General features: G+C 72.9%; 56 protein-coding genes (1 of these 56 cut by a window edge). 39 read left to right on the top strand and 17 right to left on the bottom strand.

From position 1 onward, the window contains the following. Positions 1–53: 53 nt before the first annotated feature. From OG559_RS10045 to OG559_RS10035, 3 genes are read left to right on the top strand one after another with little or no spacing between them, the layout of a single operon-like run. The gene (locus OG559_RS10045; RefSeq protein ID WP_405114560.1) at positions 54–992 is read left to right on the top strand and encodes an ABC transporter substrate-binding protein; all 939 of its coding nucleotides are present in this window, start codon (positions 54–56) and stop codon (positions 990–992) included. 16 nt (positions 993–1,008) lie between these two features. After that, the gene (locus OG559_RS10040) at positions 1,009–2,103 is read left to right on the top strand and encodes a FecCD family ABC transporter permease (protein WP_405114558.1); all 1,095 of its coding nucleotides are present in this window, start codon (positions 1,009–1,011) and stop codon (positions 2,101–2,103) included. Further along, entirely contained in the window at positions 2,100–2,903 is an 804-nt protein-coding gene (locus OG559_RS10035; protein WP_405114557.1) for an ABC transporter ATP-binding protein, read from the top strand. Before OG559_RS10040 ends, OG559_RS10035 begins: the two co-directional genes overlap by 4 nt. A gap of 53 nt (positions 2,904–2,956) precedes the next feature. Here the strand turns inward: OG559_RS10035 and OG559_RS10030 are convergent, their stop codons facing one another. Both OG559_RS10030 and OG559_RS10025 read right to left on the bottom strand, forming a co-directional pair. After that, complete coding sequence (locus tag OG559_RS10030; RefSeq protein WP_405114555.1) at positions 2,957–3,721, bottom strand: VOC family protein; 765 nt, start codon at positions 3,719–3,721, stop codon at positions 2,957–2,959. Positions 3,722–3,884: 163 nt separating this feature from the next. Then, a complete protein-coding gene (locus OG559_RS10025; protein ID WP_405114553.1) occupies positions 3,885–5,897 on the bottom strand; it encodes a HelD family protein in 2,013 nt (670 codons plus the stop codon). A gap of 205 nt (positions 5,898–6,102) precedes the next feature. Here OG559_RS10025 and OG559_RS10020 point away from each other — a divergent pair, with 205 nt between their 5' ends. The 3 genes from OG559_RS10020 to OG559_RS10010 all read left to right on the top strand — a co-directional run bounded on the left by OG559_RS10020 (position 6,103) and on the right by OG559_RS10010 (position 8,971). Then, positions 6,103–6,684 (top strand): ArsR/SmtB family transcription factor, encoded by a 582-nt coding sequence (locus OG559_RS10020; RefSeq protein WP_405114551.1) that lies wholly within the window; start codon positions 6,103–6,105, stop codon positions 6,682–6,684. A gap of 61 nt (positions 6,685–6,745) precedes the next feature. After that, positions 6,746–8,086 (top strand): MFS transporter, encoded by a 1,341-nt coding sequence (locus tag OG559_RS10015; protein WP_405114549.1) that lies wholly within the window; start codon positions 6,746–6,748, stop codon positions 8,084–8,086. A 33-nt stretch (positions 8,087–8,119) separates the two neighbouring features. After that, a complete protein-coding gene (locus OG559_RS10010) occupies positions 8,120–8,971 on the top strand; it encodes a menaquinone biosynthetic enzyme MqnA/MqnD family protein (RefSeq protein ID WP_405114547.1) in 852 nt (283 codons plus the stop codon). Between the two features lie 375 nt (positions 8,972–9,346). On the opposite strand, the gene OG559_RS10005 is transcribed toward OG559_RS10010, so the two are convergent. Together OG559_RS10005 and OG559_RS10000 are read right to left on the bottom strand one after the other, a co-directional pair. Further along, complete coding sequence (locus OG559_RS10005) at positions 9,347–10,315, bottom strand: hypothetical protein (RefSeq protein WP_405114545.1); 969 nt, start codon at positions 10,313–10,315, stop codon at positions 9,347–9,349. After that, positions 10,315–11,295: a hypothetical protein gene (locus OG559_RS10000; protein WP_405114543.1), complete on the bottom strand. Its 981-nt coding sequence runs from the start codon at positions 11,293–11,295 to the stop codon at positions 10,315–10,317. The genes OG559_RS10005 and OG559_RS10000 overlap by 1 nt, the downstream gene beginning before the upstream one ends. A gap of 372 nt (positions 11,296–11,667) precedes the next feature. Between OG559_RS10000 and paaA the strand changes: the two genes are divergently transcribed. Genes paaA through paaE form a run of 5 tightly spaced genes read left to right on the top strand, consistent with a single transcriptional unit; the run spans position 11,668 to position 15,341 of the window. Further along, a complete protein-coding gene (gene paaA / locus OG559_RS09995) occupies positions 11,668–12,735 on the top strand; it encodes a 1,2-phenylacetyl-CoA epoxidase subunit PaaA (RefSeq protein ID WP_405114540.1) in 1,068 nt (355 codons plus the stop codon). Beyond that, entirely contained in the window at positions 12,732–13,016 is a 285-nt protein-coding gene (gene paaB, locus OG559_RS09990; RefSeq protein WP_350883423.1) for a 1,2-phenylacetyl-CoA epoxidase subunit PaaB, read from the top strand. Before paaA ends, paaB begins: the two co-directional genes overlap by 4 nt. After that, complete coding sequence (gene paaC, locus OG559_RS09985; protein ID WP_405114538.1) at positions 13,013–13,738, top strand: 1,2-phenylacetyl-CoA epoxidase subunit PaaC; 726 nt, start codon at positions 13,013–13,015, stop codon at positions 13,736–13,738. The genes paaB and paaC overlap by 4 nt, the downstream gene beginning before the upstream one ends. Then, positions 13,732–14,208 carry a 1,2-phenylacetyl-CoA epoxidase subunit PaaD gene (gene paaD / locus OG559_RS09980; protein WP_405114535.1) on the top strand — a complete coding sequence of 159 codons (477 nt, stop codon included), beginning with the start codon at positions 13,732–13,734 and terminating at the stop codon, positions 14,206–14,208. Before paaC ends, paaD begins: the two co-directional genes overlap by 7 nt. Further along, on the top strand, positions 14,205–15,341 hold the full coding sequence (gene paaE, locus OG559_RS09975; RefSeq protein WP_405114533.1) for a 1,2-phenylacetyl-CoA epoxidase subunit PaaE: 1,137 nt from the start codon (positions 14,205–14,207) through the stop codon (positions 15,339–15,341). The genes paaD and paaE overlap by 4 nt, the downstream gene beginning before the upstream one ends. Before the next feature lie 69 nt (positions 15,342–15,410). Here paaE and OG559_RS09970 read toward each other — a convergent pair whose 3' ends face one another. The 3 genes from OG559_RS09970 to OG559_RS09960 form a co-directional block, all read right to left on the bottom strand. Beyond that, a complete protein-coding gene (locus OG559_RS09970; protein WP_405114531.1) occupies positions 15,411–15,818 on the bottom strand; it encodes a hypothetical protein in 408 nt (135 codons plus the stop codon). Continuing rightward, positions 15,782–16,396 carry an MFS transporter gene (locus OG559_RS09965; RefSeq protein ID WP_405114528.1) on the bottom strand — a complete coding sequence of 205 codons (615 nt, stop codon included), beginning with the start codon at positions 16,394–16,396 and terminating at the stop codon, positions 15,782–15,784. The genes OG559_RS09970 and OG559_RS09965 overlap by 37 nt, the downstream gene beginning before the upstream one ends. A gap of 382 nt (positions 16,397–16,778) precedes the next feature. After that, positions 16,779–16,991 (bottom strand): hypothetical protein, encoded by a 213-nt coding sequence (locus OG559_RS09960; RefSeq protein WP_405114526.1) that lies wholly within the window; start codon positions 16,989–16,991, stop codon positions 16,779–16,781. A gap of 193 nt (positions 16,992–17,184) precedes the next feature. Here OG559_RS09960 and OG559_RS09955 point away from each other — a divergent pair, with 193 nt between their 5' ends. After that, positions 17,185–17,391, top strand: a complete 207-nt coding sequence (locus OG559_RS09955) for a DUF397 domain-containing protein (protein ID WP_405114523.1) — start codon at positions 17,185–17,187, stop codon at positions 17,389–17,391. 106 nt (positions 17,392–17,497) lie between these two features. Here the strand turns inward: OG559_RS09955 and OG559_RS09950 are convergent, their stop codons facing one another. From OG559_RS09950 to OG559_RS09940, 3 genes are read right to left on the bottom strand one after another with little or no spacing between them, the layout of a single operon-like run. Further along, positions 17,498–18,337: an ATP-grasp domain-containing protein gene (locus tag OG559_RS09950; RefSeq protein WP_405114521.1), complete on the bottom strand. Its 840-nt coding sequence runs from the start codon at positions 18,335–18,337 to the stop codon at positions 17,498–17,500. Positions 18,338–18,375: 38 nt separating this feature from the next. Continuing rightward, the gene (locus OG559_RS09945) at positions 18,376–19,140 is read right to left on the bottom strand and encodes an N-acetylmuramoyl-L-alanine amidase (protein WP_405114519.1); all 765 of its coding nucleotides are present in this window, start codon (positions 19,138–19,140) and stop codon (positions 18,376–18,378) included. Continuing rightward, positions 19,140–19,307, bottom strand: coding sequence for a hypothetical protein (locus OG559_RS09940; protein WP_405114517.1), 168 nt, complete (start codon positions 19,305–19,307; stop codon positions 19,140–19,142). The genes OG559_RS09945 and OG559_RS09940 overlap by 1 nt, the downstream gene beginning before the upstream one ends. Before the next feature lie 130 nt (positions 19,308–19,437). On the opposite strand from OG559_RS09940, the gene mqnC reads away from it, so the two are divergent. The 20 genes from mqnC (at position 19,438) to OG559_RS09840 (ending at position 42,368) form a co-directional block, all read left to right on the top strand. Further along, the gene (gene mqnC, locus OG559_RS09935) at positions 19,438–20,628 is read left to right on the top strand and encodes a cyclic dehypoxanthinyl futalosine synthase (protein WP_350883408.1); all 1,191 of its coding nucleotides are present in this window, start codon (positions 19,438–19,440) and stop codon (positions 20,626–20,628) included. 381 nt (positions 20,629–21,009) lie between these two features. Further along, complete coding sequence (locus OG559_RS09930; RefSeq protein WP_405114515.1) at positions 21,010–22,242, top strand: LPXTG cell wall anchor domain-containing protein; 1,233 nt, start codon at positions 21,010–21,012, stop codon at positions 22,240–22,242. A gap of 130 nt (positions 22,243–22,372) precedes the next feature. Then, complete coding sequence (locus OG559_RS09925) at positions 22,373–23,083, top strand: demethylmenaquinone methyltransferase (RefSeq protein ID WP_405114513.1); 711 nt, start codon at positions 22,373–22,375, stop codon at positions 23,081–23,083. Positions 23,084–23,145: 62 nt separating this feature from the next. Beyond that, complete coding sequence (locus tag OG559_RS09920; protein WP_405114511.1) at positions 23,146–23,370, top strand: hypothetical protein; 225 nt, start codon at positions 23,146–23,148, stop codon at positions 23,368–23,370. Positions 23,371–23,503: 133 nt separating this feature from the next. Next, positions 23,504–24,781, top strand: a complete 1,278-nt coding sequence (locus tag OG559_RS09915) for a geranylgeranyl reductase family protein (RefSeq protein ID WP_396671550.1) — start codon at positions 23,504–23,506, stop codon at positions 24,779–24,781. A gap of 179 nt (positions 24,782–24,960) precedes the next feature. After that, the gene (locus OG559_RS09910; protein ID WP_043961418.1) at positions 24,961–25,326 is read left to right on the top strand and encodes an NADH-quinone oxidoreductase subunit A; all 366 of its coding nucleotides are present in this window, start codon (positions 24,961–24,963) and stop codon (positions 25,324–25,326) included. 13 nt (positions 25,327–25,339) lie between these two features. Then, on the top strand, positions 25,340–26,017 hold the full coding sequence (locus OG559_RS09905; RefSeq protein WP_405114508.1) for a NuoB/complex I 20 kDa subunit family protein: 678 nt from the start codon (positions 25,340–25,342) through the stop codon (positions 26,015–26,017). After that, positions 26,014–26,742, top strand: coding sequence for an NADH-quinone oxidoreductase subunit C (locus OG559_RS09900; RefSeq protein WP_405114506.1), 729 nt, complete (start codon positions 26,014–26,016; stop codon positions 26,740–26,742). The genes OG559_RS09905 and OG559_RS09900 overlap by 4 nt, the downstream gene beginning before the upstream one ends. Beyond that, positions 26,739–28,064 carry an NADH-quinone oxidoreductase subunit D gene (locus OG559_RS09895; RefSeq protein ID WP_405114504.1) on the top strand — a complete coding sequence of 442 codons (1,326 nt, stop codon included), beginning with the start codon at positions 26,739–26,741 and terminating at the stop codon, positions 28,062–28,064. Before OG559_RS09900 ends, OG559_RS09895 begins: the two co-directional genes overlap by 4 nt. Next, on the top strand, positions 28,061–29,197 hold the full coding sequence (gene nuoE, locus OG559_RS09890) for an NADH-quinone oxidoreductase subunit NuoE (RefSeq protein WP_405114502.1): 1,137 nt from the start codon (positions 28,061–28,063) through the stop codon (positions 29,195–29,197). Before OG559_RS09895 ends, nuoE begins: the two co-directional genes overlap by 4 nt. Beyond that, complete coding sequence (gene nuoF, locus OG559_RS09885) at positions 29,194–30,510, top strand: NADH-quinone oxidoreductase subunit NuoF (protein ID WP_405114499.1); 1,317 nt, start codon at positions 29,194–29,196, stop codon at positions 30,508–30,510. Before nuoE ends, nuoF begins: the two co-directional genes overlap by 4 nt. Continuing rightward, positions 30,510–33,020 carry an NADH-quinone oxidoreductase subunit G gene (locus tag OG559_RS09880; protein ID WP_405114497.1) on the top strand — a complete coding sequence of 837 codons (2,511 nt, stop codon included), beginning with the start codon at positions 30,510–30,512 and terminating at the stop codon, positions 33,018–33,020. Before nuoF ends, OG559_RS09880 begins: the two co-directional genes overlap by 1 nt. Beyond that, on the top strand, positions 33,017–34,369 hold the full coding sequence (gene nuoH, locus OG559_RS09875; protein WP_405114495.1) for an NADH-quinone oxidoreductase subunit NuoH: 1,353 nt from the start codon (positions 33,017–33,019) through the stop codon (positions 34,367–34,369). The genes OG559_RS09880 and nuoH overlap by 4 nt, the downstream gene beginning before the upstream one ends. 1 nt (position 34,370) lies before the next feature. Beyond that, complete coding sequence (gene nuoI / locus OG559_RS09870; protein WP_350883384.1) at positions 34,371–35,012, top strand: NADH-quinone oxidoreductase subunit NuoI; 642 nt, start codon at positions 34,371–34,373, stop codon at positions 35,010–35,012. Next, on the top strand, positions 35,009–35,779 hold the full coding sequence (locus tag OG559_RS09865) for an NADH-quinone oxidoreductase subunit J (protein ID WP_405114493.1): 771 nt from the start codon (positions 35,009–35,011) through the stop codon (positions 35,777–35,779). The genes nuoI and OG559_RS09865 overlap by 4 nt, the downstream gene beginning before the upstream one ends. Next, the gene (gene nuoK, locus OG559_RS09860; protein ID WP_350883381.1) at positions 35,776–36,075 is read left to right on the top strand and encodes an NADH-quinone oxidoreductase subunit NuoK; all 300 of its coding nucleotides are present in this window, start codon (positions 35,776–35,778) and stop codon (positions 36,073–36,075) included. The genes OG559_RS09865 and nuoK overlap by 4 nt, the downstream gene beginning before the upstream one ends. A gap of 26 nt (positions 36,076–36,101) precedes the next feature. Beyond that, positions 36,102–38,048 carry an NADH-quinone oxidoreductase subunit L gene (gene nuoL, locus OG559_RS09855; protein WP_405116543.1) on the top strand — a complete coding sequence of 649 codons (1,947 nt, stop codon included), beginning with the start codon at positions 36,102–36,104 and terminating at the stop codon, positions 38,046–38,048. Positions 38,049–38,112: 64 nt separating this feature from the next. Then, the gene (locus OG559_RS09850) at positions 38,113–39,645 is read left to right on the top strand and encodes an NADH-quinone oxidoreductase subunit M (RefSeq protein WP_396671542.1); all 1,533 of its coding nucleotides are present in this window, start codon (positions 38,113–38,115) and stop codon (positions 39,643–39,645) included. Beyond that, positions 39,642–41,195 (top strand): NADH-quinone oxidoreductase subunit NuoN, encoded by a 1,554-nt coding sequence (gene nuoN, locus OG559_RS09845; protein WP_405114490.1) that lies wholly within the window; start codon positions 39,642–39,644, stop codon positions 41,193–41,195. Before OG559_RS09850 ends, nuoN begins: the two co-directional genes overlap by 4 nt. A gap of 90 nt (positions 41,196–41,285) precedes the next feature. Beyond that, positions 41,286–42,368, top strand: a complete 1,083-nt coding sequence (locus tag OG559_RS09840) for a polyprenyl synthetase family protein (protein ID WP_405114488.1) — start codon at positions 41,286–41,288, stop codon at positions 42,366–42,368. 6 nt (positions 42,369–42,374) lie between these two features. Here the strand turns inward: OG559_RS09840 and OG559_RS09835 are convergent, their stop codons facing one another. Beyond that, entirely contained in the window at positions 42,375–43,556 is a 1,182-nt protein-coding gene (locus tag OG559_RS09835) for an MFS transporter (protein WP_405114486.1), read from the bottom strand. Positions 43,557–43,710: 154 nt separating this feature from the next. Between OG559_RS09835 and OG559_RS09830 the strand changes: the two genes are divergently transcribed. The 3 genes from OG559_RS09830 to OG559_RS09820 all read left to right on the top strand — a co-directional run bounded on the left by OG559_RS09830 (position 43,711) and on the right by OG559_RS09820 (position 45,977). Then, positions 43,711–44,493 (top strand): IclR family transcriptional regulator, encoded by a 783-nt coding sequence (locus OG559_RS09830; RefSeq protein ID WP_396671538.1) that lies wholly within the window; start codon positions 43,711–43,713, stop codon positions 44,491–44,493. Positions 44,494–44,787: 294 nt separating this feature from the next. After that, positions 44,788–45,282, top strand: coding sequence for a sigma-70 family RNA polymerase sigma factor (locus tag OG559_RS09825; RefSeq protein WP_396672042.1), 495 nt, complete (start codon positions 44,788–44,790; stop codon positions 45,280–45,282). Further along, on the top strand, positions 45,279–45,977 hold the full coding sequence (locus OG559_RS09820; protein ID WP_405114484.1) for an anti-sigma factor family protein: 699 nt from the start codon (positions 45,279–45,281) through the stop codon (positions 45,975–45,977). Before OG559_RS09825 ends, OG559_RS09820 begins: the two co-directional genes overlap by 4 nt. Positions 45,978–46,033: 56 nt before the next feature. Here OG559_RS09820 and rarD read toward each other — a convergent pair whose 3' ends face one another. The 4 genes from rarD to eccE all read right to left on the bottom strand — a co-directional run bounded on the left by rarD (position 46,034) and on the right by eccE (position 49,861). Next, positions 46,034–46,975, bottom strand: coding sequence for an EamA family transporter RarD (gene rarD / locus OG559_RS09815; protein ID WP_405114482.1), 942 nt, complete (start codon positions 46,973–46,975; stop codon positions 46,034–46,036). Beyond that, entirely contained in the window at positions 46,972–47,460 is a 489-nt protein-coding gene (locus OG559_RS09810; protein ID WP_405114479.1) for a GNAT family N-acetyltransferase, read from the bottom strand. Before OG559_RS09810 ends, rarD begins: the two co-directional genes overlap by 4 nt. Before the next feature lie 71 nt (positions 47,461–47,531). Continuing rightward, a complete protein-coding gene (locus OG559_RS09805) occupies positions 47,532–47,918 on the bottom strand; it encodes a phage holin family protein (RefSeq protein WP_405114477.1) in 387 nt (128 codons plus the stop codon). Positions 47,919–47,992: 74 nt separating this feature from the next. Then, positions 47,993–49,861 (bottom strand): type VII secretion protein EccE, encoded by a 1,869-nt coding sequence (gene eccE, locus OG559_RS09800; RefSeq protein ID WP_405114475.1) that lies wholly within the window; start codon positions 49,859–49,861, stop codon positions 47,993–47,995. A 286-nt stretch (positions 49,862–50,147) separates the two neighbouring features. Between eccE and OG559_RS09795 the strand changes: the two genes are divergently transcribed. Both OG559_RS09795 and OG559_RS09790 read left to right on the top strand, forming a co-directional pair. Then, positions 50,148–50,465, top strand: coding sequence for a WXG100 family type VII secretion target (locus tag OG559_RS09795; RefSeq protein WP_396672041.1), 318 nt, complete (start codon positions 50,148–50,150; stop codon positions 50,463–50,465). A 26-nt stretch (positions 50,466–50,491) separates the two neighbouring features. Continuing rightward, positions 50,492–50,785, top strand: a complete 294-nt coding sequence (locus OG559_RS09790; RefSeq protein ID WP_350883357.1) for a WXG100 family type VII secretion target — start codon at positions 50,492–50,494, stop codon at positions 50,783–50,785. Between the two features lie 92 nt (positions 50,786–50,877). On the opposite strand, the gene mycP is transcribed toward OG559_RS09790, so the two are convergent. Continuing rightward, on the bottom strand, positions 50,878–52,203 hold the full coding sequence (gene mycP / locus OG559_RS09785; protein ID WP_405114472.1) for a type VII secretion-associated serine protease mycosin: 1,326 nt from the start codon (positions 52,201–52,203) through the stop codon (positions 50,878–50,880). A gap of 152 nt (positions 52,204–52,355) precedes the next feature. On the opposite strand from mycP, the gene OG559_RS09780 reads away from it, so the two are divergent. Then, positions 52,356–55,718, top strand: a complete 3,363-nt coding sequence (locus OG559_RS09780; protein WP_405114469.1) for an SseB family protein — start codon at positions 52,356–52,358, stop codon at positions 55,716–55,718. Next, complete coding sequence (locus OG559_RS09775; protein ID WP_387021551.1) at positions 55,715–56,080, top strand: hypothetical protein; 366 nt, start codon at positions 55,715–55,717, stop codon at positions 56,078–56,080. The genes OG559_RS09780 and OG559_RS09775 overlap by 4 nt, the downstream gene beginning before the upstream one ends. 46 nt (positions 56,081–56,126) lie before the next feature. On the opposite strand, the gene OG559_RS09770 is transcribed toward OG559_RS09775, so the two are convergent. Then, positions 56,127–56,794 carry the 3' portion of an alpha/beta fold hydrolase gene (locus OG559_RS09770; RefSeq protein WP_405114466.1) on the bottom strand. It continues 265 nt past the right edge of the window, so the window shows 668 of its 933 coding nt (coding positions 266–933); its start codon lies beyond the right edge, outside the window — the gene reads right to left on this strand; it ends in the stop codon at positions 56,127–56,129.

Below are 56,794 nucleotides of genomic sequence, written 5' to 3'. Positions count from 1 at the left end.
CACCACGGCTCCTGTCGGCGAAGCACCACGCTCCTCGACCGACAGGAGGATCTGTGTTCCGACGTACCCCCCGGCTCTTCGCCGCGACCCTCGCGGTGGCCGCGCTCGCGCTCGGCGCCTGCGCCGAAAAGAGCTCCGACGACACCCCCGCCGCAGGCGGCGGCTCGGCGTCCGCCGCGTTCCCGGCCACCGTCGGCAAGCTGACGTTGGAGAAGCGTCCGGAGAGGATCGTCTCGCTTGCGCCGAGCGCGACGGAGATGCTCTTCGCCATCGGCGCAGGCAAGCAGGTCACGGCCGCCGACGACCAGTCGAACCACCCGCCGGAGGCGCCGAAGAGCGACCTGTCCGGCTTCCAGCCGAACGCCGAGGCGATCGCCGGCAAGAGCCCCGACCTGGTGGTGCTCTCCGGCAATACCAACAAGATCGTCGAGCAGCTCACCACGCTGAAGATCCCGGTGCTGCTCACCCCGGCGGCGGTCACGCTGGAGGACTCCTACCGGCAGCTCACCGACCTCGGCACGCTCACCGGCCACCCCACCGAGGCGGCCGACGTGGTCCGGCGGATGAAGGACGACATCGCCAAACTGACCAAGGACCTGCCGCAGCGGTCGACGAAGCTGACCTACTACCACGAGCTGGGCCCGGAGCTGTACAGCGCGACCAGCAAGACCTTCATCGGCTCGATCTACGCCCTCGCCGGCCTGGAGAACATCGCCGACCCGTCGGACGCCGACGGCCGCAACGGCGGTTACCCGCAGCTCTCCCAGGAGATCATCGTCAAGGCGAACCCCGACTTCGTCTTCCTGGCCGACACCAAGTGCTGCAAGCAGAGCCCCGAGACGGTCAAGGCGCGCAGCGGCTGGGCCGGCGTCACCGCCGTCAAGAACAACCAGGTCGTCGCGCTCGACGACGACGTCGCCTCGCGCTGGGGCCCGCGGGTCGTCGACCTGCTCCGGGCCGTCGTCGACGCCGTGGCCAAGGTGCCGGCGTGACCCTGGGCGGCGGGCGTTGAGCGGGCCCACCGCCGTGCGGAAAGCGCCGACCCCCACCCCCGGGGACCGGCCGGCCGGGCTGCGGCCCGGCTGGCTGGCCGCGGGGGTGGTGGCCGTGCTGGTCGCGCTCGTCGCCGGGGTCTCCCTCGGCCCGGTCAGCCTGCCCCCCGGCAGCGTCGCCGCCGAGCTGCTCAACCTGCTGCCCGGGGTACGCCTGGACAGCGGCCTGACCGAGCGCGAGATCGCCATCGTCACCGAGCTGCGGCTGCCCCGGGTGGTGCTCGGGCTGCTGGTCGGCGGTCTGCTCGCCCTGGCCGGCGGCTGCTACCAGGGTGTCTTCCGCAACCCACTGGCCGACCCGTACCTGCTCGGGGTGGCGGCCGGGGCCGGGCTGGCGGTAACCGCCGTGATCGCCCTCGGCGCCGGGGCGGGCGGCGCGCTGACCGGGCTGCCGGTCACCATCCCGCTGGCCGCGTTCGTCGGCTCGCTCGGCGCGGTCGCCATGACCTACCTGCTCGGGGCGGCCGGCGGGCGGGGACGCTCGACGGCGACGCTGATCCTGGCCGGGGTGGCCGTGTCCGCGTTCCTCTCCGCCGGGCAGACGTACCTGCTCCAGCGCAACTCCGACACCATCCAGCAGGTCTACTCGTGGCTGCTCGGCCGGTTGGCCACCGCCGGCTGGCACGACGTCCGGCTGGTTCTGCCGTACTTCCTGCTCACCACGGTCGTGGTGCTGCTGCACCGCCGCGAGCTGGACGTGCTGTCCGTCGGCGACGACGAGGCCAGGGGCCTCGGCCTGCACCCGCAGCGGTCCCGGTACCTGCTGATCGCCGCCGCCTCGCTCGGCACCGCCGCCGCGGTCTCCGCGTCCGGGCTGATCGGCTTCGTCGGGATCATCGTCCCGCACACCGTGCGGCTGCTCGCCGGGTCCAGCTACCGGGTCGTCCTGCCGCTGTCCCTGCTCTTCGGCGGGGCGTTCCTGGCGCTGACCGACGTGGTCGCCCGGACCGCCGCCGCCCCCGCCGAGATCCCGATCGGCGTGGTCACCGCGCTGCTCGGCGGCCCGTTCTTCGTGCTGGTCCTGCGCACCGCCCGCCGGGTGCTCACGTGAGCACCTCCGCCGGCCCGCCGCCCGGCGCACCCGCCGTCGAGGTGCGGGACCTGCACGTCACCCTGGACGGCGCGCCGGTCCTGCGCGGCGTCGACCTGCGCGTCGAGCCGGGCGGGTGGGTCACCGTCATCGGCCCGAACGGCGCCGGCAAGTCGACCCTGCTGCGCGCCGTCGGCGGCCTGCTGCCCGCGCCGGGGGCCATCTCCCTGTTCGGTACGCCGAGCGAGGCGCTGCGCCGCCGCGACCGGGCCCGGGTGCTGGCCACCGTCGCCCAGTCCCCGGTGGTCCCGGCCGGCATGTCGGTCTTCGACTACGTGCTGCTCGGCCGGACCCCGTACATCCCGTCGCTGGGCCGGGAGTCCGCCGCCGACCTGGCCGCCGTGCGGGACGTGCTGGACCGCCTCGACCTGGACGGCTTCGGCCACCGTGAGCTGGCCACGCTCTCCGGGGGTGAGCGGCAGCGGGTCTTCCTGGCCCGGGCGCTCGCTCAGGGGGCCACCCTGCTGCTGCTCGACGAACCGACCAGCGCCCTGGACATCGGCCACCAGCAGGAGGTGCTGGAGCTGGTCGACCAGCTCCGCCGCGAGCACGGCCTCACCGTCCTCGCCACCATGCACGACCTCTCCCTGGCCGGCGAGTACGCCGACCGGATGGTCCTGCTGGCCGCCGGCCGGGTCGCCGCGGCCGGGCCGCCCCGCGACGTGCTCACCGAACACCTCCTGGCGACCCACTACCGGGCCTCCGTCCGCGTCCTCCCCGGGGAGCACGGCCCCCTGGTGGTCCCCGTCCGCCCCCGCTGACGCGGGGTCCCTGTCGGCCGTCCCCCCGCCGGCCGGGCCCCGGCGTGCCGGGCTCAGTCGGCGAGGGCGATGACGGAGAAGAGGGCACCCTGCGGGTCGCGGAGGGCGGCGAGCCGACCCTGGGGGATGTCGCGGGGCGGGACCAGGATCGTGCCGCCCAGCTCGGCGGCCCGGGCGGCGGTGGCGTCGGCGTCCGCCACGGCGAAGTAGACGGTCCAGTACGCCGGCAGATCGGCCGGAAAGCCGTCGCCCAGCGGCGGGATCATCCCGGCCACGATCCGCCCGCCCAGCCGCCACCCGGTGTACGTGACCGGTTCCGTCGGCTGCTCCTCCGGATGCCAGCCGAAGACCAGCTCGTAGAAGACCTTCGCGCCCTCCGGGTCCGGGGTGACCAGCTCGTTCCAGCTCATCGCCCCGGGGGCGTTGAACAGCTCCGCCCCCGGGTGGGCCATCGGCTGCCAGACGCTGAACACCGCGCCGGCCGGGTCGGCGAAGACCGCCATCCGGCCCTGGTCGAACACGTCGAACGGGGTGACCAGCACCTGCCCCCCGGCCGCCTCTACCCGGGTGGTGACCAGGTCCGCGTCGTCGGTCGCCACGTACGTCGACCAGATCGGCACCTGGCCCGGGGTGGCCGGTGGCCCGGCGCCCGCCACCGACCGGCCGTCGGAGAGGAAGGTGGTGTAGCCGGCGGCCTCCGGCTGCGGGGCGATCCGGCCGGTCCAGCCGAACAGCTCCGGGTAGAAGCGCCGCGCGCCCGCCAGGTCCGGGGTGGCCAGGTCGGCCCAGCACGGCGTGCCCGGCGGGACGGTGCTCACACTGACCCCTCTCGCAGGGGGCGGCCCCGGCGGGACACCCTGCCCGCATCCTGGCATCGCAACCGGGCCGGGCGGGCGAAATTAGGACGAACTGACCCGGGTGGCGTCGACCGCCCGGCCTCCGCCAGCCAGCCCCACGATCCAGACGCCGAGCATGGCCACCTCACCCGAGCGGGGTGGGAAGGGGGGTCGTGTGCAGCACCGTCAGGCGGGAGACCGCCCGGGTGAGCACCACGTACAGCCGGTGCAGGCCGCGCGGCTCGGCGGCCACGATCGCGGCCGGCTCGACGACCACCACGTGGTCGTACTCCAGGCCCTTGACCAGGGTGGCGGGGACGACGGTGACCCGCGCCGCGGTCTCCACGTCGTCGGCGGTCGCGGTGTCGATTCCCGCGTCGGCCAGCGCCGCGCGCAGCCCGGCCACCGCGTCGTCGGCGGCGATCACGCCGACCGAGCCGTCGTGCGTCAGCGCCGCCCGCACCTCGGCGACCGTCGCCGCCGGCAGGTCGTCCACCGTACGCACGTCCAGCGCGCCGTCGCGGCGCAGCGACTCGGCCGGGGGCACGTCCACCTCCAGCGCCGGCAGCAGCCGATTGGCGAACGCCACCACGGCGGCGGGCACCCGGAAGCCGATGCTCAGCGGCACCACCACCGCGTCCGGCTTGCCCAGGTGGGCCAGGGACTCCCGCCAGTCGCGGGCGGCCCACGGGGCGGTGCCCTGGGCCAGGTCGCCGAGCAGGGTGATCGACCCGTGCTCGCTGCGCCGGGCGAGGGCCCGGCACTGCATGGGGGAGAGGTCCTGCGCCTCGTCGACCACCACGTGCCCGAAGCCGGCGGGGCGCTCCAACAGCCCGGCGGCCTCGTCGACGAGCACCGCGTCGGCGGCCGTCCACTTCGTAGCCTTCGGGGTGCGCGCCGGTCTCGCCCAGGTCAGCAGCGCCTGCTCGGCGTCGGTGAGCACCCCGTCGGCGGCCGTCGCGAGCGCCGCCGGGTCGGCGAGCAGGGAGTGCACCAGCCCCTCCGGGGTGAGCGCCGGCCAGGCCGCGTCCAGGAAGTCGGCGACCGGGCGGCACTTCCCCATCCGGCGCAGCCAGGCGTCGCCCGGCGACTCGGCCCGGCGAGCCTCGGACTGGCGTTGCAGCAGGCCGACCACCCGGGCCCGGACCCGCTCCCGCCCGGTGGCGTACGGCAGCCCCTCCCGGCGGGTCTCCTCGACCAGCCGGTGCAGCGGGTCGAGGCCGATCCGCCAGCGGAACGACCCGTCGGAGACCATGATCGGCTCGGTCGGCGCTGCGATCCGCGACTCGACCGCCCGGCTCAGCACCTCGGCCATCCGCGGATCATGCTTGAGGATCGCCACCGCCGGGTCCTCGCCCGCCCGTACCGGCATCCGGGCGATCAGGTCCTCCACGGTCGCCTGCTCGACCTCGACCTCGCCGAGCGCCGGCAGCACCGCCGCGATGTACGACAGGAACGCCCGGTTCGGCCCCACGATCAGCACCCCGGAGCGGCGCAGCCGTTCCCGGTGCAGGTAGAGCAGGTACGCCGCCCGGTGCAGGCCGACCGCAGTCTTCCCGGTGCCCGGCGCTCCCTGCACGCAGATCGAGTCGGCCAGGTCGGCGCGGACCAGTTCGTCCTGCTCCGGCTGGATGGTGGCGACGATGTCCCGCATCGGCCCGACGCGGGGGCGCTCGATCTCGGCGGTGAGGATGCGGCTGGCCGTGCCCAACTCCTCGCCCCGGTCCAGCCGCTCGTCCTCGAAGCTGGTCAGCGCGCCACGGTCGAAGCCGAAGCGGCGGCGCACGGTCACGCCCTGCGGGTCGCGGGCGCTGGCCCGGTAGAACGCCCGGGACACCGGCGCCCGCCAGTCCAGCACCATGGGCTCACCGAGGTCGTCGGTGACGTGGCGGCGGCCGATGTGGTGCTCCTCGTCGCCGAACGTGAGCCGGCCGAAGAACAGCGGGGTGTCGGGCTGGTCGGCCAGTTCGGCGACGCGGCGGGACAGGGTGCGCCCCAGCATCTCGGCCGTGTACGCGTCACCGGCGACGTTTGCGCCGGTGGCGAAGAGGGCCTCGGTCCGTCCGCGCATGCGGGCCAGCGCGGCGCGGGACACGTCCAGGTGGGCCCGTTCGGCGGCCAGTTCGGTGTCGAGTGAAACGGGTGCGTGCAGGGTCATCCGACGTACTCCTCGGCGCGGGGAACAAACGCTGCCGCTCGCGTTTCCGGCACGGGGCCGGCGCGGGGACGTCCGCTGCGGTGTTCGACACCGCGGCCGTCGGCGGGGCGAACAGTCTACGCCCCGTCCGGCTGACCCGGCAGGCGGTTTATCGGGGATGGGCCGTGGGTTGGCCGGGCCGTCCCGACGCCGGGATCATGGGGCCATGACCGAGGCACGGCCCGAACGGCAGCAGGTGACGATCAGCGATCCGCAGGTGATGCGGGCGTTGGCCCACCCGGCTCGGCTCGCGATCATGGAACATCTCGCCTCGCTACCGGCCGGCGCCACCGCCACCGAGTGCGCGGAACTGGTCGGGCTCTCGCCGAGCGCGACCAGCTACCACCTGCGTGCCTTGGCGAAGTTCGGCCTGGTCGAACAGGCGCCGAGCCGGGGGGACGCCCGGGAGCGGGTGTGGCGTTCGTTCAGCCCGTCCTACTACGTGGAGGCGGGCCAGGCGGCCGACTCCGAGGCGCGGGCCGCCGAGCGGGCCCTCGTGGAGGCGCACATCGCGCGGGACGCGCAGCGGACCCGGGACTGGCTCCGCCGGGCGCCCGAGGAGTCTCCGGAGTGGTACGCCGTCGGCTCGTTCAGCGACAGCGTGCTGCTGCTCACCGCCGAGGAGTTGGGCGCACTCAACGAGGCCGTCCAGGGCCTGCTGGCGCCGTACCGCCGCCGGCTGCGGTCGGACCCGCCGGCGGGAGCGCGCACCGTCGCGGTGCAGTGGCGGGCGGCGCCCATCGACTGAGCGGGGTCCGCCGGGCGGTAGGGGATTGCCAGCGGTAAGTATGAAGGATTATTTTCGAAGCATGTCCTTCGCATCTGACCGGTCGCGCTGGTCCGACGTCTGGCTCGCCACCGTCGCCCGGGGCGTCTCCAGCTGCGGGGACTTCCTCGCGGCGAGCGCCCTCACCCTGGCCCTACAGTCCGCGGGGGCAGGCGGGACGGCCGTGTCGGGGCTGCTGATCGCGGCGACCCTGCCGCTGGTCGCGCTCGCCCCGCTGACCGGGCGGCTCGCCGACCGGGTGAACTCCCGCACTCTGCTGGTGGGGGCCGGCCTGGCCCAGGCCGCGATCTGCCTGGCCCTCGCGTACACCCGGCACCCGGCCCTGGTGATCGGCTTGGTGGCGCTGCTCGCGGCCGGCCTCGCGGTCACCCAGCCGGTGCTCTCCGCGCTGGTGCCGGTGATGGTGCGGCCGGCGGACCTGCCCCGGGCCAGCGCCCTCAACCAGACCGCCGGCACCCTCGGCGCGCTCGCCGGCCCCGCGCTGGCCGGTCTGCTGGTCGGCGGGTTCGGCACCCGCCTGCCGCTGCTCGTGGACGCCGCCAGCTACCTCGTCCTGGTCGCCGCCGGCCTGCTGATCCGGACGCGCCGGGGCGGCGCCCGGTCCGCCGCCCGGGTGAAGCCCGAGGCAGGGCCGACGCCCGGGGCGGAGCCGGCGACACACGGGGCCGGGCCGAGCACAGGGACCGGGCCTACCGCAGATGGCTGGCGGCTGCGCCGGGACCGGCTGCTCGTCGCGATGGTGGCCTCGCTCGCCGGGGTGATCGGCGCGGTGGGGGCGATCAACGTGGTCGAGGTGTTCTTCATCCGGGAGACGCTGGGCAGCTCCACCACGGTCTACGGGCTGGTCACCGGGTCCTGGACGCTCGGCATCGTGCTGGGTGCCTGGGCGCTCGCCCCGCTGGTCCGCCGGCTCACCGACGACGGCCGGCTGCTCGGCACGGGCCTGCTCCTGCTCGGCGGCAGCTGTGTCGCGGTGCTGGTCTCCGCCGCGGTGCCGTCGGCGTGGCTGCTGGTGCCGATCTGGCTGCTCGGCGGGGTGGCCAACGGCGGGGACAACGTCCTGAACAACGTGCTGCTGGCGCGTCGGGTGCCGCAGGTCGCGCTGGGCCGGGCGTACGCCGTGTTCGGCGCGGCCACCCAGGGTGCCTCGATGGTCGGGTTCGCGGCGGGCGGCCTGCTGCTGGAGCTGGCCGAGCCCCGACCGCTGGTGGCGGCGTGCGGCCTCGCGGGGACGCTGGCGGTCGGGGCGTTCGCCGTCCCGGTCGCCCGGGCGGCCCGCGCGGAGCGTGTCGCCGCCGCCCGGCGGGGCGGGGCGGTTCCGGGGCCGGATGCGGAATTGGCCACTTCGAGAGCCGCCCACTGAGCCCCGGACGGGCTGCGGGGATACGGTCACAGCATGGCTGACCGCATCGCCCGCCCCCGCGTCGGACACATCCAGTTCCTGAACTGCCTGCCGATCTACTGGGGTCTGATGCGCTCCGGTGCCCTGATCGACGTCGACCTGCACAAGGACTCGCCGGACCGGCTCAGCGCCGCGCTCGTCGCCGGAGACCTGGACATCGGGCCGATCTCGCACGTCGAGTACCTACGCCACGCCGACGAACTGCTGCTGCTGCCCGGCCTCGCGGTGGGCAGCGACGGCCCGGTGCTCTCGGTCAACGTGGTGTCGACCCGGCCGCTGGCCGAGCTGGACGGCGGTCGGGTGGCCCTCGGCTCGACCTCCCGCACGGGCGTGCTGCTGGCCCGGCTGCTGCTCGGCGAGCGGTACGGCGTAAACCCCGAGTACTTCCGCTGCCCGCCCGACCTGACCCAGATGCTGCTGGAGGCGGACGCCGGAGTGCTGATCGGCGACGTGGCGCTGCGGGCGCTCTACGAGGCGCCCCGGCGCGGCCTGGAGGTCACCGACCTCGGCCAGGCCTGGCGGGACTGGACCGGCCTGCCGATGGTCTTCGCCGTCTGGGCGGTACGCCGGGACTTCGCCGCCGCCCACCCCGGCCTGGTGAAGGAGGTGCACGAGGCGTTCCTGCGCTCGCGTGACCTCTGCCTCGCCGAGCTGGACCAGGTCGCCGAGGCCGCCGCCCGCTGGGAGCCGTTCGACGCCGAGACCCTGGCGACGTACTTCCGGGCGCTGGACTTCTCGCTCGGCGAGCGGCAGGTGGCCGGGCTGCGGGAGTTCGCCCGCCGGGCGACCGAGATCGGCGAGGCCCCGGCCCTGCCCGAGGGCGGCCCGGAGTTCTTCGCCGGCTGACGGCGCGGCCTGTACGCGTGCGCGGCCGGCCTGGGCCGCCTCGGGCTCGGGCTGGGCTCGGCTGGGCCGCCTCGGGCTCGGGCTGGGCTCGGCTGGGCCGCCTCGGGCTCGGGCTGGGCTCGGCTGGGCCGCCTCGGGCTCGGGCTGGGCTCGGCTGGGCCGCCTCGGGCTCGGGCTGGGCCGGCTTGTGGCTTGGCTCGGGTTGGTTTGGGACTCGGCTCGGGCCGCCCCGGGCCGGCCAACCCTCCTCCATCGCTGCATATGGAGCTGCCCCATTCGTGCTACCGCCGACCCGGTAGCGCAAACGGGGCAGCTCCATATGCGGTGCCGAGCGCCACCCCGTGGTCCGGCCGCGACGGGGCCGAGGGGCCGCCGTCAGGTGGTCGAGCGCAGTACCGCCTCGGTGATCTTCTGGCAGTTCTTCATGCCGTACTCGTAGCCCATGTTGATCGGGTAGCGGACCATCACGCCCATCGTCCAGTTGTCGCCGATGGCCAGGCAGTTGATGTGCATCTCCTGCTCCTTGGTCCGGTCGATCCAGCCGTTCTTGATGGCGATCTTCTTCCGTTCCGCCTCCGGGAACGCCTTGCGGATGCCGAAGTCACCGGCACCCCGGACGAGCCGCATCTCGTTGATCAGCCACTTCGTCCATTCCGGGCCGGCTGCGCGACCGTCGGAGATGCACGCGCCGAGTCGCGCGGTGTCCCGGGGGGAGAGGGCGGTCCGGCTCCAGCCCCCGTCGGCCGCGACGCTGCTGTCGGTGGTCTTGCAGATGGAGATCAGCCGCTTGATCGACGCGGACCGGCCGACGGAGTTGTAGAACTGCTCGGCCCGGGTGTTGTCGCTGTCCCGGATGATCCGGGTGGCGTCGGCGAGCTTCGCGTCGCTCGGCGTCTGCCCGGCCTTGTCGGCCAGGCGCAGGTAGTCGGCGACGATCCAGGCCTTGATCAGCGACGCGGTGGTGTTGGTCTCGTCCATGTTCTCCGAACCGATGATCTTCCCGGTCCGGGTGTCCAGCACGCTCCAGGCGTACCAGCCCTTGATGTCGAGGTCGATCTGCTTGTCGGCGAACGGCAGCGGCTCCAGCGACGGCGACGGCGACGGCGACGGCGACGGCGACGGGCTGGTGGTGGGGCTGGGGCGCGAGCTGCGGTCCGGCGCCTCGGCGGCCGAGCGGTCGACCGGGGCGGACGGGTCACCCCATTTGGCGGCGGCGGCCGAGGCCAGCGGGGAGCCGGGCATCAGCCGCAGCGACACCAGCACGAGCCCGATCAGGACGACGGCGATCACGATCAGCCGCAGCGGAGAGGCATCCCCGTCGCGGGCCCGGCGGCTGCCCGCCATCAGAGCTTCCCGATCGGCTGCTGTGGCACCTTGAGCGCGGCACCCGGCTGCGGGGTGACCAGCTGGGTCGCCACGCCGGCGCAGACCTTCGCGCCGTAGGACAGACCGCTCTTCTGCGGGTAGCGCAGCATGACGGCAAGGCTCCACTTCTCGGTGACTGTGAGGCAGTTGACGTGCCAGTTCCCGTCGTAGTTCAACGGCGTCCAGCCGTTTTTGATGCTGACCGGGCCCTGCGCCTTGATCTCGGCGGGCAGGCCGTCGACGATTCCCCACTTGCCGCCGCCGGACTTGAGCTGCTGCTCCTTGACGCTGCCGCGGACCTTGCTCATCTCGTCGAGCACCCACTTGGTCCACTTCGGCCCGGCCGCCTTGCCGTTGGCGATGCAGTCGCCGAGCCGGACGGCGTCCCGGGGGGACATCCGGGTGAAGCTCCAGTAGCCCTCGTACCCGGAGACGTTGCCGCGCTTGGTGTCGGTGAGGCCGCAGATGCTGATGGCCCGCTTGATCACCGGGTTCGGCTGGCCGTTCGGATACACCTTGTACGAGCCGCCCGCCGCGCGGTGGACGGCGTTCGCCGCGTCGTCATTGCTGTCCCGGATGGCCAGGCTCGCCTGCTTCTTCAGCGTGGCGGAGGGCTCCTTGTCGCCGAGCTGGCGCAGGTAGTCAGAGACGATCCATGCCTTGATCATCGACTCGGTGGAGCTGGTCGAGGCCAGGTTCTTCGAGCCGGAGATGGTGCCGGTGGCCCGGTCCATCAGGGCCCAGGAGAAGAACTCGCCGGAGAAGTTCATCGAGACCGGGCCGGCGGCCAGGGTCGGCGGCGGCGGGGCGGTCGGCTCGGGTGCTGCCACGCTCTGCGCGCCCCCGCCTGATCCGCCGGTGTCGTCGTCGGAGAACTGGGCGTATGCGGCGGGAACCAGCAGGGCGCTGCCGAGGAGGACCGCCACGACGGCGAGCACCATGGCCACGCGAGGTCGCATGAGTGGATGAGCTCCAGATGTCAGGGCCGGGGGGCCCGGTCGTTTTCCGAAAGGGTCGGCGTGATCGCCGAGGCCGGGGGAAGCGGCCTCCGTCTGGCGCTGGCAATCGTCGGCAGCCGATCGGTGTGACCGGCAAAGTCTACGTCCGGACGGCCCTGACGCCAGGATCCGACGCCTGTCAGGTTGCTATGAAGGCGGGATAATGGCCCGCTTTGCCGTCCTTGGTGGCTTTCACCTTCGTTTAGTGACCCATGTCATAGCACCGATTCGACCTGCCCCGACACCGAAAGTGACAGTCCGTGACGGAAGGTGTCTTCGGAAACCTATGACACCCTCTGGTGTCAGAAGTTGCGAGCTGTAACACTTGCTGTCATGTATGGCAACGACTTCCCCGCCCCGGACGACGCGCCCGGCGGCAGCCTGCTCGGCGAGGTGGAGGCGGCGGAGGCGGCGCTGCGGGAGGCGGCGGCCCGGCGGCGCGGTGGTGCCCCCGGCCCGGACACCGACCTGGAGGCGTACTTCGCCGACGTGATCGACGCCGACCAGAAGATCGAGCCCCGCGACTGGATGCCCGAGGCGTACCGGAAGACGCTGATCCGGCAGATCGCCCAGCACGCGCACTCCGAGATCATCGGGATGCAGCCGGAGGGGAACTGGATCAGCCGGGCGCCCTCGCTCAAGCGCAAGGCGATCCTGCTTGCCAAGGTGCAGGACGAGGCCGGGCACGGCCTCTACCTGTACGCCGCCGCGGAGACCCTCGGCATCAGCCGGGACGAGCTGGTGCGGCTCCTCCTCGACGGGCGGCAGAAGTACAGCTCGATCTTCAACTACCCGACCCTGACCTGGGCGGACGTGGGCGTGGTCGGCTGGCTGGTGGACGGCGCGGCGATCGTCAACCAGGTCCCGCTCTGCCGCTGCTCCTACGGGCCGTACGCCCGCGCGATGATCCGGGTCTGCAAGGAGGAGTCGTTCCACCAGCGGCAGGGCTACGAGATCCTGCACATCCTGGCCCACGGCACCCCCGACCAGAAGGCGATGGCGCAGGACGCGGTCGACCGCTGGTGGTACCCGTCGCTCGCCATGTTCGGCCCGCCGGACGGCGACTCCACCCACTCCGCGCAGTCGATGGCGTGGAAGATCAAGCGGTTCTCCAACGACGAGCTGCGGCAGCGCTTCGTCGACATGTGCGTGCAGCAGGCCGAGATCCTCGGCCTCACCCTGCCCGACGCCGCCCTGCGCTGGAACGACGAGCGCCAGGCGTACGACTACACCCAGCCCGACTACGACGAGCTGATGCGGGTGATCAAGGGCCAGGGGCCGTGCAACCGGCAGCGGATGGAACACCGCCGCCGCGCCCACGCCGACGGCGCCTGGGTGCGCGAGGCTGCCACGGCGTACGCCGCCAAGCAGGCGGAGAAGAAGGAGAAGGTAGCCGCATGACCGAGCAGTCCCCGCTCTGGGAGGTGTTCGTGCGGGCCCGGCGCGGGCTGGCGCACACCCACGTCGGCAGCCTGCACGCCCCCGACGCCGAACTGGCCCTGCACAACGCCCGGGACCTCTACACCCGTCGCCAGGAGGGCGTCTCCATCTGGGTGGTGCCGGCCGGCGCGATCACCGCGTCCAGCCCGGACGAGAAGGACGCCTTCTTCGACCCGGCGGCCGACAAGGTCTACCGCCACCCCACCTTCTACGAGGTCCCGGACGGGGTGGCCCACCTGTGAACGGCCCCTTCGACTTCGCCCTCGCCCTCGGCGACGACGCGCTGGTCGCCGCGCAACGGCTCGGGGAGTGGACCACCCACGCCCCCGAGATGGAGGAGGACATCGCGCTGGCCAACGTCGCCCTCGACCAGCTCGGCGCGGCCCGGCTGCTGCTCACGTACGCGGGCGAGCTGGAGAGCGCCGGCCGGGACGAGGACGCGCTGGCGTACCTGCGCGACGACCGGGAGTTCCGCAACTGCCTGCTGGTGGAGCTGCCCAACGGCGACTTCGCGGTGACCGTGGCGAAGCTGTTCTTCCTGTCGGCGTACCAGCTCCCGCTGTACGCCGCGCTGGCCGGCTGCGCCGACGAGCGGCTCGCCGCGATCGGGGCCAAGACGCGTAAGGAGTCCGCGTACCACCTCGACCACGCGTCGCTCTGGGTGCGGCGGCTCGGCGACGGCACCGCCGAGTCGCACCGCCGGATGCAGGCCGCCGTCGACCAGGTCTGGCCGTACGTCCACGAGCTGTTCGCGCCGTTCCCGGGCGCGCCGGTGGACCCGACCACCCTGCGCGCGGCGTTCGACGCCGCCGTGGACCCGGTGCTCGCCGAGGCCACGCTGTCCCGGCCGGCGGACGGCTGGGCGCCGGCCGGCGGGCGGGACGGCCTGCACACCGAGCACCTGTCGTACCTGCTCACCGAGATGCAGGTGCTGCACCGCGCCCACCCGGGGGCGAAGTGGTAGGCCCGAGGGAGGCCGTGGCGGCGGTGGTGGACCCGGAGATCCGGGTGATCACCATCGACGAGCTCGGCATTCTGCGGGCGGTCGACGAGGACCCGGCCACCGGCCGGGTGGCCGTGACCATCACCCCCACCTACACCGGCTGCCCGGCGATGGACGTGATCCGCGCCGACATCCGCCGGGCGCTCGCCGCCGCCGGCCACCCCGACGCCGAGGTCCGCACGGTCTACAGCCCGGCGTGGAGCACCGACTGGATCTCCGAGACCGGTCGGGCGAAGCTCGCCGACGCCGGCATCGCGCCGCCGGCCCCGGTCCGGTCCGGTCCGGTCGTGCCGCTGACCCTCGCCGTCCGCTGCCCGCGCTGCGGCTCCCCGGAGACCGAGCAGATCAGCCGGTTCGGCTCCACCGCCTGCAAGGCGCTCTGGCGCTGCCGTTCCTGCTCCGAACCCTTCGACCACCTGAAGGCGCTGTGACTGTCACGATCACCCGCCCGGTCCGTCGCCGGCCGGTCTTCCACCCGCTGCCCGTCGCCGCCGTCGACCGGCTCACCGCCGACGCCGTGGCGGTCACCTTCGCCGTGCCCGAGGAGCTTCGGGAGACCTTCGCGTTCCGCGCCGGCCAGCACCTCACCGTGCGGCTTCCCGCCGGAGGCGGGCTCACCGGCTCCGCCGGTGCTGACGGCGAGGACGTGCGGCGGTCGTACTCGATCTGCTCGACGCCCGACGACCTGGCCCGGCACGGCCGGCTGCGGATCGGGGTGCGGGAGATCCCCGGCGGCGCGTTCTCCGCGTACGCCTGCGGCGCCCTGCGGCACGGCGACACCGTCGAGGTGCTGCCCCCGCTCGGGCACTTCACCACGGCGTTCGCGCCGGACCGGGCCCGCCGCTACGGCGCGGTGGTCGCCGGCTCCGGCATCACCCCCGTGCTCGCGCTGGTCGCCACCGCCCTGGCCGTCGAGCCGGCCAGCACCTTCACCCTGGTGTACGGCAACCGCTCGGCGAACTCGGTGATGTTCGCCGAGGAGTTGGCGGACCTGAAGGACCGGTACCCGACCCGGCTGCACCTGGTGCATGTGCTCTCCCGCGAGCGGGGCGAGTCGCCGCTGCTGTCGGGCCGGATCGACGCCGGGCGGCTGGGTTGGCTGCTGGAGACCATCGTGCCGGGCGACGCGATCGAGGAGTGGTTCCTCTGCGGCCCGTACGGGATGGTGGTCGACGCGAAGGCGGTGCTGGCGGAGCGCGGCGTGCCGGAGTCGGCGGTGCACACGGAGTTGTTCCACGTCGCCGAGGCCCCCGCGCCGCCGCGCCGCCCGGCCGACCGGCCCGGTGCCGGGGCGGAGGTGACGATCGTGCTGGACGGCCGGTCGTCGTCTTTCACGATGGGTCGTGAGGAGCGGGTCCTCGACGCGGCGCTGCGGGTGCGCGCCGAGCTGCCGTACGCGTGCAAGGGCGGGGTCTGCTCGACGTGCCGGGCGAAGGTCGTCGACGGCGAGGTGACGATGGCCCGCAACTACGCCCTGGAGCCGGACGAGGTGGCCGCCGGGTACGTGCTGACCTGCCAGTCCAGCCCGGTCACGGACACGATCACGGTCGACTACGACGCCTGACCCGCCCCGCCCGGATATCTAGAGGAAAGCGGCCCGTCGAGGGCCGGTCCGCTTCCAAGCTCGACCCGATCATTTCCTGCTGGCGTTCTCGTCTGGACTCCTGTCTGCAGGTGTCTGTCTGCCTGCCTGCTGGGCGACAGCGCCTGTCAGGTCGTCGTGAGCGCTGTGGCGGCCGACGGTCAACTGCGGGTGCGATGATCGGATCGCCGCGATCGCTGCTGCGGACGCGACGGCGAGGAGTGCGAGTGCCAACCAGGGCAGGGCGGGCACATGCCATCGATCGCCGAGATCCGCGAGATAGCCGATGATCGTGTTCCAGCCGGCGGCGACAAGTCCTCCTGCGGTGGCGTACACGCCCAGGTATGTGCCGGTCAGGCCCGGACGGGCGAAGTCTGCGGCGCGGTCGAGCGCGAATGGTTGTGCGATTGGTTGTGCGATGTTCAGGCCGATCGCCAGGAAGCCGGTGGAAAGGGCCACCGGTATCGAGGAGGCCAAGACGAACGCGATCGTGGTGTTCCGGCCGCCGTCGGCCAGCCAGGTCGCGCTGCAGGCCCCGGCGATGAAGGACGCGGCGGCGAGTAGCAGGCCGACGATGATCGCACTGTGCGAACCTGGATGAGCACCCCGCCGAGCAGCGGGCCAGCCAGCGCGCCAACCGTGTTCGTAAGGCTGTAGAGGGTGAACGCGTCGACGCGCCGATCGGCGGCCTCCAGCGCCAGGTAGGTGCGGACGGCCGGGGAGAACAACGCACCGGCCAGGCCGGTCAGGATGGCGGCGCTCATGAGCCCGGCGGCGCTGCTCGAAAAGGCGAAGATGGCGAAGGCTACGACCCGTAACGCACAGCCGGCGATGATGATCGGACGGCAGCCAAAGCGGTCCGCCGCGGCACCGCCCACGATGGTCAGTCCCTGCTGGGCGAAGGTCCGGACCCCGAGTACAGCGCCGACGACCGCCGCTGCCATGTGCAGGTCGTTGGTCAGGTATGTGGCGAGGTAGGGCACCAGCAGGTAGAACCCGACAGCCATCCCGCACTGATTCACCAGCAGCAGTTGCACCGGCCCTGGCATGGACCGGAACAGCCTGAGCGTGCGCACCGCACCTCCGGCCTCGCCGTTCCTGCAATCGGCTTGAAGCCCGAAATTAGCAGTTGCAAGAGTGTGGCGATAGCTGGTTGCGAACCTTGAGGCAGCCGTGGACCCGGCAGCCTTTCGGGCGGTGGGTGAGCCGGGTTTCGCGCTTCGCGGCAGGGGCATGTGTCGCGGACACTATGGAGCTGCCCTCACGAACGGGGCACGCCTCGGAGCGGTTGCGGGACCGGGCGGCTGGTCCCATGAACGGGGCAGCTCGATAGGTCGTGAACAACGACATCATCCATCGGGGTCGCCACCCCACCTCACCGTCCGCGACGGCAGCCCCGCCCCGCCAGGCCGCCGGCGATCAGTCGCCGCTGCGGACGTGGGCGATCCAGAAGGTGAGGTCGGAGTGGTGCTCCGTGAGGACGACCGGCTCGCCGCAGGCCTCCTCGATCAGTTTGACCCCCTCGTCCAGGTGCGCCGGCTGATGATCCCAGTCGTCGTCCACGAACAGGTGCAGGCCGGCCGCGCCCCGGTCGTCGCCGAGCGCCTCGGTTGCCTCGGGCGGCACCAGCACGGGGCGCGTTCAAGTGGCCGGCGGGAAAACGGCAGGCCCCGCCCCGCCGAACCGCCCAAAGTCAACCATTTTCCGGGAACCCCGTTCCGCTAACTAGGATGATCGGAGATCTTGGAAGATTTCGGCCCCTCCAGGGGCCATTTCCTACCAAGATCTCCCACACGTCAGTCGTGAATCGGCCCGGCGTCGGAGAATGGCGCTCCTGGTTGGGGCGCGCGGCACGACCACCCCTGAGCTGTCCGGCGTGACCTGGCGCAAGTCCACCCGCAGCGGCCCGCCCGCCAACTCCGTGGAGGTGGCCATGCTGACCGAGGAGGTCGCCGTACGCGAGAAGGGACCCGGTGCTGGCCTTCGCCCACGTCCTGGGCCGCCTTCGTCGGCGTACCGACTCGGGGCCTGACCGCCCGGCGGGGCCGGTCCGGACGATGCAGGCCGGCAGCGCGCAGGCCGGTCCGGACGATGCAGGCCCGCAGCGCGCTGGCCCGCAGCGCGCTGGGCGGTTGCGCTCAGGCCAGCAGCGGGGTGAGCAGGCGTGCCGGGTCCACGGTGCCGGGCCGGTCGCTCACCTGGCCGTCCCCCAGCTCGATCACCCGCCACTGCCCGTCGTCGCGCAGCGCCAGGTCGACCGTGACGAAGGGCAGTCCCAGCCCGGCCACCAGCGGTGCGACGGCGGTCAGGTCGGGGTCGACGGCGGGAGGTCGGTCCGGGGTGTCCGGGTGCGGGCCGACCAGCACGCACCGGCCGTCCCGCCACCAGGTCCGCACCTCCGCCGAGGTGAACCGCTCGAAGCGGCGCAGCACGAAGCCGCCCACGAAGTCGTCCGCGCGGAGCTGCCGGAAGCGGCTGGCCACCGCCCAGGTGGCCTCGGGGTCGGCCAGGTCGGGAATGAAGGCCGCCTCGTCCCAGTGGTGCTTCATCGACTTGCAGTAGTCGCGGAGCACGGCCGGGCCGTCGCCCAGCGCGACGCGGGCCCGGTCGAACGCGTCCCGCCCGGCCCTCACGGTCCACGTCGTGGCCGGCGTCACGGGCTTCAGGGCCGCGTACCAGCCGGGGAGTTCGTGCGCCCGCCGGTAGTGCTCGGCGCTGGTACGCAGCGTGACGCCCCGCGCGGCCAGCGCGTCCGCGAAGGCGGCGTACCGCTCGGAGCGGAGCATCCAGCCGCGGTAGACCGCCTCGGTCTCCTCGGGCAGCTGTCGCAGGGCGGCTTCGGCGTCGCCCCGGGCGAGCGCGTCGTGGTCGACGACCGCGACCGGCACGCCGGCCTCCCGGGCGGTCGTCGCCTCCGGCGTGAAGTGCGGGTCCGGGCGGCGGGTCCGGAGCGGGTCGGCGGGTACGAGCAGCAGCATCCCGCCATCCTCCCCGAGCCCAGCCACCCGAGTGGGCGTCAGCTCGGGGCCTTGACCTGGCCGTCGAAGGCGATGCTGCGCCACAGGTCGAACTGGCGGTCGTTGCCGATCAGGGGGTTGCCGACCAGCGCGACGGCGGCGGTCACCTCCTCGTTGTTGCTGAGCTGGCGGAAGTAGCCGGGGCCGACCAGGGCGATGCCCCGGTTGGTGGACTGGATCAGCCTCATGTCGTTCTCCGTGAGGTCGAGGGGTGGGTTGCCGGCGAGCTGGCGGGCCACGTCGGCGCGCATCGAGTCGAGGTCGATGAAGGAGGGGTCGATCTTGCCGCTGGTGCTGGTCTCCCGGTGGCCCCGGGCGTGGCTGGCATCCCGGCCGAGCCGCCGCAGCACGGCGGCGGTCGCGAGCACCGAGGCGGCGTACTGCGCGTTGGTCATGGCCTGGTTGACCCCGTTGTAGTCGATCTCCCAACCGACCATCAGGGTGTTGCCGTCGCCGGCCGGGATGGGGCCGCTGCCCCGGCTGACGCCGGCGTGGTTGGCCCGTCCGCCCGAGATGACGTGGAAGACGCCGTTGTGGTCGACCAGCGCCTGACAGAGCGGGCCGGGCAGGTCGGACCGGCCGTTGATGCAGATGTTCAGGGCGGGGTGCGGGTTGGCGGCGCTGGAGGTGGCCGCGGTGTGGTGCCAGAGCACGCCGATCGGGGCGAACGAGCTGCCGGCGACCCGGCCGAGCCAGTTGCCGTGTTCGACCACGGTGACGCCGGCGCCGCGGAGCACGTCGGCGAGCCAGGGGATGGTGGCCATCAGGCCGTGATCAGGTCGGCGAGACACTCCGGGGTCGGGGTCGTCGCCGCCTGTGCCGGCCCGCTCACCGTCACCAGGGCCAGCGCGGTGGCCGCGAGGGGTACGAGGCCGAGCAGCGTCCGGCGGGGTAGTGGGCGAGGGGCGGGGGGAGTCGGGTCCGTGATCATTCACGCATGTTAATTGATCGATCAATATCGGGTAAGTCCCCGCGCTTGCGGGTGCCGGGGGCGGGCTGTGTCGTGGTCGACAGGAGTCCGGTCCGGCCGGCCGGGGGCGGGGCGACGTAGGCTCGGGGGCGTGAGTGTGAGCCGGGAGATCGACGACATCCTGCAGCGCGGCGCGGACGGCGGGCGGATCACGCCCGAGGAGGCCCTGCTGATCTACACCGAGGCGCCCTTCCACGCCCTCGGCGAGGCAGCCGACGCGGTGCGTCGGCGGCGCTACCCCGACGACATCGTCACGTACCTGATCGACCGCAACATCAACTACACGAACGTCTGCGTGACGGCGTGCAAGTTCTGCGCCTTCTACCGCGCCCCCAAGCACAAGGAGGGGTGGACCCACCCGACCGAGGAGATCCTGCGCCGCTGCGGCGAGGCGGTCGAGCTGGGCGCCACCCAGGTCATGCTCCAGGGCGGCCACCACCCCGACTACGGGGTGGAGTACTACGAGGAGCTGTTCTCCTCGGTGAAGAAGGCGTACCCGCAGCTCGCCATCCACTCGATCGGGCCGAGCGAGATCCTGCACATGGCCAAGGTCTCCGGCGTCGGCCTCGACGAGGCCATCGCCCGGATCAAGGTGGCCGGGCTGGACTCGATCGCCGGCGCCGGCGCCGAGATGCTGCCGGACCGGCCGCGCAAGGCCATCGCGCCGCTCAAGGAGTCCGGTGCGCGCTGGCTGGAGGTCATGGAGCTGGCCCACCGGCAGGGCCTGGAGTCGACCGCGACGATGATGATGGGCACCGGCGAGACCAACACCGAGCGGATCGAGCACCTGCGGATGATCCGCGACGTGCAGGACCGCACCGGCGGGTTCCGGGCGTTCATCCCGTGGACGTACCAGCCGGAGAACAACCACCTCAAGGGCCGCACGCAGGCCACCACGCTGGAGTACCTGCGGCTGGTCGCGGTGGCCCGGCTGTTCTTCGAGACCGTCCCGCACCTCCAGGCGTCCTGGCTGACCACCGGCAAGGACGTCGGCCAGCTCGCCCTGCACATGGGGGTGGACGACCTCGGCTCGATCATGCTGGAGGAGAACGTCATCTCCTCGGCCGGCGCCCGGCACCGCTCCAACCTGCACGAGCTGATCGGCATGATCCGCTCTGCCGACCGCATCCCGGCCCAGCGGGACACCCTCTACCGCCGGCTCGCGGTGCACCGCACCCCGGCCGACGACCCGACCGACGACCGGGTGGTCTCGCACTTCTCGTCGATCGCCATGCCGGGCGGCGGGGCTGGCCGGCCGCTGCCGCTGGTCGAGGTCAACTGACCCACCGCGCACCGGCGGACACGCTGGGCGAGCGCTCACCGGCCGGTCGGCCGGTGAGCCGATCGGCGGTCCGGACAGTTCTGCTCGGCCTGTCGGACCTGGTGTGCGTCTTGTCGTCCGAAAGGGTCGCGCAGGCCAGCGCGGGTCGCTAACGTCCCCCGCGACGTGGTCCGAGGCTCAGTCCTCCATCGGCCCGTGGGGGCCGTTCACATAGAGCACGGCGGTGGGGGCGGGATGGTCGACCATCCCGCCCCCACCGTCTTGACGGCCGGGGCCGGACGGATGAATTGCCGTGCTGGCTCCTGGCGCAATCGATCTACCTCGGATAACGTCCGCTCGGTTCCGCAAAAACCCTCCTTCTTCCCTAACCCCGGGGGATCAATGACCTCGTTCCACCGTTCGGCCCTGGCCCGTGTCGGCGCCGTGGCGCTGCTGGCCGCCGGCGGCCTGGCCACCGTGGCGGCCCCGGCCCAGGCGGCCGACCAGGCCGACCTGGCGCTGATCCCGCTCAGCCAGAACCTGGCCAAGGGCGTCGAGGCGGCCAAGGCCAAGCCGTTCAAGTTCACCGTCGACAACACCCGCAGCTCGGTCGCGGCCCGCGACGTCCGGGTCACCGTGGAGACGAAGGGCCTGACCAAGCGGGTCGGCTTCGTCGTCCCCGACGGCTGCGAGGTCTCCGGCACGGCCTTCACCTGCCTGCTCGGCGACCTGGCCGGCGGTACCAGCGAGGACTTCGGCATCCCGCTGTTCAGCACCGGCGGCCGGGGCAAGGGCGGCGCGCTGAAGGTGACGGTCGCCTCGTCGACCGCCGACCCGGACACGGACGACAACAGCGAGACCGTCGACATCACCGTCACCCGCCCCGGCTACGACCTCACCTCCTGGGTGCAGGACGGGTACGCCAACGTCGTGGTCGACGGCGCGCAGAGCAACGAGCCGGACCTGAAGCCGATCCCGCGCGGCGCGACCGCCCCGCTGGACTGGGCGATCTACAACGACGGCAGCCGCCGGGCGACCGGCGTCTTCTACGCCATCACGCTGCCGGCCAAGGTCAGCTTCGCGAAGCTGCCCGAGAACTGCGTCGAGCAGGAGTTCGGCGGCCTGGCCCAGGCGTTCTGCGAGGACACCGGCGCGGTGATCCGGCCGGGCGAGTACTACACCGACGACGTACGGGTGAAGGTCGCCGCCGACGCCGACGAGCCGGTGCTGCGCATCGGCGAACTCTTCGCGTACGGGCTGGACGAGGCGCAGGGCGCTCCCGAGGAGGAGTCGCAGGTCGCCTCGGCGGCCCAGCGTCGCGCCTTCACCGAGACGGACGAGGTCGACAACCAGGCCGTCTTCGACGTCTTCGTGGACCTGTCCGCCCAGCCCACCCCCACCCCCACCCCGACGCCGACCGGCGCCCCGACCCCGGGCCCGTCCGCCGAGCCGAGCGCGACCACCTCGCCGGGCACCGGCGGTGGCGGTGGCGGGCTTCCGGTGACCGGCGTGCAGGCCGGGCTGATCGGTGGCATCGGCGGCGCCGTGCTGCTGGCCGGAGGGGCGCTGCTGGTGCTCTCCCGCCGCCGCCGGGTGCTGCTGGTGACCCCGGGGGACGAGAGGTCGAACGCCTGACCGTCGGGAACGACTGACGCGACGCGCCGGGACGGGCGGGGTGGGTGACCACCCCGCCCGTCCGCGTACCTCCGCCGTGCGCCGCCGCCCCGGCATCGGTGGGTGGGGTGTCGGCTGGCAGAGTGGAGGGGTGAGCCTTACCCCGCAGGGCCAGCGCGCGAGCCTGGACAAGCAGCCGCACGAGGTCGCCGCGATGTTCGACGGCGTGGCCGCCCGCTACGACCTCACCAACACCGTCCTCTCCTTCGGGCAGGACCGGTTCTGGCGGCGGGCCACCCGGGCGGCTCTCGGGCTCGGCCCCGGCGACCGGGTGCTGGACGTCGGCGCGGGCACCGGCGTCTCGACCGAGGAGCTGGCCCAGTCCGGCGCGTACGCGGTCGGCGCTGACCTCTCTCTCGGCATGCTGCACGCCGGCAAGCGGTCCCGCCCCACGGTGCCGCTGCTGGCCGGGGACGCGCTGCGGCTGCCCTTCGCGGACGCCAGCTTCGACGCGGTGACCATCTCCTTCGCGCTGCGCAACGTGTCGGACACCGACGCGGCCCTGCGTGAGCTGGCCCGGGTCACCCGGCCCGGTGGCCGGCTGGTGGTCTGCGAGTTCAGCACCCCGGTCAACCCGGCGTTCCGCACGGTCTACCTGTCGTACCTGATGCGTTCCCTGCCGGCGGTGGCCCGCACGGTGTCCAGCAACCCGGACGCGTACGTCTACCTCGCCGAGTCGATCCGGGCCTGGCCGGACCAGCAGGCCCTGGCGGCGCGGATCGGGTCGGCCGGCTGGGGCCGGGTGGCCTGGCGCAACCTCACCGGCGGCGTGGTCGCCCTGCACCGCGCGGTTCGCGACTGAGTCGTTCCGACGCGTTTGTCGAATGCGCGCAATTAGTCCACTTTGCCCGGTAGGCTTGCTCCGTGACGGGAGCAGAGCCGGCGCGCGCGACGCCGAGCGAGGACGCCGCAGAACTCGTCGCCCAGCTCAGGGAGTTGGCGGGGGTCGACCCGGCCGACGTCCGTCAAGTGGTGGCGGAGGTGCTGGCGGCCCTGGACCGCGCGGCCGGTGGCGCCCTGCGTGATCACCTGCCGGAGGCCATCCGGGTCGATGCGGGTCTGGACGAGCCCACCTCCGCGCCGCTTTGACCCCTTTGTGGATCCCGGCGGCTCCCACCTCGGCAAGTTAGGGCCACCTAACCCGGCAGGGAGGTAGCGCCGGTCATAGACTCCACCCGACCGGCTTGTGAAGGATTTCACGAGCACGCGGGAGGAGGCCCAGATGACCGCGGTGGAGAACGACGCCGACGTGATCGTCGTGGGCGCCGGTCCTGGTGGCTCGGCGACGGCGTACCACCTGGCGCAGCACGGTGTGCGGGTGCTGCTGCTGGAGAAGACCGAGTTCCCCCGGGAAAAGGTCTGCGGCGACGGGCTGACCCCGCGCGCGGTCCGGCAGCTCATCCGCATGGGCGTGGACACCTCGCCCGAGGCGGGCTGGCTGCACAACCGGGGCCTGCGAGTGATCGGCGGTGGCGTCCGCCTGGAGTTGGACTGGCCGGACCTGGCCAGCTTCCCCAACTACGGCCTGGTCCGCACCCGGCTCGACTTCGACGACCTGCTCGCCCAGCGCGCCGTCTCGGCCGGGGCGAAGCTGCGCACCAACGTCAACGTGATCGGTCCGGTGCTCGACGCCGACAACCGGGTGGTCGGGGTGGAGGCCGAGGTCGGCCCGGACAAGGAGCCCGCCACCTTCCGCGCCCCGCTGGTGGTCGCCGCGGACGGCGTCTCCGGCCGATTCCCGCTCGCCCTCGGGCTTGCCAAGCGGGAGGACCGGCCGATCGGGGTGGCCGTCCGGCGGTACTACCGCTCGCCGGCCAAGCACGACGACGACTACCTGGAGTCGTGGCTGGAGCTGCGCAGCAAGGCCAGCGGCGACAACCTGCTCCCCGGGTACGGCTGGATCTTCGGTCTCGGCGACGGGCGGGTCAACGTCGGCCTCGGCGTGCTCAACTCCTCGACCGCCTTCGGCAAGACCAACTACCGGCGGCTGCTCACCGACTGGCTGGCCAACACCCCCGAGGACTGGGGAATGACCGACGAGTCGAACGCCGAGGGGCCGATCCTCGGCGCGGCGCTGCCGATGGGCTTCAACCGGGTGCCGCACTACACTCGCGGCGTCATGCTGGTCGGCGACTCCGGCGGCATGGTCAACCCGTTCAACGGCGAGGGCATCGCATACGCGATGGAGTCCGGAGAGCTGGCCGCGGAGGTCGCGGTGCAGGCCCTCGCCCGGCCGGCCGGCGCCGAGCGGGAGCGGGCGCTGATGGCGTACCCGCAGGAACTGAAGGCCCGGTTCGGCGGCTACTACCGGCTCGGCGGGATCTTCGTGAAGCTGATCGGCCGTCCGGAGATCATGCGGATGGCCACCAAGCACGGCATGCCGCATCCAGCCCTGATGCGGTTCGTGCTCAAGCTGCTGGCCAACCTGACCGACCCGCGCGGCGGGGACGCGATGGACCGGGTCATCAACGCGATGACGAAGGCGGCGCCAGCCGTGTAGCACGAGGAGTGCGCGTGAGCCCGCAGGTCGCCGAGGAGCGCGGGGCTCCGGCCGGGCGGTCGACGAAGACCGCAGGCTGGACAGGGATCGACCCCGCCGACAGCCGTCGTGAGGGACGTGAATAGTGTGATTTTGGCCAACCACCGCCGAGGGCAGGGAAGGACGAGCAGGAGACCACAATGACGCTCTCGCCTTACGCACCCATCATCGGGCTGTTCGCCCTCGCCGCGGCGTTCTCGCTGTTCTCCGTGGCCGCCGCCCGCTTCGCCGGCCCGCGCCGGTACAACAAAGCCAAACTCGAGGCGTACGAGTGCGGCATCGAGCCCAGCCCGCAGCCCGTCGGGGGCGGCCGGTTCCCGATCAAGTTCTACCTGACGGCGATGCTCTTCATCGTCTTCGACATCGAGATCATCTTCCTCTACCCCTGGGCGGTCTCGTTCGACGCCCTGCCGATCTTCGGCTTCGTGGAGATGGTCCTGTTCATCGTCGCGGTCTTCGTCGCATACGCCTACGTGTGGCGGCGCGGCGGCCTGGACTGGGACTGAGGGAGACACGCAGATGGGTATCGAGGAGAAGCTTCCCGCCGGCATCCTGCTCACCTCCGTGGAGTCGCTGGTCAACTGGTCGCGGAAGACGTCCTTCTGGGGCGCCACCTTCGGCCTGGCCTGCTGCGCCATCGAGATGATGGCCGCCGGTGGCCCGCACTACGACCTGGGCCGCTGGGGCATGGAGGTGTTCCGCGCCTCGCCCCGGCAGGCGGACCTGATGATCGTGGCCGGCCGGGTGAGTCAGAAGATGGCACCGGTCCTGCGCCAGATCTACGACCAGATGGCCGAGCCCCGCTGGGTGCTCTCGATGGGCGTCTGCGCCAGCAGCGGCGGCATGTTCAACAACTACGCCATCGTGCAGGGCGTCGACCACATCGTGCCCGTCGACATGTACCTCCCGGGCTGCCCGCCCCGGCCGGAGATGCTCATCGACGCGATTCTCAAGCTCCGCGAGAAGGTCATGCACGAGCCTCTGGGCCCGAACGGCCGCAAGATGCTGGAGGCCCGCCGGGAGCGCGGCGACCTGCCGGTCGTCCCGTACGGCTCGATGCCGTCGTCGTACCGCAGTGACAAGGCCCGCCGCGCCGAGTGGACCAAGGCGGTCCGCGAGGGGCGCGAGGAGCAGCTGCGGATCGAGAACTGGATGAAGGCCGAGAACCACCTCCACCCGCACGGGGGTATCAAGTGAGCGCAGCTTCGAACACCGGCGGCCTGCCGGTGCCGGTGACGCCGTCCGGAGCCAGCAGCGGTGCGCCCGCCGAGTACCCGCCGGCCGGCCCGGCCGGGCGCGGCATGTTCGGCATCCACGGCTCGGGCGACGTCTCCGGCTTCGGTGGCCTGGTTCGCCCGCGTCAGCCGGTCGAGGAGACCCCCCGGCCGTACGGGGGCTACTTCGACGAGGTCCGCGACGCGCTGGAGGAGGCCTACCCGGCGTTCGGCGACGCGATCGAGAAGATCGTGGTCGACCGGGGCGAGCTGACCCTGCACGTCCGCCCGGAGCGGATCGCCGAGGTCTGCCAGGTGATGCGGGACGACCTCGCGCTGCGCTTCGAGCTGTGCTCCTCGGTGTCCGGGGTGGACTACCTCGGTGCGCACGAGCGCCGGCTGCACGTGGTCTACCAGCTCACCTCGATGACGTACCGCCGCCGGGTGCGGCTGGAGGCCGCGGTGTCCGCCGAGGACCCGCACCTGCCGAGCGTCACCAGTGTCTACCCGACCGCCGACTGGCAGGAGCGGGAGGCGTACGACATGTTCGGCATCATCTTCGACGGCCACCCCAACCTGACCCGGATCCTCATGCCGGACGACTGGGAGGGGCACCCCCAGCGCAAGGACTATCCGCTCGGCGGCGTCCCCGTCGAGTACAAGGGCGCGGAGATTCCGCCGCCGGACCGACGGAGGTCGTACCAGTGACGACGTCGAACTACGCGACCGAGCGCGAGACCACCGAGGGCCGGGTCTTCACCGTCACCGGTGGGGACTGGGACCAGATCGTCTCCGGCACGGACCCGATCAACGACGAGCGGATCGTCGTGAACATGGGTCCGCAGCACCCGTCCACCCACGGCGTGCTCCGGCTGATCCTGGAGCTGGAGGGCGAGACCGTCCGCGAGGCGCGGTCGGTCATCGGGTACCTGCACACCGGCATCGAGAAGAACCTGGAATACCGCAACTGGGTGCAGGGCACGACCTTCGTGACCCGGATGGACTACCTCGCGCCGCTGTTCAACGAGACGGCGTACAGCCTCGCGGTGGAGAAGCTGCTCGGCATCACCGACGACATCACCGAGCGGGCTACCACGATCCGGGTCCTGATGATGGAGCTGAACCGGATCTCCTCGCACCTGGTCTGGGTGGCCACCACGGCCATGGAGCTCGGCGCGATCAACATGATGCTGTACGGCTTCCGCGAGCGGGAGTACATCCTCGACATCTTCGAGAGCATCACCGGCCTGCGGATGAACCACGCGTACGTCCGGCCGGGCGGCGTGGCGCAGGACGTGCCGGACGAGGCGATCGTCAAGATCCACAGGTTCCTCAAGATGATGCCGAAGAGGCTCAAGGAGTACGAGGATCTCCTCTCCGGCCAGCCGATCTGGATCGAGCGCACCACGAACGTCGCGGTGCTCGACGCGACCGGCTGCCTCGCGCTGGGCGTCACCGGCCCGGTGCTCCGCTCCGCCGGCCTCGCCTGGGACCTGCGCAAGACCATGCCGTACTGCGGCTACGAGACGTACGAGTTCGACGTGCCGACCCACACCGACGGCGACGTCTGGGGCCGCTACCTGGTCCGGCTCGCCGAGATCCGGGAGTCGCTCAAGCTCGTCGAGCAGGCGCTGGACCGGTTGAAGCCGGGCCCGGTGATGGTCGCCGACCGCAAGATCGCCTGGCCGGCGCAGCTCGCCATCGGCGTCGACGGCATGGGCAACTCGCTGGAGCACGTCGCGAAGATCATGGGCCAGTCGATGGAGTCGCTGATCCATCACTTCAAGCTGGTCACCGAGGGCTTCCGGGTCCCGCCGGGCCAGGTGTACGTCGGCATCGAGTCGCCCCGCGGCGAGCTGGGCGTGCACGCCGTCTCCGACGGTGGCACCCGCCCGTACCGGGTGCACTACCGGGAGCCGAGCTTCGTCAACCTCCAGGCCCTCCCGGCGATGTCCGAGGGCGGCCTGATCGCCGACGTGATCGCCGGCGGCGCCTCGCTGGACCCCGTGATGGGTGGATGTGACCGATGAGCTTCACCGAAACGACTCGTGAGCGGGCGCGGGAGATCGTCGCCCGGTACCCGGCCGACCGGTCCCGCTCGGCGCTGCTGCCGCTGCTGCACCTGGTGCAGTCGGAGGAGGGGTACGTCTCCCCGGCCGGCGTCGAGTTCTGCGCCGACGTGCTCGGCCTGAACAAGGCCCAGGTCGGCGCAGTGGCCACCTTCTACACGATGTACAAGCGCAGGCCGACCGGCGACTACCTGGTCAGCGTCTGCACCAACACGATGTGCAACGTGCTCGGCGGGCAGGAGGTCTACGACACCCTGGCCGAGCACCTCGGCGTCGGCCACGACGAGACCACCGCCGACGGCAAGGTCACCCTGGAGCACGCCGAGTGCCTGGCGGCCTGCGACTACGGCCCGGTGATGACCGTCAACTACGACTTCTTCGACGGCGTCGACCCGCAGACCGCCCTCGGGGTGGTCGAGGAGCTGCGTTCCGGTGGCCGGCCGATGCCGACCCGGGGCGCGCGGCTCTGCACGCTGAAGGAGATGGCGGTGCAGCTCGCCGGCTTCGCCGACGAGCGCGAGGGCGCGGTCGCCGACGGCGGCCCGGGCGAGCCCACCCTGCGCGGCCTGCGGCTGGCCGAGCAGCACGGCATCTCGGTGCCGGGCTACGACCCGAACACGCCGATCCGCAGCAAGGCGGAGGCGGACGCCGCCGCGGCGAGGGCGAAGGCCGCGGAGCAGGCGAAGCCGGCCCCCGCCACCACGGCGACCGGCAGCACCGCTCCCGACGTGAAGGCGCCGGACGCCAAGTCGCCCGAGGTGCGGGCCGCGGAGACCCGGCAGCCGGACGCCCGGACCGCCGTGCCGGACGCGCCCGGCACCAAGGTTCCGGCCGACCCGACGCCCCCGGCGCCGCGCGACGCGCGGGAGGCCGAGGCCGCCGGCGTCGCCGCGAACCCGCCGGCCGGTGACGGCAAGCCCGCCGGCGACGAGGCCGGCGCGCAGGAGCGCTCGCTCAAGGAAGCGGCGGCATCCGCGGGTGCGAGGAGCGAGCTTGCGAGCCCCAATCGCCCGCGCGAGGAACGAGTGGAGCGAGGCCCGCAGTCGTGGGCTGAGAACCGCGCAGTCGCGAGCGAAGGGGGAACCAAGAAGTGACCACTCCTCGGCCGGAGACCCTGGCCAAGCTCACCCCCGTGCTCACCAAGCGCTGGCTGTCGCCGGACGCCTGGCGGATCGGCACGTACGAGAGGCTGGACGGCTACGCCGCCCTGCGCAAGGCGCTCAAGGCCCACCCGGACGACCTGATCCAGCTCGTCAAGGACTCCGGGCTGCGCGGTCGCGGCGGCGCGGGCTTCCCGACCGGCCTGAAGTGGGGGTTCATCCCGCAGGGCGACGGCAAGCCGCACTACCTGGTGGTGAACGCCGACGAGGGCGAGCCGGGCACCTGCAAGGACCTGCCGCTGATGACCCACGACCCGCACTCGCTGGTCGAGGGCGTGATCATCGGGTCGTACGCGATCCGGGCCAGCCGGGCCTACATCTACATCCGCGGCGAGGCGGTGCACGCCGCCCGCCGGCTGCGCAACGCCGTGCGGGAGGCGTACGCCAAGGGCTACCTCGGTAAGAACATCCTCGGCTCCGGGTTCGACCTGGAGCTGGTGGTGCACTCGGGTGCCGGGGCGTACATCTGCGGCGAGGAGACGGCGCTGCTGGACTCGCTGGAGGGCTTTCGGGGCCAGCCCCGGCTGCGCCCGCCGTTCCCGGCGACCCACGGCCTGTACGCCAGCCCCACGGTGGTCAACAACGTCGGCACCATCGCCAGCGTGCCGTACATCGTGCTGGGCGGGGCCGACTGGTGGAAGTCCATGGGCACGGAGAAGTCCGCCGGGCCGATGATCTACTCGCTCTCCGGCCGGATCGCCGAACCGGGCCAGTACGAGTGCACGATGGGCGTCACGCTGCGCGAGCTCCTGGAGCTGGCCGGCGGGATGCAGCCGGGGCACAACCTGCGGTTCTGGACCCCGGGCGGCTCGTCGACCCCGCTGCTCACCGCCGAGCACCTGGACGTGCCACTGGACTTCGAGGGGGTGGCGGCGGCCGGCTCGATCCTGGGCACCACGGCCACCCAGATCTTCTCCGACCAGGACTGCCCGGTGTACGCGACGTACCGGTGGCTGGAGTTCTACCACCACGAGTCGTGCGGCAAGTGCACCCCGTGCCGCGAGGGCAACTACTGGATGGTCCGGGTCTACCGGCGGATCCTCGCCGGCCAGGGCACCCACGAGGACCTGGACACCCTGCTGGACACCTGCGACAACATCCTCGGCCGCTCGTTCTGCGGCCTGGGTGACGGTGCGACCAGCTCGGTGACCTCGTCGTTGCAGTACTTCAAGCAGGACTACCTCGACTACATCGAGGGACGTACCGCGCCGAAGCTGTCGGACAAGCAGCTGGTGGGAGCGCACTAATGACCGACGTAGCCAAGCAGACCGAGACCGTCACCCTCACGATCGACGGCATCGAGGTCACCGCACCCAAGGGCGCGCTGCTGATCCGGGTCGCCGAGCAGTTGGGCACCGAGATCCCGCGCTTCTGCGACCATCCGCTGCTGGCCCCGGCCGGCGCGTGCCGGCAGTGCCTGGTCGAGGTGGAGGGCCAGCGCAAGCCGGTGGCCTCCTGCACCCAGACCGTCGCCGAGGGCATGGTGGTCCGCACCCAGCTCACCTCCGGCGTCGCCAAGAAGGCGCAGGAGGGGGTCATGGAGCTGTTGCTGCTCAACCATCCGCTCGACTGCCCGATGTGCGACAAGGGTGGCGAGTGCCCGCTGCAGAACCAGGCGATGTCCACCGGCCGCACGGACTCCCGGTTCCACGAGCACAAGCGGGAGTACGAGAAGCCGATGGCGATCAGCACCCAGGTGCTGCTCGACCGCGAGCGCTGTGTGCTCTGCCAGCGGTGCACCCGGTTCTCCGAGGAGATCGCCGGCGACAAGTTCATCGACCTGATGGGCCGGTCGTCCGCCGAGGAAATCAACATCTACCGGGACGAGGCGTACGGCGAGGAGGGCGACGCGGGCGACGTCCCGTTCAACTCGTACTTCTCCGGCAACACCGTGCAGATCTGCCCGGTGGGCGCGCTGACCGGCGCGCAGTACCGCTTCCGGGCCCGCCCGTTCGACCTGGTCTCCAGCCCGAGCGTGTGCGAGCACTGCTCGGCCGGCTGCGCCCAGCGCACCGACTGGCGGCGGGGCAAGGTGACTCGCCGGCTGGCCGGCGACGACCCGCAGGTCAACGAGGAGTGGAACTGCGACAAGGGACGCTGGGGCTTCCAGTACGCCCGCGCCTTCGACCGGCTCACCACCCCGCGGGTCCGCGACTCCGAGACCGGTGAGCTGCGCGAGGCGTCGTGGAGCGAGGCGCTGACCGTCGCCGCCGAAGGGCTGCGGGCCGCCCGGGACGGCGGCCACGGCACGGCGGTGCTGACCGGCGGCCGGCTGACCGTCGAGGACGCGTACGCGTACGCGAAGTTCGCCCGGGTCGCGCTGAACACCAACGACATCGACTTCCGGGCCCGGCCGGTCTCCCGCGAGGAGTCCGACTTCCTGGCCAGCACGGTCGCCGGGCGCACCGACGTCACCTACGCGGACGTGGAGAACGCGCCCGCCGTGGTGCTGGTCGGTCTGGAGCCGGAGGAGGAGTGCCCGATCCTCTTCCTGCGGCTGCGCAAGGCGTACCTGAAGAAGAAGCTCACGGTGTACGCCCTCGCGCCGTTCGCCACCCGTGGCCTGGAGAAGCTCGGGGCCAAGCTGGCCCGGGTGGTGCCGGGCGAGGAGGCGAGCGTCCTCGCCGAGCACGCGACGGTGGCCGAGGCGCTCAGCGCCCCGGGCGCGATCCTGATCGTCGGCGAGCGGCTGGGCGAGGTGCCCGGCGGCCTGTCGGCGGCGGCGGACGTCGCCCGGCGTACCGGCGCGAAGCTGGCCTGGGTGCCGCGGCGCGCGGGCGACCGGGGCGCGGTCGACGCGGGCTGCCTGCCCAACCTGCTTCCCGGCGGCCGTCCGGTCACCGAGCCGGCGGCCCGGGCCGAACTGGGCGAGGCGTGGGACATCGCGGCCGGGGTGATCCCGAGCCAGGCCGGCCGGGACACCGACGGCATCGTCGCCGCCGCCGCGAACGGCCAGCTCGGCGCGCTGGTGGTGGCCGGGGTCGACCCGGCCGACCTGGCCGACCCCCGGTTGGCCGAGCAGGCCCTCGACGCGGTGCCGTTCCTGGTGAGCCTGGAGCTGCGCAACAGCGCGGTGGCCCGGCGGGCCGACGTGGTCCTCCCGGTGGCCCCGGTGGTCGAGAAGGCCGGCAGCTTCCTGGACTGGGAGGGCCGGCTGCGTCCCTTCGACGCGGTGCTGCACACCGCCGCGATGACCGACGGCCGGGTGCTGGACGCGCTCGCCGCGCTGCTCGACGTGCAGATCGGCACGGGCGACGTGCTCAGCATCCGGCGGGAGCTGGGTAGCCTGTCGCCGACCCGGGCCGACCGGCCGTCCGCGCCGTCGGTGGAGCCGGCCCCGGTGCCGCAGCCCGGCGCCGGCGAGGCCGTCCTGTCCACCTGGCACCAGCTCATCGACCTGGGCAGCCTCACCGACGGTGACGAGCACCTGAGCGGCACCGCCCGCCCGCCGGTGGCACGGGTGGGCAAGGGCACCGCGGAGGCGCTCGGCGTCGCCGACGGTGACCCGGTCACGGTGGGCACCGACCGCGGGGCGATCACCCTGCCGGCGGCGATCACCGAGATGCCCGACGGCGTCGTCTGGCTGCCGACCAACTCACCCGGCTCCACCGTGCGGCGCGGCCTCGGCGCGACGTCCGGCACGGTGGTACGGATCTCCGCGGCGGTCGCCGCCACGGAGCAGGCCACCCCGGCGGTCGCCGCGGACGCGGCCGGCCACCCGGGTCCGCTCCTCAACACCGGGGGTGTTTCCCAGTGAACGCGGTCTACCTGGCCCAGGACCCGACGCTGGCCGACTTCGGCAAGGACCCGTGGTGGCTGGTCCTGATCAAGGTCGTCTTCGCCTTCGTCGTCGCCGTGCTGGCCACGCTGCTCGGTGTCTGGTTCGAACGGCGGGTCGTCGGCCGCATGGCGGTGCGGCCCGGCCCCAACCAGGCCGGCCCGTTCGGCCTGCTCCAGACCCTGGCCGACGGCCTGAAGATGGCCTTCAAGGAGGACATCCTCCCGAAGGCGGCGGACAAGGTCGTCTTCTTCTTCGCGCCGACCATTTCGGTGGTCTGCGCGGTCACCGCCCTGTCGGTGGTGCCGTTCGGCCCGATGGTGAGCATCTTCGGCCACCACACGCCGCTCCAGGTCACCGACGTGCCGGTGGCGGTGCTGGTGCTGCTGGCCTGCTCGTCGATGGGCATCTACGGCATCGTGCTCGGCGGTTGGGCCTCCGGCTCGACGTACCCGCTGCTCGGCGGCCTGCGGTCCACCGCCCAGATGATCTCCTACGAGGTCGCCATGGGGCTGAGCATCGTGGCGGTGTTCATGACCGCCGGCACGATGTCCACCAGCGGGATCGTCGCCGCCCAGGGGGACGCCACCCAGCTGACCATCTTCGGCACCGAGGTCCCGGCCCCCGGCTGGTACGCGATCCTGCTGCTGCCGAGCTTCATCATCTTCTTCATCTCCACCGTCGGTGAGACCAACCGGGCGCCGTTCGACCTCCCCGAGGCCGAGTCGGAGCTGGTCGCCGGCTACATGACCGAGTACAGCTCGCTGAAGTTCGCGCTCTTCATGCTCAGCGAGTACGTCGCGATGGTGACCATGTCCGCGGTCACCACGACGCTGTTCCTCGGCGGCTGGCGGGCCCCGTGGCCGATCACCCTGTGGGAGGGCGCCAACTCCGGTTGGTGGCCGATGCTGTGGTTCTTCGGCAAGGTGATCGCCCTGGTCTTCGTGTTCGTCTGGCTCCGCGGCACCCTGCCCCGGCTCCGGTACGACCAGTTCATGCGCTTCGGCTGGAAGGTGCTGCTGCCGATCAACCTGGTCTGGATCCTGGTCCTGGCCGGCCTGCGGTCGATCGAGGACTGGCAGACCAGGGACCGGCTGCTCACCACCGCGATCGGCGCGGGCGTGCTGCTGCTGGCGACGCTGCTCTGGCCGAGCCGCAAGCCGAAGCCGAAGCCTTCGCTCCAGGAGCAGGCCAACAGCCGTCCGCACGGCAGCTTCCCGCTGCCACCGATGGACCTGCAAGTGCCACCGAGCCCGCGCACCAAGCGTGTGGTCGCCGAGCGGGAGCCGGCCAACGTCGCCGCCGGCTCGGACTCCAGGGAGGTGTGACGTGGGCGCGATCACCGGAACGTTCAAGGGCTTCGGAGTCACCTTCTCGCACATGTTCAAGAAGGTCGTCACGACCGACTACCCGTTCAAGCCGCCGGTCCCGGCGCCGCGCTACCACGGGCGGCACGTCCTGAACCGGCACCCGGACGGCCTGGAGAAGTGCATCGGCTGCGAGTTGTGCGCCTGGGCCTGCCCGGCCGACGCGATCTACGTCGAGGGCGGGGACAACACCGAGGAGAACCGCCTCTCGCCGGGTGAGCGGAACGCGTCGGTCTACCAGATCAACTACGCCCGCTGCATCTTCTGCGGGCTGTGCATCGAGGCCTGCCCGACCCGGTCGCTCACCATGAGCAACGAGTACGAGCTGGCCCGGGACAACCGGCAGGACCTGATCTTCACGAAGGAGCAGCTGCTCGCGCCGCTGCTGCCGGGCATGGAGCAGCCGCCGCACCCGATGCGGCTCGGGGACAGCGAGAAGGACTACTACGTCGGTGCGCTGACCAACCCGGGCACCTCGGCCGGTGCCGAGCACGCGACCAACAGCCCGGGCCGGTACCAGGTCCAGGAGCACCCCGGGGTGACCTTCCCCGGCGCCGAGCAGCACGCCCAGCGGGCGGCGGCGGGGAAGGGGGACAAGGCATGACCACGCAGACGGTGCTCGCCGCGGCGGGCGGGGTGTCCGGCGGCGAGGAGGTCACCTTCTACATCCTCGCCCCGCTGGCGCTGATCGGCGCGATCGGCATGGTCGCCGCGCGCAACGCCGTGCACTCGGCGCTCTGGCTGGTGCTGACCATGCTCTGCCTGGGCGTGTTCTACGTCCTGCAGGCCGGGCCGTTCATCGGCATGGTGCAGATCATCGTCTACACCGGCGCGATCATGATGCTCTTCCTGTTCGTGCTCATGCTGGTCGGCCGGGACGCCTCGGACTCCCTGATCGAGACGCTGCGCGGCCAGCGGGTCGCCGCGGTGCTGCTCGGGCTCGGCTTCGCCGGCCTGGTGGGCGGCGGCCTGTACCGGGCGCTGCACGGCGTCCAGGCGGTGGGCCTGGAACAGGCCAACGCCGAGGGGAACGTGCAGGGCATCGCCCGGCTGCTGTTCACCAAGTACGTCTTCGCCTTCGAACTGACCTCGGCGCTGCTGATCACGGCCGCGGTCGGCGCGATGGTGCTGGCGCACGTCGAGCGGCGCAAGGAAGACAAGATGGACCAGGTCGCCACGATGAAGGCCCGATTCGCCCCGGGTAACTACCCCGGCCCGAAGCCCGGCCCGGGCGTCTTCGCCACCTCCTCCTCGGTGGCCACCCCGGCCCGCCTGCCCGACGGCCGGCTGACCGAGCGCGGCATCTCGCCGATCCTGCCGGTGCGGGAGCTGACCGACGAGGACACCTCGCTGAAGGGGACGGACAAATGACCCCGGACTTCTACCTGGTGCTCGCCGCGGTGCTGTTCACCATCGGCGCGGCGGGGGTACTCATCCGGCGCAACGCGATCGTGCTGTTCATGTGCGTCGAGCTGATGCTGAACGCGGCCAACCTGACCCTCGTCACCTTCAGCCGGATCAACGGTGACCTGAACGGCCAGATCATGTCGTTCTTCGTCATGGTGGTGGCCGCGGCCGAGGTCGTGGTCGGCCTCGCGATCATCATGTCCATCTTCCGGACCAGGCGCTCCGCGAGCGTCGACGACGCCAACCTGCTCAAGTACTAGAGGGGCCAGCAGTGGGAGAGATTCTGATGAACGCCCCGGCCGAGCCGGCAGGTGCCGTCGCCTACGCTTCGGCGAGTGGGCTGCTCGGCAGTGTCTGGCTGCTGGTGGCGATCCCGCTGGCCAGCGCGGTGATCCTGCTGCTGCTGGGCCGGCGGGCCGACCGCTGGGGGCACTGGCTCGGGGTGGCGTCGGTCGGCACGGCCTTCGTGCTCGGCCTGACCTACTTCTTCCAGCTACGCGGCCTGGAGAACAAGTCGGTCGAGCGGAGCCTGTGGGACTTCATCGCCGTCGGTGACTTCAAGGTGGACTTCGGTCTGCTGTTCGACCCGCTGGCCGCGGTCTTCGTCCTGCTCATCACCGGGGTGGGCTTCCTGATCCACCTGTACGCGGTGGAGTACATGGCGCACGACGAGGGCCGGCGGCGGTTCTTCGCCTACTTCAACCTGTTCGTCGCCGCGATGCTCCTGCTGGTGCTCGGCAACAACTACGTGATGCTGTACTTCGGCTGGGAGGGCGTCGGCCTGGCGTCGTACCTGCTGATCTCCTTCTGGTACGGCCGGCCGAGTGCGGCCACCGCCGGCAAGAAGGCGTTCCTGATGAACCGGGTCGGCGACGCCGGCCTGGCCATCGGCATCTTCATCATGTTCGCCACCCTCGGCACCACCCAGTACGACGAGGTGTTCAACGGGGTCGGCTCGCTGACCGCGACCACTGTGCTGGTGCTCGGCCTGCTGCTGCTGCTCGGGGCGACCGGCAAGTCCGGCCAGTTCCCGCTCCAGGCGTGGCTGCCGGACGCGATGGAGGGCCCGACCCCGGTGTCGGCGCTCATCCACGCCGCCACCATGGTCACCGCGGGCGTCTACCTGATCGCCCGGTCCAACCCGATCTTCTCGGCCAACTCGACGCTCCAGCTCGTGGTGGTCAGCGTCGGCGCACTGACCCTGCTGATCGGCTGCATCATCGGCGCGGCCAAGGACGACATCAAGCGGGTGCTGGCCTGGTCGACGGTGAGCCAGATCGGCTACATGTTCGTCGGCGTCGGCCTCGGCGGCGGGGCGTACGCGCTGGCCATCGTGCACCTGCTGGCGCACGGCTTCTTCAAGGCCAACATGTTCCTCGGCGCCGGCTCGGTCATGCACGGCATGAACGACCAGGTGGACATCCGCCGCTTCGGCGGGCTGGCCAAGCACATGAAGATCACCTGGCTCACGTTCATGATGGGCTGGCTCGCCATCATCGGCATGTTCCCGTTCTCCGGCTTCTTCTCGAAGGAGCCGATCATCGTGGCAGCCTTCGAGCGGGAGGACTGGACGGCCTGGCTGTTCGGCGGGGCCGCGCTGCTCGGCGCCGGGCTCACCGCGTTCTACATGACCCGGCTGTTCGTGCTCACCTTCAACGGCCCCAAGCGGTGGACCGAGGACATCGAGCACCCGCACGAGTCGCCCAAGCTGATGACGATCCCACTGATCCTGCTCGCCCTGGGCTCCGTCGGCGCCGGCTTCCTGCTCTCCACGTCCGTGCCGGACTGGCTCCAGGCCACCGCCGGGCTGGGCGGCCAGGAGGCGGGCCACCACGAGGCCGTCCTCGCGCACTGGCTGATCACGGCGCTCTCGCTGCTGGTCACCGTTGGTGGGGCCGGGCTGGCCTGGTTCCTGTTCCGCAACGGCACGGCCACCGAGCCGCAGCCGGCGGGTGTGCTGGTCACCGCCGCCCGGCGCAACCTCTACACGGATGCCGTCAACGAGGCGGTCTTCGAGAAGCCGGGGATCTTCCTCACCCGGGCGCTGGTCTTCCTCGACAACCGGGGCGTCGACGGGCTGGTCAACGGCCTGGCCGCCGCAGTGGGCGGGGGCTCGGGCCGGCTCCGGCGGCTGCAGACCGGATTCGTCCGGTCGTACGCGACGTCCATCCTGGCCGGCGCGCTGCTGGTGGTGGCGGCGTTCATGGCCGTGCAGGCGGGGTGGCTGGCGTGATCGACCTCTCTACGGCCGCCCCCGCCGGCGGACCAAGCAGTGACGACGGAGGTAAGGCCGCATAATGTCCAACTTCCCGTTCCTCTCGGTGCTGACCGTGGCGCCGCTGGTCGGCGCGCTGGTCGTGGCCGTCCTGCCGCGCCGCCGGCCGGACCTGGCCAAGCAGGTGGCCCTCGGGTGGTCGCTGCTGGTGCTGGCGCTGTCGGTGGTCATGTGGGTCAGCTTCAAGACCGGCGGTGACCGGCTCCAGTTCCGCGAGTCCTACACCTGGATCCCGCAGTGGGACGCCCGGTTCACCTTCGCCGCCGACGGCATCGCGCTGGTGATGCTGATGCTGATCGCGGTGCTGGTGCCGCTGGTGATCCTGGCGTCCTGGCACGACGCCGAGTCGTCGAAGCGCTCGGTGCCGGTCTACTTCGCCCTGCTACTCATCCTCGAGAGCACGATGATCGGCGTCTTCGCCGCCGCCGACGTCTTCCTGTTCTACGTGTTCTTCGAGGTCATGCTCGTGCCGATGTACTTCCTGATCGGCAGCTACGGCGGCCACCAGCGGCAGTACGCGGCCGTGAAGTTCTTCCTCTACTCGCTGGTCGGCGGCCTGTTCATGCTGGCCGCGGTGATCGGCCTCTGGGTCGTCGGCGGGAAGACCTTCGACTGGCAGGCGCTGACCCAGGTGGACATCTCCACCGGCACGGAGCGCTGGCTGTTCCTCGGGTTCTTCCTCGCCTTCGCGATCAAGGCGCCGTTCTTCCCGTTCCACACGTGGCTTCCGGACGCCGGTGGCGCGGCCCCGGCCGGGGCCGCCGCGCTGCTGGTCGGGGTGCTGGACAAGGTCGGCACCTTCGGCATCCTGCGGTACTGCCTGCCGCTGTTCCCGGAGGCGTCGAAGTGGTTCGCCCCCTGGGCGCTGGCGCTCGGGGTGATCGGCATCATCTACGCGGCGCTGCTCGCGGTCGGCCAGAACGACCTGAAGCGGCTGGTGTCGTACACCTCGATCGCGCACTTCGGGTTCATCGGGGTCGGCATCTTCGCCTTCACCACTCAGGCCGGCACCGGCGCGGTGCTCTACATGCTCAACCACGGCCTCGCCACCGGGCTGCTCTTCCTGGTGGTGGGGATGCTGGTGGCCCGGCGCGGATCGGCCCTGATCAGCGACTTCGGCGGCGCGGGCAAGCTGGTGCCGCTGCTGGCCGGGGTGCTTTTCTTCGCCGGCCTGGCCTCGCTGGCGCTGCCCGGCACCGCGCCGTTCGTCTCCGAGTTCCTGGTGCTGATCGGCACCTTCACGGTGAACAAGCCGGTGGCGGTGATCTCCACGCTCGGCATCATCCTGGCCGCCGCGTACGTGCTGTGGATGGTGCAGCGCACCACCCAGGGCACGCTCAATCCGGCCCTGGTCGAGATCGAGCCGATGCGCCGCGACCTCAGCCTGCGCGAGAAGTTCGTGGTCGCGCCGCTGATCGCGCTGATCGTGCTGCTCGGCTTCTACCCCAAGCCGGTCACCGATGTCATCAACCCCGCCGTCCGGGCCACCATGGAGGACGTCGGCAGGACCGATCCCGCCCCTGAGGTCGGCAGCGTCCAGGAGGCCGCGAAATGACCGAGCTGAAGTTGCCGTCGATCGACTACACGGCGCTCGCTCCGATCCTGATCATGCTCGGTGCCGCCCTGGTGGGCGTGCTGGTCGAGGCCTTCGTGCCCCGCAGGCAGCGTCACCTGGCGCAACTGTCCCTGGGCCTGCTGGCGGTGCTCGCCGCCCTGGTGATGGTGATGGTGAACGCCGACGAGCGGCTGCTCACCGCAGGCGGGGCGATCGCCGTGGACGGGCCGACGCTGTTCCTCCAGGGCGCGATCCTGGTCCTCGCCGCGATGGCGCTGCTGCTTATCGGTGAGCGTTCGGTGGAGCGGGGCGGGGCGTTCGTCGCCCAGGCCGCGGTCACCGCCGAGTCGCCCGACGACCGGCGGCAGGCCGAGGGCAGCAACGGGGCGACCGAGGTCTACCCGCTGACCAGCTTCGCGATCGGCGGCATGCTGATCTTCGTGGCGGCGAACGACCTGCTGACGATGTTCATCGCCCTTGAGGTCTTCTCGCTGCCGCTCTACCTGCTCTGCGCGCTGGCCCGTCGCCGGCGGCTGCTGAGCCAGGAGGCGGCCATGAAGTACTTCCTGCTCGGCGCGTACGCCTCGGCGTTCTTCCTCTTCGGCGTGGCCCTGGTGTACGGGTTCACCTCGGGCATCCCGGGCCGGCCGGCGGGCGTCGACTTCGCCACCATCCACGCCGCGGTGAACGAGTCCCCGGCCAGCAAGGTGCTGCTCTTCGCCGGCATGGCGCTGCTCGCCATCGGGCTGCTGTTCAAGGCGGCCGCCGCGCCGTTCCACGTCTGGACCCCGGACGTGTACCAGGGCGCTCCGACGCCGGTCACCGGCTTCATGGCGGCCTGCACCAAGGTCGCCGCGTTCGGCGCCCTGCTGCGGGTGTTCCACGTGGCGTTCTCCGGTGCGGCGTGGGACTTCACCCCGGTCCTCGGCGCGATCGCGGTGCTGACCATGCTGGTGGGCGCGGTGCTGGCGGTGACCCAGACCGACATCAAGCGGCTGCTGGCGTACTCGTCGATCGCGAACGCCGGGTACCTGCTCGTCGGGGTGCTCGCGCCGAGCAAGGACGGGCTCTCCGGAACGATGTTCTACCTGGTCGCGTACGGGTTCTCGGTGCTCGCCGCGTTCGCGGTGGTGACCCTGGTCCGGGACGCCGACGGGGAGGCCACCCACCTGTCCCGCTGGGCCGGGCTGGGCCGGCGCTCGCCGTTCTTCGCGGCGATCTTCACCTTCCTCCTGCTGGCCTTCGCCGGCATCCCGCTGACCAGCGGGTTCATGAGCAAGTTCGCCGTCTTCGCCCCGGCGCTGGACGCCGGCCACGCGTGGCTTGTGGTGGCCGGCGTGCTGACCAGCATGGTGCTGGCGTTCCCGTACCTGCGGGTCGTGGTGATGATGTGGCTGTCCGAGCCGGGCGAGTCCACCCCGACGGTCACCACGCCGGGCGGGCTCACCTCGGCGGCCCTCATGATCGGCGTGCTGGCCACCCTGGTGCTGGGCGTCGTCCCGGGCCCGCTGCTCGATCTTGCCAACGGTGCCGCTGAATTCGTACGATGACCGACCTTTCCCGGCGACGGGGCCGGCACACGACAGTGTGCCGGCCCCGTCGCCGTATCCCCCGTCCGGAGCAGGTCGAACGGGTGTGGCATGGTGGATAGCGTGGTGATTTCGGCTGGCGAGCGTTCAGGTGCCACCGGCTCCGCTCGGCGGAGTCGGAAGAGCACTGGTCAGTTCGGCGCGCTCGGCCTGCACTTGGCCGATTCCCGCGTCGAGGCGTCCGTTATGGGCCTGCTGGAGTCCGTCGAGGCGGAGCTGCGGGCCGCGGTGGCGAGCGCCGACCCGTTGGTGACCGAGGCCGCCCGGCACCTGGTGGACGCCGGCGGGAAGCGGTTCCGCCCGCTGCTGGTCGCCCTGGGCGCCCAGCTCGGCGATCCGACGAACCCGCAGGTCGTCCCCGCCGCCGTGGTGATGGAACTCACCCACCTGGCGACCCTCTACCACGACGACGTGATGGACGAGGCCGCCGTGCGCCGGGGCGCGCCGAGCGCCAACTCGCGCTGGACGAACTCGGTGGCGATCCTGGTCGGCGACTACCTGTTCGCCCGCGCCGCGGACCTCGCCGCCGACCTCGGCACCGAGGCGGTGCGCCTCCAGGCGCGCACGTTCGCCCGGCTGGTGCACGGCCAGATCGCCGAGACGGTCGGCCCCCGGGACGGGCAGGACCCGGTCGACCACTACCTGCACGTCATCGCGGGGAAGACCGGCTCGCTGATCGCCACCTCGGCCCGGTTCGGCGGCATGTTCGGCCAGGCGTCCGTCGAGCACACCGAGGCCCTGGCCTCCTACGGCGAGACCATCGGCGTGGCCTTCCAGCTCTCCGACGACCTGCTGGACATCGCCAGCGAGTCGGTGCAGTCGGGCAAGACCCCCGGCACGGACCTGCGCGAGGGAGTGCCGACGCTGCCGGTGCTCTACGCGCTCGCCTCGGACGACTCCGACGCCGCCTCGGTGCGGCTGCGGGAGATCCTGGCCACCGGCCCGATCGTCGACGACGACCTGCACGCCGAGGCCCTCGGTCTGCTCCGCGAGTCCCCCGCCCTGAAGCGGGCCCGGGAGACGGTCCGCAGCTACGCCGAGGACGCGCGTGGGCAGCTCGCCCCGCTCCCGGGCGGGGCGACCCGCCGGGCCCTCGAATCCCTCTGCGACTTCATCGCCGACCGCACGAGCTGACCCCCGTCAGCGGGCGCGCAGCAGGCGGGCCGCCGTGAGCATCAGGGCGGCCGAACCGAGCATGGCCGTTGCCGCCGCGAGCCACATCGACGGGTAGCCGAAGGCGGTGGCGGTCGCGCCAAGGGCCAGCGGGCCGAGGCAGCCGCCGGCGTACACCCCGGTCTGGGTGATCGAGGTGGCGGCGGCCGGGGCCTGCGGGTGCAGCCGGGCCACCGCGAAGGTCATCAGCCCGGGCCAGGCCCAGCCCAGGCCGAAGCCGAGCACCACGCCCGCCACGAGCGGCACCGGTCCGGTCAGCGCCAGCAGCATCAGCCCCAGGGCGCCGACGACGAGCATGCCGGCGATGACCGTCACGTGGCCGCCGTCCCGGCGGTCGGCCATGGCGCCGAAACCGATCCGGGCGGCCACGCAGACCACGCTGCCGAGGGTCAGGGTCAGCCCGGCCAGGCTCGGCGAGAGCCCCCGGCCGGCGGCCGAGTCGACCAGGAAGGTGCCCAGCGCGTTCGCGGCGGCTGCCGCCAGCGTCGCGGCCACCCCGACCAGTATCAGGGCCCCCGTCGCCCCACCGGCCCGCCGGTCGCCGGTCGGCCGCCCCGGACGGGCCTCCCGCGCCGGTACGAGCGGCAGCGCGGACAGTGCGGCGACCGTGCCCGCCACGAAGGCCCACCGCCAGCCGGCGGTCACGGCGACGGTCGGCACCGCCAGGCCGGCCAGCAGGGTGGAGAGCGGGATGGCCGCCTGCTTCACCCCGAACGACAGCCCCTGCCGGCGCGCCGGCACGTGTCGGACCAGCGCCGCGTTGCTGGCGAGCTGCCCCAGGGCGTTGGCGGCGGCGCCGAGCGCCAGCAGCACGACCAGCACCGGGTACGACCGGGCCAGCGCCGCCACGGCCAGCATGGACCCGGCGGAGAGCAGGATGCCGGCGCGGGCCACCACGGTCGGGCCGAGCCGCTCCACGAGGGCACCGGAGGGCACCGAGGCGAGCGCGCTGACGCCGAAGTACACGGACACGACCAGGCCCAGCCCGGCCGGGGAGAAGCCCAGGTCCGCGCCCATCTGCACGGCAAGGCCGCCGACCAGGAAGATGGGCAGGACGCAGGCGACGGTGGTGGCGACCGCTCCCGCGCCGGCCCGGAGGGGACGGCGGGCGGCGGCCGGTGACGCGGGGTACGGGGCGGTGCGGGTCATGGTCCCGCAAACCTACGCGAGCCCCCCTCGGACAACTCACCGTGTCGCTCGGGGCACTGACCGTTTAGGATGATCTGGCATCGTCGATCCGAACAGGCATTTCGCCGGACGCCTGGATTTCATATGGTGTAACTCCCCGGCGGCGGAGGTGGTTGTGCGCGACCCCTTGGCGGAACCTTCGGATCTCATCCGGAGTGTGTCCCGCGCCCTACGCGTGCTCGAATCGGTCGGTCGTGCCCCGAAGGGGTTGACCGTCAAGCAGATCGCGCGGCGCTGCGAGCTGACCGTGGCCACCACCTACCACCTGGTCCGCACCCTGGCGTACGAGGGCTATGTGATCCGCCGGGAGGACGGCACGTACATCGTCGGGCTGGAGATCGCCGACCGGTACCGCGAGCTGGTCACCGCGTTCCGGGGGCCGGCGCCGGTCGGCGAGTGCCTGCGGCGGGCGGCCCTGGACACCGGGTACAGCCACTACCTGGGCCGGTTCGTCGGCGGCCAGGTGGCGATCACCGCCGTCGCCGAGGGGCACCGCTCGCCGTACCTCGAGGACATGGTCCCGGGCTTCGACGAGGGGGCGCACGCCACCGCGCTCGGCAAGGCCCTGCTGGCCACCCTCACCACCGAGCAGCGCTTCCGCTACCTGCGGGAGTACGGCATGCGCCCGTTCACCAACGCCACCCTGACCAGCCCTGAGGCGTTCGAGGCGGACCTGGCGGCCGGCGACCGGCGCGGGATGCAGCTCGAACTGAGCCAGTTCCGGCAGGGCGTGGCGTGCGCCGCGGTGCTGGTCACCCCGGACAAGGACCTGGAACGCCGGATAGTGCTGGCCTGCGCGCTGCCGGCCAGCGAGATGATGACCTCCGCCCGGGTGGTCCGGGCCAAGCTGCTCACCGTCGCCCGCGCCGTCGCCGACGCCGCCGTCGTCGAGGGCTGAGACGACAGAACCCCCTCCCCGGTGGGAGGGGGCCGCCGTGCGCGCCGTCGCCGGTCAGCTGCCGATCGGGCCGCCGTCCAGCCGCCAGGTGACCACCACGCAGGGCGCGGGTCGGCCCGAACGTGAACCGGACGTGAACACCTGCGCCGGGTGTGCCTCCGTCGGCCCGTGGATGAACCGATCGGGGCCGCCGGACGTACTTTCGGGCGAAGGCGCCGCCGGGCCACCCGACGGCGCGACCCGCTGGACTCCCCGACGCCCGAGGAGGCCGCCATCAGCGACCACGACGCCCGACTGCTGCGCGCCCTGCACGACGCACACGCCGACGCGCTCCACGCGCACGCCCTGCGGCTGGTCAACGGCGACCGGACCCGGGCGGAGGACCTGGTGCAGGAGACGCTGCTGCGGGCCTGGCGGCACCCGGAAGCGCTCGACCCGACGCGCGGCTCGGTGCGGGCCTGGCTGTTCACCACCGCCCGGAACCTGGCCATCGACGCCTGGCGGCGGCGCTCCACCCGGGTCGGAGAGGTCTACACCGACGAGCTGCCGGAGCCCTCGGAGGCGGTCGACGAGGCGGAGCGGGCGGTGGAGGCGTGGACGGTGGCCGAGGCGTTGAACCGGCTCAGCCCGACCCACCGGGAGGTGCTGATCGAGTGCTTCTACCAGGGACGCTCGGTGGCCGAGGCGGCGGCGCGGCTGGGCGTGCCACCCGGGACGGTCAAGTCCCGCACCCACTACGCGCTGCGCTCACTACGGCTGGCGCTGGCCGAGATGGGGGTGACCCGTTGACCCGCTGCGAGTTCGCGCACGACGACGGCGCGTACCTGCTGGGTGCGCTCGCCCCCGCCGAGCGGGCCGCCTACGAGCGGCACCTGGCCGGCTGCGCCTCCTGCCGGGAGGCGGTGGCCGAGATCGCCGTGCTGCCCGGGCTGCTCGGCCGGCTCGATCCGGCGGGGCTGGTGCCGTTGCTGGAGCCGGTGGCCGAGACCTCCCGGGTGGACGTGCTGCTCGCCGCCGCGCGGGACCGCCGCCGCCGCGATCGCCGGGCAGCCGGCCGCCGGTACGTCGTGACCTCGCTGGCAGCCGCCGTGCTGGCGCTGCTCGCCGGGCTCGGCGCGGCCACGCTCCGGCCGGCCGCCGAGGTCACCCCGACGCCGGCTCCGCAGGTGCCGATGGCCGCCATGCGGACGGTCGCCGGCGCGGTGCCGGTGCACGCCGAGATCGGGCTGACCGGCACCCCGTGGGGCACCGAGGTCACCATGCGCTGCGGGTACGACCGGCGGGACGGCCACCGCAAGGCGTACACCTTCCGGCTGGTGGCGTACGGCCCGGACGGCGCGACGGAGCAGATCGGCTCCTGGCTGGCCGCCCCCGGCGACGACCTGCGGTTCACCGGCGCCACCCACTTCACCGACGGCGAACTGGTCCGCCTGGAACTCCTCCGCGCCGACGGCACCCCGATCCTCGCCTACGACGCCCGCTAACCCACCCCACCCCACCCCACCCCGCGATCTTGCAGTTGCGGCCCGGGCGAATCCGGCTAACGCGGCGAACCGGGGGCCGCGAGTGCAAGATCGGCGGGGGTCGCGGCGCGGCGGGCGTGGCGGGAACGGCGGGCGTGGCGGAGGGCGTCCGTGGTGAAGACCATCAGGGCCAGCCAGACCAGGGCGAAGCCGGCCAGGCGGGCCGGGGGCATCGGCTCGTGGAAGATCAGCACGCCGCAGCCGAGCTGGAGGATCGGCGCGACGTACTGGAGCATGCCCAGCGCGGTGAGCGGCAGCCGGTTGGCCGCGCCGGCGAAGAACAGCAACGGGATCGCGGTCGCCGCCCCGGCGAGCACCAGCAGCGCGGTGTGCCCGGCGGAGACGTGGCCGAACGCGAGGTCGCCGGTGGCGGTGAGCCAGCCGAGGTAGCCGAGGGCGGGCAGGGCCAGCACCGCCGACTCCACGAACAGACCCTCCGCCGCCGGCAGCCCGAGCCGCTTCTTGACCAGCCCGTAGGCGGCGAAGCTGACCGCCAGGGTGAGCGCCAGCCAGGGCAGCCGGCCGTAGTCGACGGTGAGCACACCCACCGCCGCCGCGCCGATGCCCAGCGCCAGCCACTGGGTGGGGCGTAGCCGCTCGCGCAGCACGGTCACCCCGAGCAGCACCGACACCAGCGGGTTGATGAAGTAGCCGAGCGCGGTCTCCACCACCCGCTCGGAGTTCACCAGGTAGATGTAGGTGCCCCAGTTGAGGGCGATCAGCGCTGCGGCGGCGGCGATCCCGGCCAGGGCCCGGGGGCGGCGGGCCAGCGCGCGCAGGAAGCCGACGTTGCGCAACGCGGCGAGCAGCAGCGTCACGAACACCACCGACCAGACGATCCGGTGCGCCAGGATCTCCAGCGGCCCGGCCGGCTGGAGCAGCTTGAAGTAGAGCGGGAAGAATCCCCAGAGCAGGTACGCGCCGAGGCCGTAGAGGTATCCGAGGCGGAGCGGGGTCACCTGTCCACCGTAAGGGGTGAATCGGCCCCTGGTTCCTTTCCGGTGAGCTGGCTCACCCGCTGGTCGTACTCCATCCAGCGGCCCGGGTCGACCGGGGTGAAGCCGACCTTCGCGTACACCTCGTGCGCGTCGGCGGTGGCCAGCACGATCCGTCGTACGCCGAGCTCGGCCAGGTGGTCGCGGGCCGCGCCGGCCAGCCAGGTGCCCAGCCCGTGCCCCCGGGCGACCCGGTCCACATAGACGTCGCAGAGCCAGGCGAAGGTCGCCCCGTCGGTGACCACCCGGGCCACGGCGACCTGACGACCGTCCCCGGGGCGGTACACGCCGAACGGCAGCGAGCCGGCGAACGCCCGCCCCACGGTCTCCCGGTCCCGCCCGAGCGCCCAGTACGCGTCGGTGGAGAGCCAGCGGTGCACCAGGTCGAGATCGAGCCGGGCCGGGTCGGTGCTGAGCAGGTAACCGTCGTCGCGGGTCAGGGTGATCACGCCCCGACGCTAACCCCGCGGCTGCGGCCCCTCGCCAGCCAATTCCCGCCAACTGGCCTCACCGGAAACGCTCAGTCGCGGTCGAGCAGGGCGCCCAGGAGCCAGGTGACGACGCCGACGAGGAGCGCCCCGAGCACCGCCGCCGGCCAGAAGCCGTCCACGTGGAACGGCAGCCCGGCCTCGCCCGCTATCCAGCTCGACAGCAGGAAGAGCAGGCCGTTCACCACCAGCGCGATCAGGCCCAGGGTCAGCAGGTAGAAGCCGCAGCCGACGGTCTTGATGACCGGCTGGAGCACGGCGTTCACGACGCCGAAGATCACGGCGACGAGGACCAGCGTGACGACCGCCTCGGTGGCCGAGCCCGTGTCGAGCGTGATGCCCGGGATGAGCACGGTGGCCAGCCAGAAGGCCAGTGCCGTGCTGCCCAGCCGGATCAGTAGACCCTTCAGGAAACCCATGGCCACGGATGGTGCCATGGACCCGCCACCGACGGAACCCGCGACCGGCCAAGTGGGCCGTGGGCCACGGCGGTTCAGCCCCGTCCCGGCCGGCCGACCAGTTGCGACTCGATCGGGGTGGGCGAGAGCAGCGCCCAGCGCAGCGCCCGCCGGTTCACCACCGCCACCATGTCCTCCCGGATCCGGGTCAGCCAGTCCGCCGATCCACCGAGGCCGAGCGCGGCCCCGGCGAGCGTGGCCTCGGCGGGGCTCAGCGGTTGCAGCACCACCAGGTCCGCCCGGCTCAACGGGTCGACGTCGGCCGGGGTGAGGTCGTCCCGGACCACCAGGGTGGACTGCCAGGCCGGCACCGGCCCGGCGGCCGGGGGCACCGGCCCGGCGTCCACCACGAGCAGCAACGGCCGCAGCGGAGAGGCGGGGCCGCCGCCCACCGGCCGGCCGGGTGGCAGCACCGGGATCGACCCGCCGGGCGTGCCGACGCCCCGGACGAACCGCTCCCATGCCCGCGGCCGGGTCGTCTGCACCGCCACCAGGGCGCCCAGCGCCATCGCCCGCAGGGCCACCAACTGAGCGGCCCGGACCCCGCCGACCAGCATCAACCGGGTGCCCTCCGGCCGGAACAGGCGGATCGTCACGGCCTCGCCGCGCCGGTTGGCGCCCACCATCAGCCCGGCCTCGCCGACCGGCAGCTCCAGCGCGTCCACGGCGACGGCGTCGACCGGGGCGCCCGGGATCGCCGACGCGAGCGGCAAAGTGCCGGCCAACGCCGGGAGCTGCTGGCCGTCGAGCCGGTCCACGTCGCCGCCGGCCGAGTCCACCAGCCCCCGCAGGGCCTGCGCCGCCACCGACAGCTCGCCGGGCGTCCAGGCGGCCAGCCGTACGGTCAGCTCGGCCGGCGGCCCCGCGCCCTCGACGCCCGTGTGGGGGCCGACGCAGAGCGAGACCGTGGTCGCCGCCGCCGGCAGGACGAGCAGCCGGGGCACCAGCCGCCGCCCACCGTCGGTGCGCACGTCCGGCACGCGGGACACCCGGAACGTGGTCTGCCACAGCGCCCCCGTGCGCACCGACGGCCATGACTCCAGCACGGGGTCGCCGTCGTCGCGATGAGCCAGGTCCGCGAGTACGCGCAGCGTGGCGTGCGCGCCGAGCGGGCGGGCGGTCACCGGCCCGAGCCGGCGGGCGATCCGCCGGACCACGCCGGAGAGGGCGATCCGGAGGTCCTCGTCGGTCCACCCGACGACGCGCAGCACCCGGATCGCGAGCAGCGCCCGGTCCCGCCCGGCCAGCCGTCCCTCGGTGAGCTGCCGGTACGACGTCGCCACCGTGCCGCCGCCGGACGTGGTGGCGGGCGCGGGTGAGCCGCTGAACAGCAGCTGGAGCCGGACCGGGGGCAGTTCCGGCGAGACCGGCGGCAGCAGCGTCGACGGCGCGGGGAGGCCGCGGGGGCCGTCGCCGAGCAGGTCGCCCGGGTCCCCGATCTCCAACACGGCGGTCAGCCCTTCGGCGTCGTCGACCAGCGCGGCCGGGCCGCCGGCCAGCTCCGCCGTGCGTACCGCCGCGCCGGGGGAGAGCAGCCCCAGCAGGCCGTCCGGGCCGGCGGTGGGCGCCGGGGCGTGTCGTCGGCGGAGATGGCCGACGGCGACACCGAACCAGCTGAACAGCCAGCGGCCCCGGACCCGCACCCACGAGCCCGCCAGCAGCGCCGCGGCCAGCAGCATGGCGACCCCGGTCGCCGCCGTGCCCCGGCCGACCCCGGCGGCGACCAGCGCCACCGCCACCTGCGAGGCGACCACCTGACCGGCCCGCCGCCCGGCCGACGGTCGCGGGCCGGCGGCGGGTATCCACTGTGGGGGCAGCGGCTGCCGGTGCGCCGGCTGGGCCGTGGCCACGGCTGCGGCTGCGGCTGCCGCCGTGGTCGTGGTCGTGGTCGTGCTGGCCGTCACCGCGCCTCCCCAGCGCTCGCCCGGCGACGCCGGGCGGAGTCACGGCGTCGGTGCGGTCGGTGCCGCAGCGTCATCGTATGACTCCGGCCCGACGCGGGAGGCCCGTGGTTGTCCACAGGGGAGCGCGGCGGGGTAGCAGAACCGCCACCGGGCGGCTACCGTCAGCGACGAGTTCGCTGAGTCCTCACCCGCACCGGCGCCTCCCGCCGGCGGGGCGAGCGGCGCGTCCGTCACGGGCGCGGCCGACGGCCAGCCACCCATCCAAGGAGACGAGGTGACGTCCGGGGTGTCCCAGACCCAGGCAGAAGCCGCGGTGATGCAGCAGACCGCCGCGAAGTTCGAGCAGGTGGACCAGTCCCTGCAGGCCATGCTGACCGGCCTGCTGACCGAGCTGGAGGTGTTGCAGCAGGCCTGGCGGGGTGCCGGTGGGCGCTCGTTCGAGCAGGTGAAACAGCAGTGGTCGCAGGACCAGTCGGCGTTGCAGCGGGCGCTGCGGGAGACCGCGTCCGCCATCCGCACCGCAGGCCAGCAGTACGACGCCTCCGACAACGAGGCCGCCAGCCGGGTCGCCGGCACCAACCGCGGCATCCAGTTGCCGCTGTAGCACTCTCCCGGAAAGGGGATCATCCGATGGACCACGGTGTGCTGGTCGTCAACTTCGCCGCCCTGCATCAGGCCGGCGCGGACATCCAACGGGCGCTGAAGACGCTGGACGACCAACTCGGGCAGCTCGAACGGGACGCCGCGCCGCTGGTGGCGGGCTGGGACGGCGAGGCCCGGCAGGCGTACGAGCAGCGCCAGACCCGGTGGCGGTCCGCCTCGCAGGACCTCCAGGCGATGCTGCGCGACATCAAGCTCGCCGTCGACGACTCCGCGTCCGACTACCTCGACACCGAGAAGCGGAACGTCAACCTGTTCCAGTGAGCCGTCCCCGGCGGCGTCCGACGGATGTCGGGCGTCGCCGGGGACGTCCGGATGCCCTGCGGCGCCCCGGTTCGACGGGGTGCCGGGTGGGGTCAGGGTGCCGGCCGCCACCGTCGGCGCGCGGCCCGGGGGAGCACCACGGCCAGCAGCACCACGCCCGCCACGGCGACGCCGGTGACGGCGGCGACGGCCAGCGCCCGGTCCCGGGCCGCCCCGCGTCGGGCCTGCCGGGCGAGCAGGGCGGGATCGGTCCGGTCCGCCGGCAGCGCCCCGACGCCACGCTTCCGGCCCGCCGGGCCCGCGCCGGTTTCGGTCACCGCCCGGTACGGGTTGAGCACCCCGGCGCCGTACCCGTCGCCCGAGCCGTCACCCGGGGCCGGATCGGCCGTCGCGACGATCCGCTGCGTCACCTGGGCGGCGGTCAGTTCCGGCCGGTACTCCCGGACGAGCGCCGCGGTGGCCGCCACGAACGGGGCGGCATAGCTGGTGCCCTCGGCCCGGTGGTGGCCCTGCCCGGGCCCGGCCGTCAGCACCTCACCGCCGGGGGCGACCAGGTCGACGTACGGGCCGGCCTGCGAGAAATCGGCCCGCCGGCCGTCGGGGCCGATCGCGCCCACGCCGAGCACCCCGTCGTACGCGGCCGGGTACGGGCGGGGGTTCCCGCCGTCGTGCAGGTTGCCGGCGGCGGCCACCACGACCACGTCCCGGTCCACCGCGTAGCGGACCGCCGCCCGGACGGCGGGGTGGTCGACGTACAGCACGAGGGAGAGATTGAGCACGTCGGCGTCGTGGTCGACCGCCCAGCGGATCGCCTGGGCGAAGGCCGTCGCGCCGACCGTCCGCCCTGCTTCGCGTCCCTCGACGACCTGCTGCTCGCTGACCCGCACCGGCAGGATCCGGGCGTGGGGGGCGAGCCCCTGGAACGCGACGCCGGCACGCGGCACGGCGGCGATGAGGCTCGCCACGCCGGTGCCGTGCCCGGCGCAGTCCCGGCTGCCGTCGCCCCCCGGGTCGAGGAAGTCGGCTCCGTCGAGGACCCGGCCGGCCAGTTGCGGGTGCCCCCGGTCCACCCCGGAGTCGATCACCGCGACGGTGATCCCGGCCCCGGTGGCCAGTGCGGCGAGCCGCTCGGGGGCGTACCGGCGCTGGGGCCAGGGGGTGGCCGCGATGGGCCGGACGGGCGCGAGCGGGGTGGCACACCCCGGTGCCGCCACGCCTCGGAAGCCCGCGAGGTCGAGCCTGTTCGCCGCGCTCGCCGGCTCGGCCACGCGCGGTCCGCCTCCCTCGCCCACCGGGTCGACCGTGCCCGGCCGGTCCGGCGGGGGCCACGGGTCGGCCACGCGCGTCGGGGCGGGCAGCATGATCAACAGGGCCGCCGCCGCGGCGGCGAGGACCGGTCGCGCGGTGGGCCGGGGCATCGATCGCCTCCGTATCGTGTCGGCTCCGGAACAGGATGTTAGTCCCACCCGGATCGCCCGGCGGGGCGTCACCGGCCAGCCATTGTGATCTTGTTACCACCTTGTAGGTTGTACGCGATGCCTATGGCCTGTTCACGGGAGGAGAGGTGGCCGTGACCGACTGGGAGCCGGCTACCGAGGCCGAAGCGGCGATGCGGGACGCGCTCCGCGCCAACGACCAAGAGCTCTACTTCCGCGTGCTGGCCCGCACCGAGCTGCTGTTGCCGGTCTCCACGCAGGCGCTGGCCGGGCAGGCCCCGATGGGCTGGGGGACCTGGACCACGGGCGGGCGCACGCACGTGCTGGCGTTCACCTCGCCCGCCGCGTTGCAGGCCTGCCTGGGCGGGAACCCGGCGGCCAACCGCCGCAGCGCGTACGCCGATCTCGCCGTCGACTGGCCCAACCACGAGTGGTGGCTGGCGGTCAACCCGGGCCTGCCCATCGAGGGGTACCTTCCCGCCTGGTTCGTCTCCCAACTGTCCCGGGGCGACGTGCGGCTGCCCGGCCGCACCATGGGCGCCCGGGCCCGCCTGGAACGCGCGGAGAACGTCGCCAGGACCAGGGCCACCGCGGTGGTTCCCGGCCGGGACGCCCCGACGTCGCCGGTGCCGAGCCTGCCGGAGCCGTCGGTCGCCGGACCGCCGCCGGGCCGGCCCACGACCGAGCCGTCCGCTGCCGCCGAGGCGCCCACCGCGCCGCTGACCACCGCGCCGCTGACCACCGCGCCGCCGACCACCGCCCAGCCGGAGCCGGAACTGCCCAACTCGGGCCTGCCCACATCGGTCCCGCCCGGGCCGTCGTACCGGTCGCCCGGGGGCGCGGGCGAGCCCGCAGCCGGCGGGCCGTACCGGGCCGGAGACGTGGCCGGCCGACCGGGTCCCGCCGTGGCCGCAGGGCCGGACGGCGCCGAGGCGACCCGCGCCGACGCGGCACCGTCCGGATCGGCGTGGCTGAACGTCTCCCGGCGGCGGACGCCCGATGCGCCCCCCGTCGGCGAGGCGGCAGCGGGCGGGGGCGGAAATGGCCGGTCCCCCGATCCTCCGGCGCCGCCCACCCCGCCCGCCTCCTTCTTCGAGCCGGCGTCCGGCCGGAGCCGAGCCGCCCGGCCGATCGGGGAGCCCCGTCGCCCCGCTGAGCGGGCCGCCCCGCCATCCCGGTTCGCCGGGGGTGGTCAACCCTTCCCGCGGCGACGTCCGGCCTCGGACCCGGCCACCGAGCAACCGCCGCATGCCTTCCACCCCGCCGCACCTGCGGAGCCGTCGACGGTGGCGTTCCCGCCCGCCGGTGCTGCCCCGTCCGCGTCGCAGCCCGAGCCGTTTCGCCCCGGTGGCGCCGCCCCCGACGAGGTCACCCGGGCGTTCCGGCCCGACGGTGGCGGCTCGGAGGAGGTGACCCGGGCGTTCCGCCCCGGGGACGTCGGGTCTGGAGAGCGGACGCAAGCCCTGCGTACCGGTGCCGTCGGGCCTGAGGAGGTCACCCGGGCATTCCGGCCCGGGGAGGTGACCTCACCGGGTCCCGGCCCTGTCGGTGCCGAGGACCCCACCCAGGCCCTGCGTCCCGGCGGCGGGGCACCGCCGGAGCCCATCCGGGGGCTCCGGCCCGTCGCGCCGGGCGACGAGCCGACCCGTCCCTTCGGCATGCCGGGTGGCGTGGTGCCGGACGAGCCGACCCGTCCCCTCGGCCCGAGCGGTGGGGAGGAGCCGACGCGTCCCCTCGGGGCCGATGGTGCCGGGCACTCAGGCGGGCCGCCACGTCGTCGACCCGGGGCCGGCGCCGCCCAGGCGTTCCCGCGCCCCCGCCCCGGGGCGGACGGGGAGGAGCCCGCCCGGTCCCTTGCGGAGCAACCCGTCGCCGCACCGGTCGAGGAGATGGCGGAGGAGCTGCCGACGTCGGCCGTCGAGCCGGTCTCCGGGCCGCCCGCGTCCCGCCGTTCCTTCTCGCCCATCGTCATCGAGGGCACCATCATCGAGGCGCGTGACCTGCCGGCGACGGAGCCGGCCGCTGCGCCGGGCGTCGCCCCCGGCCCGTCTCTTTTCGGCGGCACCCCGCCGGCGGTCCCCGCCTCGACATCGGTGCCCGACCTCGGCGGGCTCGAACCGGTGCCCGAACTCGACCGGATCGACCCGGTCTCCGATCTTGGTTGGCCCGCACCGCTGTCCCTCCCCGACCACGACGGCGCGGTCTCCGGACCGCCCGCCCCGGACGACCCGGGCCCGACGGCTCCGCTGTTCCCCCCGTCGACGCCACCCGCGCCGGACCCGTCGGCCGGGTCCCTGTTCCGCCCGGCCACGTCCGGCGTCGCCGACCCCGAGCCGGCCGGCAAGGTGCTGTCGGCTGTGGAGCCCGAGCCAGCCGTGGACCCCGAGCCAGCCGTCGATGCCGTGTCGACAGGGCCCCTGCCGGGCCCGCCGTCCACCGGCGAGCCGGACCTGGGAACCGCCGGGGAGCCGGTGCCGGCCCGGGAGCAGGAACAGGCAGCGTCGGCAGCCCCTGTGGACGACTTCCAGCCGGCGAACGAGGTGGAGGAGGACCTGCTCGCCGCCGCCGGCACCGGCAGTACCGACAGCTTCCTCTCCACGCTGCTGCTGGCCCGGGTGCTGCTGCCGGTGGCGCCCGACTCGGCCACCGACAGCCGGCCGGGGGACCCGGGCTTCGTCTGGCGGACCGAGCGGCTGGACGGCGAGACGTACGTCGTGGTCCACACCTCTCCGGAGCGGCTGGCCGACCACGTCGACGAGCCGGTGGAGACGGTACGGGTCAAGTTCGTCCAGCTGATCCGCTGCTGGCCCGACGACGCCTGGTCGTTCGCGGTGAACCCGAACACGCCGGTGGGCGCGAAGCTGCCCGGCGAGCAGATCGTGGCGCTGGCCAACTGGGCCGCCGAGGTGGGGCTCGGCGACGACGCCGGGAGCGAGCCGGAGCCCGCGCCGGAGCGGGCCGCCGAGGCATCCACGGCTGCCGTCCGGCACGTCCCGCCGCCCGTGGACCCGAACCGACCCGTGGTGATGCAGAAGGCGATCGCCCCGAGCCAGCTCACCTACTACCTGGAGCGCGGCTACGACCGGGTCTCCGGCTTCGTGCACCGGGCCAATGAGCTGGCCCACCTGAACAGCCCCGCCCAGTTGCACGACGCGCTGGGTCTCGGGTACCCGGACTCGCCGTTCTCCCGGGACGCCGCGCAGATCTACGTGCTGCGCTGGCCGGCGCACCGGCCGAGCCTCTACCGGATCCCCTACGGCGGGCAGAACGAGGGCGCCATGCGGGCCATGGAGGGCTGGGTCATGGAGCGCCCACCGTTCCGGGGAAACGGCTTCGCCCCGGGCGACAGCAGCGACGTGGTGGCGGAGTTCAAGGTGGACAGCGCCCGGCTGCCGCACGGCGCGGAGCTGTGGCGGATCGGCGCGGACGGCACTGAGCGCGTGGTCGCGATCCTGGACACCGACGCTCTGCTCTGGCGACAGGTCGGTGAGTCCTGATGCGCGACGGTTACGTGGCCCGCTGGCGCGGGCGTGAGTACCAGGCCAGCCCGGACGGTGACGACGTCCGGCTGTACCAGCCGGAGCCCGGCGACGGGTTCGAGGAGATCCGCCCCGGCCGGTACGTTCGGGTGCTCCCGGTGACCGAGATCGACGAGTTGGCGTACGTCCGGACCACCTGCACCTGGCAGGGGCAGCCGTTCATCGTGCTGGCCGAGCACGACGGCTGGCTGCGGGTGGAGTACACCGGCGGGCGCTGGCCGGTCGCTCGGGCGATGGGGCTGGAGGTCTTCGACTTCGGGGTGTACCAGGGCTGGGCCCCGGCCCGCGAGGTTGCCGAACTACGCGAGCAGCGCCTCTGACCTGGCCGTGCGGGCGGCACCCCGACGAAGGCGACGCCCGAGCCGGTCAGGACTTGGCCCAGCGCAGGATCTCGCCGAGCACCACGTCCCGGGCCTCGACGTGCGGGAAGTGCCCCACGTCGTCCAGCAGCCGCCACTCGTAGGGGGCCACCACGTACCGGCCGGAACCCTGGGCGGTACGCGGCAGGGAGGCGACGTCCAGTGCGCCGTGCAGTTGGAGCGTCGGGGTGATCAGGGGCTTCTGCATCAGCCGGACGAACCGGTAGCCGTGCAGCCGCAGCACCGACCGGAACGCCCACCGGTAGCCCTCCAGCGCGCAGAACGCGGCCTGCGGGATCCGCATCGCCTCCCGGCAGCGCTCGGCGTACGCCTCGAAGTCGGGCCCGGCCACCCAGCGCGGCCCGCCCCAGCGGCGCAGCGCCTCCCCGACGGCCGCCGCGTCGTCCCGGGTGAGCACGTGCTCGTACCGGGGCAGCTGGAACTTCAGGGTGGGTGTCGAGGCGGTGAACTGGCCGCGCGGGTCGGCGAAGATCGCCGCCCGCAGCCGGAGCGGGTGCGGGGCGCCGAGCACCACGAGTCGGCGGACCAGCGACGGGTGGAACGACGCGACGGTCCAGGCGATCATGCCGCCGGCCCCGGTGCCCACCACGGTGGCGGAACGCTCGCCGAGGCCGCGGATCAGGCCGGCGACGTCGGCGGCGAGGGTGTAGCCGT

This window comes from Micromonospora sp. NBC_01405 (assembly GCF_045040155.1).
In the GTDB taxonomy this organism is placed as follows: domain Bacteria; phylum Actinomycetota; class Actinomycetes; order Mycobacteriales; family Micromonosporaceae; genus Micromonospora.
This window is presented reverse-complemented; position numbering and strand designations above follow the sequence as displayed.

Coding starts and splice junctions, on each gene's coding strand:
- OG559_RS09915 (WP_396671550.1), top strand. CDS start 23,504: ATGACCGCGGTGGAGAACGACGCCGACGTGATCGTCGTGGGCGCCGGT.
- OG559_RS09950 (WP_405114521.1), bottom strand. CDS start 18,337: ATGCTGCTGCTCGTACCCGCCGACCCGCTCCGGACCCGCCGCCCGGAC.
- OG559_RS09955 (WP_405114523.1), top strand. CDS start 17,185: ATGGCGCTCCTGGTTGGGGCGCGCGGCACGACCACCCCTGAGCTGTCC.
- OG559_RS10000 (WP_405114543.1), bottom strand. CDS start 11,295: ATGCGACCTCGCGTGGCCATGGTGCTCGCCGTCGTGGCGGTCCTCCTC.
- OG559_RS09910 (WP_043961418.1), top strand. CDS start 24,961: ATGACGCTCTCGCCTTACGCACCCATCATCGGGCTGTTCGCCCTCGCC.
- OG559_RS09880 (WP_405114497.1), top strand. CDS start 30,510: ATGACCGACGTAGCCAAGCAGACCGAGACCGTCACCCTCACGATCGAC.
- OG559_RS10020 (WP_405114551.1), top strand. CDS start 6,103: ATGACCGAGGCACGGCCCGAACGGCAGCAGGTGACGATCAGCGATCCG.
- paaA (WP_405114540.1), top strand. CDS start 11,668: ATGTATGGCAACGACTTCCCCGCCCCGGACGACGCGCCCGGCGGCAGC.
- OG559_RS10015 (WP_405114549.1), top strand. CDS start 6,746: ATGTCCTTCGCATCTGACCGGTCGCGCTGGTCCGACGTCTGGCTCGCC.
- OG559_RS10010 (WP_405114547.1), top strand. CDS start 8,120: ATGGCTGACCGCATCGCCCGCCCCCGCGTCGGACACATCCAGTTCCTG.
- paaB (WP_350883423.1), top strand. CDS start 12,732: ATGACCGAGCAGTCCCCGCTCTGGGAGGTGTTCGTGCGGGCCCGGCGC.
- mycP (WP_405114472.1), bottom strand. CDS start 52,203: ATGCCCCGGCCCACCGCGCGACCGGTCCTCGCCGCCGCGGCGGCGGCC.
- OG559_RS09930 (WP_405114515.1), top strand. CDS start 21,010: ATGACCTCGTTCCACCGTTCGGCCCTGGCCCGTGTCGGCGCCGTGGCG.
- OG559_RS09945 (WP_405114519.1), bottom strand. CDS start 19,140: ATGGCCACCATCCCCTGGCTCGCCGACGTGCTCCGCGGCGCCGGCGTC.
- OG559_RS10025 (WP_405114553.1), bottom strand. CDS start 5,897: ATGACCCTGCACGCACCCGTTTCACTCGACACCGAACTGGCCGCCGAA.
- OG559_RS09835 (WP_405114486.1), bottom strand. CDS start 43,556: ATGACCCGCACCGCCCCGTACCCCGCGTCACCGGCCGCCGCCCGCCGT.
- OG559_RS09790 (WP_350883357.1), top strand. CDS start 50,492: ATGGACCACGGTGTGCTGGTCGTCAACTTCGCCGCCCTGCATCAGGCC.
- nuoE (WP_405114502.1), top strand. CDS start 28,061: ATGAGCTTCACCGAAACGACTCGTGAGCGGGCGCGGGAGATCGTCGCC.
- nuoN (WP_405114490.1), top strand. CDS start 39,642: ATGACCGAGCTGAAGTTGCCGTCGATCGACTACACGGCGCTCGCTCCG.
- OG559_RS10005 (WP_405114545.1), bottom strand. CDS start 10,315: ATGGCGGGCAGCCGCCGGGCCCGCGACGGGGATGCCTCTCCGCTGCGG.
- nuoK (WP_350883381.1), top strand. CDS start 35,776: ATGACCCCGGACTTCTACCTGGTGCTCGCCGCGGTGCTGTTCACCATC.
- OG559_RS09850 (WP_396671542.1), top strand. CDS start 38,113: ATGTCCAACTTCCCGTTCCTCTCGGTGCTGACCGTGGCGCCGCTGGTC.
- OG559_RS09940 (WP_405114517.1), bottom strand. CDS start 19,307: ATGATCACGGACCCGACTCCCCCCGCCCCTCGCCCACTACCCCGCCGG.
- OG559_RS09865 (WP_405114493.1), top strand. CDS start 35,009: ATGACCACGCAGACGGTGCTCGCCGCGGCGGGCGGGGTGTCCGGCGGC.
- OG559_RS09905 (WP_405114508.1), top strand. CDS start 25,340: ATGGGTATCGAGGAGAAGCTTCCCGCCGGCATCCTGCTCACCTCCGTG.
- OG559_RS09805 (WP_405114477.1), bottom strand. CDS start 47,918: ATGGGTTTCCTGAAGGGTCTACTGATCCGGCTGGGCAGCACGGCACTG.
- OG559_RS09840 (WP_405114488.1), top strand. CDS start 41,286: ATGGTGGATAGCGTGGTGATTTCGGCTGGCGAGCGTTCAGGTGCCACC.
- nuoL (WP_405116543.1), top strand. CDS start 36,102: ATGAACGCCCCGGCCGAGCCGGCAGGTGCCGTCGCCTACGCTTCGGCG.